Origin of the sequence: Pseudoalteromonas qingdaonensis (genome assembly GCF_038739665.1) — a bacterium.
In the GTDB taxonomy this organism is placed as follows: domain Bacteria; phylum Pseudomonadota; class Gammaproteobacteria; order Enterobacterales; family Alteromonadaceae; genus Pseudoalteromonas; species Pseudoalteromonas qingdaonensis.
Genome location: NZ_JBCGCU010000017.1, coordinates 1 through 57671 on the forward strand (window position 1 = coordinate 1; position 57671 = coordinate 57671).

Genomic DNA, 57671 nt, shown 5'->3' on the forward strand with positions numbered 1-57671 from the left:
GCTACAACACCAGCACCTACTGTACGACCACCTTCACGGATCGCGAAACGTAGACCTTCGTCCATCGCGATTGGGCAGATTAGTTCAACAGTCATCTTGATGTTGTCGCCAGGCATTACCATTTCTACGCCGTCTGGTAGTTGGATGTCACCAGTTACGTCAGTTGTACGGAAGTAGAACTGTGGACGGTAGCCTTTGAAGAATGGCGTGTGACGGCCACCTTCGTCTTTAGAAAGTACGTATACTTCTGATTCGAACTTAGTGTGCGGCTTGATTGTACCAGGAGCTGCTAGTACTTGACCACGCTCAACTTCGTCACGCTTAGTACCACGTAGAAGGGCACCGATGTTCTCACCTGCACGACCTTCGTCTAGAAGCTTACGGAACATTTCAACACCTGTACAAGTTGTCTTCGTAGTTTCTTTGATACCTACGATTTCAACTTCGTCGTTCACGTTGATGATACCAGCTTCAACACGACCAGTTACAACTGTACCACGACCCTGGATTGAGAATACGTCTTCGATAGGCATGATGAATGGCTTATCGATGTCACGCTCTGGCTCTGGGATGTAAGTATCTAGGGCTTCTGCAAGCTCGATGATCTTGTCTTCCCACTCTTTCTCGCCTTCAAGCGCTTTAAGAGCTGAACCTTGGATTAGTGGTAGGTCGTCACCTGGGAAATCGTACTCAGAAAGAAGTTCACGAACTTCCATTTCTACTAGCTCTAGTAGCTCTTCGTCGTCAACCATGTCACATTTGTTCATGAATACGATGATGTAAGGTACACCAACCTGACGAGAAAGTAGGATGTGCTCACGAGTCTGAGGCATAGGGCCGTCAGTCGCAGCTACTACTAGGATAGCGCCGTCCATTTGAGCAGCACCAGTGATCATGTTTTTAACGTAGTCAGCGTGTCCAGGACAGTCAACGTGCGCGTAGTGGCGAGTTGGAGTGTCGTACTCAACGTGTGAAGTTGAGATGGTGATACCACGCTCACGCTCTTCTGGAGCGTTATCGATTGATGCGAAGTCTTTTGCTGTACCACCGTATACTTTTGCAAGTACGTTAGTGATTGCTGCAGTTAGAGTTGTTTTACCGTGGTCAACGTGGCCGATTGTACCAACGTTTACGTGCGGTTTTACGCGTTCAAACTTTTCTTTTGCCATTTTAAAAATTCCTATAAAGAAATTAAAGTCCGACCCGGAGATCGGACCGAACTAAAATTACTTAACAGCGCGAGCTGCAATAATAGATTCTGCTACGTTTTTAGACGCTTCTGCGTACTTGAGGAATTCCATCGAGTACGAGGCACGACCTTGCGTGGCAGAACGTAAGTCAGTTGCATAACCGAACATTTCTGAAAGTGGAACCTCGGCGTTGATTTGTCTCAAACCGCCAGGCGCCTCATCCATGCCATCGATCATACCGCGGCGACGGTTTAGGTCGCCTACAACATCACCCATGTTTGCTTCTGGAGTGGTCACTTCAACCTTCATGATAGGCTCTAACAATACTGGGCTTGCTTCAAGCGCACCCTTTCGCATTGCCATTGCACCAGCGATCTTAAAGGCCATTTCGTTCGAGTCGACATCGTGGAATGAACCATCGAAAAGTGTCGCTTTCACGCCCAGTAGCGGATAACCAGCAAGTACACCTTGCTCCATCTGCTCTTGTAGACCTTTTTCTACCGCAGGAATGTATTCCTTCGGTACCGTACCACCAACGATTTCGTTAACGAATTCGAAGGTTGGTGCGTCATCATCACTGATATCAAGCGGTTCAAGTTTGACCCAAACGTGACCATACTGACCACGACCACCCGATTGACGTATAAACTTACCCTCAACCTCAACGGTTGAACGAATCGCTTCACGATAGGCAACCTGGGGCTTACCAACGTTACATTCAACATTGAATTCACGTTTCATACGATCGACTATGATATCCAGGTGAAGTTCACCCATGCCAGAGATAATAGTCTGGCCCGATTCTTCGTCGGTCTGTACGCGGAACGACGGGTCTTCTGCCACTAGTTTACCTAGCGCCACACCCATGCGATCCTGGTCTGCCTTGGTTTTTGGCTCTACCGCAACAGAGATTACCGGCTCTGGGAATTCCATACGCTCAAGCGTAATAGGAGCATTACCATCGCACAGGGTATCACCTGTTGTAACGTCTTTGAGACCAATCGCGGCGGCGATATCACCGGCACGAACTTCTTTGATCTCTTCGCGTGAGTTTGCGTGCATCTGAACGATACGACCGAAGCGCTCACGCTTTGATTTAACTGGGTTATAAACCGTATCACCCTGGCCTACTGAGCCTGAGTAAACACGGAAAAAGGTTAGCGAACCAACAAATGGGTCGGTGGCAATCTTAAACGCTAGGGCCGCGAATGGGGCACTGTCGTCTGCTGGGCGCGTTTCTTCGGTTACACCGTCTTCTAACACACCCTGGATTGCTTTGACTTCGGTTGGTGAAGGCATATATTCGACAACGGCATCAAGCATGGCTTGAACACCCTTGTTTTTGAATGCACTACCGCAGCTCATTAGCACGATGTCGTTCGCTAAGGTGCGGGCGCGCAGGCCTTCTTTGATCTCAGCTTCGCTGAGCTCGCCTTCCTCTAAATATTTGTCCATTAGTTCTTCAGACGCTTCCGCTGCCGCTTCGATTAACTCAGAGCGGTATTCTTCGGCTTGGTCTTGAAGTTCTGCCGGGATCTCCTCATAGCTGAAGCTCATGCCCTGGTCCTCGTCGTTCCAGTTAATGACTTTCATCTTGATAAGATCGATAACACCTTTAAATTCGTCTTCAGCACCGATAGGCAGCTGAATGGGAACAGGAGTAGCACCCAGGCGGGTTTTCACCTGGTCTACAACCGACAAAAAGTCTGCGCCAATACGGTCCATCTTGTTTACGAAGATCAAACGAGGAACTTCGTATTTGTTGGCCTGGCGCCAAACTGTTTCTGTCTGTGGCTGTACACCTGATGAGGCACAAAGTACGACCACGGCACCATCTAGAATACGCAGTGAACGCTCAACTTCGATAGTGAAGTCTACGTGTCCAGGAGTATCTATGATGTTGATGCGGTGATCGTCAAATTGCGCGTCCATCCCCTTCCAGAAACAAGTAGTCGCAGCAGACGTGATAGTGATACCACGCTCCTGCTCTTGCTCCATCCAGTCCATAGTTGCGGCACCATCATGTACCTCACCGATTTTGTGAGATAGGCCCGTGTAGAAAAGTACACGTTCCGTAGTGGTGGTTTTCCCCGCATCTACGTGAGCACAAATACCTATATTACGGTAGCGCTCAATTGGAGTTGTACGTGCCATATTATCCTCTTAAAGGTTAAGGACAGATTACCAACGGTAATGAGCGAATGCTTTGTTCGCTTCAGCCATACGGTGAACGTCTTCACGTTTCTTAACCGCAGTGCCTTTGTTTTCAGCAGCGTCAACGATCTCTTGAGCCAAACGAAGGCCCATAGATTTTTCGCCACGCTTACGTGCAGCGTCAACTAACCAACGCATACCTAGTGCGTTGCGACGAACTGGACGTACTTCAACTGGTACTTGGTACGTTGAACCACCAACACGGCGAGATTTAACCTCTACCTGTGGGCGAACGTTTTCAAGTGCAGCTTCAAAGATTTCTAGGTGCGACTTGCCTGATTTCTCAGCAGCCACGTCTAGCGCACCATATACGATTTTTTCAGCAGTAGATTTTTTGCCGTCAAGCATTACTACGTTGACGAACTTTGCAAGTAATTCTGATCCGAACTTAGGATCTGGAAGAATTTTACGTTGACCTATAACGCGTCTTCTTGGCATTTTGAATCTCCGGTATCTTCAGGTCTGTCTTTTGAACAGATTCCCAAAACAATATTAATTAAAAATTTAAGTGCTTGGCCTTACTAACGGAGAACCATTAGCCCTTAGGGCGTTTTGCACCGTACTTAGAACGACCTTGTTTACGGTCATTTACGCCTGCACAGTCAAGTGCACCGCGAACAGTGTGGAAACGTACACCTGGTAAGTCTTTAACACGACCACCACGGATTAGGATTACACTGTGCTCTTGAAGGTTGTGACCTTCACCACCGATGTATGATGTTACTTCGAAACCGTTCGTTAGACGAACACGGGCTACTTTACGTAGAGCCGAGTTAGGTTTCTTAGGAGTAGTAGTATATACACGAGTACATACACCACGCTTTTGTGGACATGCCTTTAGCGCGGCTGAGTTACTTTTGGTAACCTTGCTGCGACGTGGCTTGCGCACTAGCTGGTTAATAGTTGCCATTAAATAGCTCCTGAAAAATTAAAATTACTACTGAAATTAAAAATTCCGCCCAATTTTATCCGCAACAGTCACTGTAGCGAGTAAAAGGGTGGCGGAATTTTAATGAGCAAAGTTTAGCCTGTCAACCAAAACAATGCCCAGAGCAGTATTCTACCACTCCAGGCATGACTTAATTATGAAATTAAGCTTATTCTTGGTCGCCAGACAGATCTGCGTTTAGGGCATCAGTTAGCGCTTGAGTTGCCTCTTCAGCACTTACTGTTGGCTCTAGCAGGTCCTCTGCATTTTGCTTGCGACGATTAGCGCGATCTTGGTGATACGCAAAGCCGGTACCGGCCGGGATCAAACGACCCACGATTACGTTCTCTTTCAGACCACGAAGTTCATCGCTCTTACCATTTACAGCTGCTTCAGTTAGGACACGAGTTGTCTCCTGGAACGAGGCTGCAGAAATGAATGATTCTGTTGCAAGTGATGCTTTAGTAATACCCATCAGCTGAATTTCGAATTTCGCTGGGATCTTACCTTGTTCTTCAAGTTCACGGTTAGCAATGTTTACACGTGCTACTTCAACCTGCTCACCTGCTAGGAATTCACTGTCGCCACCATCAAGGATGATACATTTACGTAGCATCTGACGGATAACTGTTTCGATGTGCTTATCGTTAATCTTTACACCTTGCAGACGGTAAACGTCTTGCACTTCGTTAACGATGTAGTTAGCAACATCGGTTACACCACGTAGACGAAGGATGTCATGCGGAGACTCAGGACCATCGGCGATAACTTCACCTTTAGATACTGTCTCACCTTCGAACACGTTAAGCTGGCGCCACTTAGGGATCATTTCTTCGTACGGATCACCCTCTTCTGGCGTGATCACAAGACGTTTCTTACCCTTGGTCTCTTTACCCATGCTCACCATACCTGAGATTTCAGCAAGGATTGCTGGATCTTTCGGCTTACGAGCTTCGAATAAGTCCGCTACGCGCGGTAGACCACCGGTGATGTCACGAGTCTTCGAACCTTCTTGAGGAATACGCGCTAGTACGTCACCTGGTTTAGATGTCGCGCCATCGCTCACTTCAATTGTTGTGAATGATGGAAGACGAATTTCCTGCAGGCCACGCTCTTCATTTTCAATGATTAGCTTAGGCTCTTTCGCATTAACTTTCGCTAGGTCTTTAACAACAACACGTGTTAGACCTGTAAGATCGTCTGTTTGCGTTTCTGTGTTCGAATCGTCGATATCGCTGAACGACACTTTTGACTCGTGCTCGATGATAATTGGGTGACTGTGCGGGTCCCACATAGCAACTATGTCGTTACCTTTCACTTCAGCGCCGTCTTGTACAGTTAGTACTGCACCGTAAGGTACTTTATAACGCTCTTTCTCACGACCATGCTCATCGATGATGGTGATTTCAGTTGAACGTGAAGTGATTACAATCTTGCCTTCAGTGTTCAATACGAATTTCGCATTGTGTAGCTTAAGGCGACCGTTGTTCTTAACTTGTACGCTGTTCTCTGCTGACGCTCGAGATGCCGCACCACCGATGTGGAACGTACGCATCGTAAGCTGTGTACCCGGCTCACCGATTGACTGTGCCGCGATAACACCAACCGCTTCACCAGCATTGATGATGTGGCCACGGGCAAGGTCACGACCGTAACAGTTAGAACATACGCCGAAGTCGTTGGCACAAGTGATAACAGAACGTACACGTACTTCGTCCACTGAGTGCTCTTCTAGAAGGTCACACAGTTTTTCGTCAAGCATGATGTTACGCTCAACAAGTACAGTATCAGTACCTGGGATTAGTACGTCTTCTGCTACTACACGACCTAGTACACGCTCGCGTAGCGGCTCAACTACGTCACCACCTTCGATTAGCGGCTTCATGGTTAGACCATCTTCGGTACCACAGTCTACTTCGTTGATTACCAAGTCTTGCGCTACGTCTACTAGACGACGCGTTAGGTAACCCGAGTTCGCTGTCTTCAATGCGGTATCGGCAAGACCTTTACGCGCACCGTGGGTCGAGATGAAGTACTGAAGTACGTTCAGACCTTCACGGAAGTTAGCCGTGATTGGTGTTTCGATGATTGAACCATCCGGACGTGCCATTAGACCACGCATACCCGCCAACTGACGGATCTGAGCAGCACTACCACGAGCGCCCGAGTCGGCCATCATAAACACTGAGTTGAATGAGTCTTGCTCTTCCTCAACGCCTTCGGCATTGATTACAGTGTCTTTTGACAGGTTAGCCATCATTTCGCGTGAAAGGTTTTCGTTCACACGTGACCAGATATCGATAACCTTGTTGTACTTTTCACCGGCGGTTACAAGACCTGATTGGAACTGCTGGTTAATTTCAGCAACTTCTTCCTCGGCTGCTTCGATGATCTCAGCTTTAACCGGTGGAATTTCCATGTCATTGATACCGATAGACACACCCGACTTCATCGCGTAGTGGAAACCGGTGTACATAACCTGGTCAGCAAAGATAACGGTATCTTTAAGACCTAGTAGACGGTAACACTCGTTCAACATGCCTGAGATTTGCTTCTTACCAAGTGGGCGGTTAACCAACTCGAACGGTAAGCCTTGTGGCATGATCAATGAGAAGATTGCACGGCCAACTGTGGTTTCAACGACGCCAGTTACTTCGCTTGAAGTACCGTCTTCGGCAATCACAGTTTGCGTCATACGTACTTTTACGCGTGCGTGTAGTTCAGCTACGCCAGTACGGTATGCTTTTTCAGCTTCTTTCGCATCTTTCAATACCAGGCCTTCACCTTTGGCATTGATGCGGTCACGGGTCATGTAGTAAAGACCCAATACAACGTCCTGTGAAGGTACGATGATTGGCTCACCGTTCGCAGGCGAAAGAATGTTGTTGGTTGACATCATCAACGCACGCGCTTCTAACTGCGCTTCCAGCGTCAATGGTACGTGAACCGCCATTTGGTCACCGTCGAAGTCGGCGTTATACGCCGCACACACTAGCGGGTGCAGGTGAATCGCTTTACCTTCGATTAGTACCGGCTCAAATGCCTGGATACCCAAACGGTGAAGTGTAGGTGCACGGTTAAGTAGCACTGGGTGTTCACGAATTACTTCGTCTAGTACGTCCCAAACCTCAGGTACTTCACGCTCAACCATCTTCTTCGCAGCCTTAATGGTTGTCGCCATACCGCGGCGCTCTAGTTTGCCGTAGATAAATGGCTTGAATAGCTCAAGTGCCATCTTCTTAGGCAGACCACACTGGTGTAGTTTCAGTGTCGGACCAACTGTGATTACAGAACGGCCTGAGTAGTCAACACGCTTACCTAGAAGGTTTTGACGGAAACGACCTTGCTTACCCTTGATCATGTCTGCAAGCGACTTAAGAGGACGCTTGTTAGAACCTGTGATCGCACGACCACGACGACCATTATCAAGTAGCGCATCTACCGCTTCTTGAAGCATACGCTTTTCGTTGCGTACGATGATGTCTGGTGCCGCTAGGTCAAGAAGACGCTTCAAACGGTTGTTACGGTTGATCACACGACGGTATAGGTCGTTCAGATCAGAAGTCGCAAAACGACCGCCGTCTAGTGGTACTAGAGGACGTAGATCTGGTGGTAGAACCGGAAGAACAGTCATGATCATCCACTCTGGGTTGTTACCAGACTGGTGGAATGATTCCATCAACTTCAAGCGCTTAGTGATTTTCTTACGCTTGGTTTCAGAGTTGATAGTAGGTAGCTCTTCACGCATTTCTGCGATCAGCTGACCTAGGTCTAGTTCTTTAAGAAGATCAAGTACGGCTTCCGCACCCATCTTGGCTTCGAACTCGTCACCGTGCTCTTCAAGAGCATCCAGGTACTCTTCTTCGCCTAGTAGCTGGCCACGCTCAAGCGTAGTCATGCCAGGCTCAGTCACAACGAATGATTCGAAGTACAATACGCGCTCGATGTCACGTAGCGTCATATCAAGCATTAAGCCGATACGAGACGGTAGTGATTTCAAGAACCAGATGTGGGCTACTGGGCTTGCAAGCTCGATATGACCCATGCGGTCACGACGTACTTTAGTCAGCGTTACTTCAACGCCACACTTTTCACAGATAACACCACGGTGTTTTAAGCGCTTGTATTTACCACACAAACACTCATAGTCTTTCACTGGGCCGAAGATACGGGCACAGAATAAGCCGTCACGCTCAGGCTTGAAAGTACGGTAGTTAATGGTCTCAGGTTTCTTTACTTCACCGAATGACCATGAACGCACCATGTCTGGCGAAGCAAGACCAATGCGAATTGCGTCGAATTCTTCGGTCTTATTTTGTTGCTTCAGAAACTTAAGTAAGTCTTTCACCTTAGCTCTCCTGTCGGAGGTTAATCTCGAGGGCGGCATGCCGCCCATTCATTCTTTTTGCAGGTAGTGGGCGCACTATGCGCCCAACCGGCTTATTCTTCTTCAAGCTCGATATTGATACCGAGTGAACGGATTTCTTTCAACAATACGTTGAATGATTCCGGCATACCTGGCTCCATCTTGTGGTTGCCATCAACGATGTTCTTATACATCTTGGTACGACCGTTCACGTCATCCGACTTCACCGTCAACATCTCTTGTAGCGTGTAGGCTGCGCCGTACGCTTCAAGTGCCCATACTTCCATCTCACCGAAACGCTGACCACCGAACTGAGCTTTACCGCCCAGAGGCTGCTGCGTTACTAGGCTGTATGAACCAGTAGAACGAGCGTGCATCTTGTCATCAACAAGGTGGTTCAGTTTCAGCATGTACATGTAACCTACGGTTACTTGACGCTCAAACTGGTCACCGGTACGACCGTCATACAGGGTTACCTGACCGCTTGATGGATAACCACCTAGCTCCAATAGCTCTTTGATTTCGCTTTCTTTAGCGCCATCGAAGGCTGGAGTTGCGATTGGTAGACCGCCTTTCAGGTGCTCGGCTAGACGACGTACTTCGTCATCTGAGAAGGTGTCGATGTCTACTTTCTGACGACATTCACCTAGCTCGTACGCTTTCTTGATGAATTCGCGTAGCTCGTGCAGTTCACGTTGCTCTTTGAGCATCTCTTCGATGCGCTCACCGATACCACGTGCCGCTAGGCCCATGTGCGTCTCAAGGATCTGACCGATGTTCATACGTGATGGTACACCCAGTGGGTTTAGTACGATATCTACGGTACGGCCCTTGTCATCGTAAGGCATGTCTTCTACTGGTACGATAGTCGAGATAACACCCTTGTTACCGTGACGACCCGCCATCTTATCACCTGGCTGGATGCGACGTTTAACCGCTAGGTAAACCTTCACAATCTTCAATACGCCCGGCTGTAAGTCATCACCTTGAGTGATCTTACGACGCTTGGTTTCAAATCTCTTTTCGTACTCGGCTTTAAGCTCTTCGTACTGAGCAGCAAGTTGCTCTAGCTCTGCTTGCTTGTCTTCTTCGGCCAGGCTTTGCGTTAGGATCTTATCCGCAGCAAGACCAGCTAGCTTAGCAGCATCTACACCTGAATCGGTAAGTAGCTTGCGAGCACGGCTCAATACACCTTCTTCAAGGATCTTGAACTCTTCGTTGAAGTCTTTCTTGGCTTCACGCAGCTGCATCTCTTCGATTTCAAGGGCACGCTTGTCTTTTTCTACACCGTCACGGGTGAAGACCTGTACGTCGATAACAGTACCAGATACAGAGTTAGGTACACGTAGCGAGCTGTCTTTAACGTCAGACGCTTTCTCACCAAAGATGGCGCGTAGTAGCTTCTCTTCTGGAGTAAGCTGGGTTTCGCCTTTCGGAGTTACTTTACCTACTAGGATGTCACCGCCTTTCACTTCCGCACCGATGTAAACAACGCCAGACTCATCCAGCTTGCCTAGTGCAGATTCACCCACGTTCGGGATATCGGCTGTGATTTCTTCCGGCCCAAGCTTGGTATCACGAGCAATACACTGCAGCTCTTGAATGTGGATAGTCGTTAGACGATCTTCTTTTACAACGTTCTCTGAAAGTAGGATTGAATCCTCGAAGTTGTAACCATTCCAAGGCATGAATGCCACGCGTAAGTTTTGACCAAGTGCCAGGTCACCTAGGTCTGTTGAAGGACCGTCGGCTAGTACGTCACCACGTACAACTGGCTCACCAACCATACAAGTTGGCTTTTGGTTAATACAGGTGTTCTGGTTAGAACGGGTGTACTTAGTCAGGTTGTAGATGTCGATACCGGCTTCACCAGGTACGCGCTCATCTTCGTTTACGTTGATAACGATACGGCTCGCATCAGCGTAATCAACCACACCACCACGCTTAGCAACGATGGTTACACCTGAGTCTTTGGCAAGTGTAAGCTCGATACCTGTACCTACTAGCGGCTTATCGGCGCGTAGTGTAGGAACAGCCTGACGTTGCATGTTCGATCCCATCAATGCACGGTTGGCGTCATCGTGCTCTAGGAATGGGATAAGGGCAGCAGCTACTGAGATAACCTGTTGTGGCGATACGTCCATATATTGGATGTCTTCGCGCGGCATCAAGGTTGATTCACCTTTGTGACGACAAGTAACCAGTTCTTCAATAAATTCATTGTTATCGTTCAAGTCAACGTTTGCCTGAGCAATTACGAATTGACCTTCTTCGATAGCAGATAGGTAATCGACATCGTCAGTTACCACACCATCTACCACTTTACGGTAAGGTGTTTCCAGGAAACCGAAGTCATTGGTACGTGCGTACGTAGACAATGAGTTGATTAGACCGATGTTTGGACCTTCAGGCGTTTCGATTGGACATACGCGACCGTAGTGCGTTACGTGTACGTCACGTACTTCGAAGCCTGCACGCTCACGCGTTAGACCGCCCGGACCTAATGCAGAAATACGACGCTTGTGCGTTACTTCTGATAGCGGGTTGTTCTGGTCCATAAACTGTGAAAGCTGTGATGAACCAAAGAATTCTTTAACCGCAGCCGAGATAGGCTTAGCGTTGATCAGGTCTTGTGGCATGATGGCATCAAGATCGCCAAGGCTTAGGCGCTCACGTACCGCACGCTCAACACGTACTAGACCAACACGGAATTGGTTTTCAGCCATTTCGCCCACAGAACGAATACGACGGTTACCAAGGTGGTCGATATCATCCACATCGCCTTTACCGTTACGGATGTCGATAAGTACCTTCATTACCGAAACGATATCTTCTTTAGAAAGCGTACCTGGACCTTCATCTGAGTCGTAACCAACACGGCTGTTGAACTTCATACGACCTACGGTTGATAGATCATAGCGCTCATCAGAGAAGAATAGGTTGTCGAATAGTGTTTCGGCCGCTTCTTTTGTTGGTGGCTCACCAGGGCGCATCATGCGGTAAATTTCCACAAGTGCTTCTAGGCGGTTGTTCGTTGAGTCGATACGTACCGTATCTGACATGTAAGCACCGCTGTCTACATCATTGATGTACAGAGTTGCGATCTTGGTGTGACCGGCTTTAACAAGCTCAGCCATCAGCTCTAGCGATAGCTCGTCGTTGGCGTTAGCGATTACTTCGCCAGTTGACTCATCGACGTAGTTTTTAGCAATAACACGGCCAATAATATACTCGTGTGGTACTTCTAGCTGGTCAATGCCTTTTTTCTCGATGGTTTTGATATGGCGCGCAGTTACACGGCGGCCTTGCTCAACCAATACTTCACCGTCATCGCCCTTGATATCAAAAGCGGCGGTTTCACCACGCAGACGTGAAGGCACAAGTTCCATAAGAACTTTACCGTCAGTCACTTCAAAGGTCGTGGTTTCGAAGAAGATGTTTAGGATTTCTTCAGTTGAGAAATCAAGGGCACGCAGAATGATCGACGCAGGAAGTTTACGACGACGGTCAATACGTACATACAGGTTATCTTTAGCATCGAATTCGAAGTCGAGCCAAGAACCACGGTAAGGGATAACGCGGGCGTTATAAAGAACCTTGCCCGACGAGTGGGTTTTACCACGGTCGTTATCAAAGAATACACCAGGTGAACGGTGTAGCTGAGAAACAATAACACGCTCAGTACCATTGATAACAAAGGTACCTGTGTCGGTCATGAGCGGAATCTCGCCCATGTAAACTTCTTGCTCTTTGATGTCTTTAACGGTGCCAGGTGCTTCTTTGTCCATAAGCACTAGACGAAGTTTCACGCGAAGTGGAGCAGAATATGTCACGCCGCGAATTTGACATTCTTTAACGTCGAATACTGGCTCACCAATACGATAACTTACGTATTGAAGCTCAGAATTGCCCGAGTAGCTTTTAATCGGGAAAACGGAACGGAAAGCTGCTTCCAAACCGAAATCACCGTCAGCGTCCGGCGTTAAGAATTTTTTAAACGATTCTAACTGCATTTGCAGTAAGAAAGGCACATCCAACACCTGTGGACGTTTACCAAAATCCTTACGGATACGTTTCTTTTCAGAATAAGAGTAAGCCATGGGGTTCCTCAGCTTGCTGATCTTTGACCCTACCTGTTCTTGTAAGAACAGGACTTCATTGACGATATGCCAATTTCTACAACATTTGGAATTGCGTCCAAATGTCACTGCTATTACCAATGATTAACGTAACTAATTGATAATAATAGTGAAATTTGGTTAGAGAGAGCGCAACAGTGAGGTTTCTCTCTATAGCGCAAAAGGGCCGGTGATTAAATAATCACCAGCCCTTGCCTGATTTCTCAGGCAGCGAACCTAGCGTATGCTAGATTACTTGATCTCAACTTCAGCACCAGCTTCTTCAAGATCTTTCTTAAGTGCTTCAGCTTCTTCCTTAGATACACCTTCTTTGATAGGTGCAGGAGCTGATTCAACAAGAGCTTTCGCTTCTTTAAGGCCAAGACCTGTAGCGCCACGTACTGCTTTGATAGCAGCAACTTTGTTAGCGCCAGCGCCAGCTAGGATTACGTCGAACTCAGTCTTCTCTTCAGCAGCTTCAGCAGGACCAGCAGCAACAACAGCAGCAGCTGCAGTTACGCCGAATTTTTCTTCCATTGCTTCAACTAGTTCAACAACTTCCATTACTGACATTTCAGCAATAGCGTCAAGGATTTGGTCTTTAGTTACAGACATTGTAAATTTCCTAATATTCTCGAACCTTGCGGTTCATTAAATTCAATACACCGATAAAGAACAATAGCTTATAAATAAAAATTAAGCAGCTTGTTCTTGTTTCTGGTCGCGAACAGCAGCAAGAGTTTTTGCCAGCTTGCCCGCAGAAGCTTCTTTCATAGCGCTCATTAGACGTGCAACAGCTTCGTCGTATGTAGGTAGCTTAGCAAGCATATCTACATCAACTAGTGAACCGTCAAAAGCGGCCGTTTTAAGCTCAAACGCTTGATGCTTCTTGGCGAAATCTTTGAAGATACGCGCTGCAGCACCTGGGTGCTCAGAAGAGAAAGCGATTAGGCTTGGGCCTACTAGTGATTCGGTTAGACACTCGTATTCAGTACCTTCAACAGCACGGCGAGCTAGAGTGTTACGAACAACTTTCATCCATACACCCGCTGCACGAGCTTCTTTACGAAGGCCTGTGATAGCGTCTACTGTTACACCACGAGAATCTGCAACAACTGCAGATAGAGCACCTTTGGCAGCTTCGTTGACTTCAGCAACAATTGCTTTTTTGTCTTGAAGGTTTAAAGCCATGGGTGTTACTCCTGGTTGTGAGGAACTTACATCCCTCAGTTTTTCTCTACTTCACCAATCAATTGGTGAAGCTGCTTGTTACGGCGAGAGCCAGAAGATTAGGAAAATCTAGCTGGGATTCACACCGTCTACGTAGGAGATTAAGCAATGAAGCACTGCACCTACGGTCTTGGACGGAAGCCAATTAACTTGGCTTCAACCCGAATTTGTTGTTTTGTTGAGACGTTTTCTCAGCAAAAGGGCGCGAAATTATAGTATAAAAATCGCGCCGCGTAAACTCTTTAATTACTATACTTGAGTGCTTAGAGAGTTTTGGTCAACAGCAACACCTGCACCCATAGTCGTAGAGATGCTTACTTTCTTGATGAAAGTACCTTTCGCTTGAGAAGGCTTAGCTTTCTTAAGCGCTACGATTAGAGACTCAAGGTTCTGTTGTAGTTGCTCAGCTGTGAAATCCACTTTACCGATAGTAGTGTGGATGATGCCGTTCTTGTCGTTACGGTAACGAACCTGGCCAGCTTTAGCATTTTTAACTGCTTCTGCAACGTTAGGAGTTACAGTACCAGTTTTAGGGTTAGGCATAAGACCACGTGGACCTAGGATTTGACCTAGTTGACCAACAACGCGCATTGCATCTGGAGAAGCAACAACTACGTCGAAGTTCATCTCGCCTTTCTTAACTAGTTCAGCAAGATCTTCCATACCTACGATGTCAGCACCTGCTTCTTTCGCAGCTTCTGCATTTGCACCAGCGGTGAATACAGCTACGCGAACGTCACGGCCAGTACCGTGAGGAAGAACAGTTGCGCCACGTACGTTTTGGTCAGATTTACGTGCGTCGATACCAAGGTTAACAGCAACGTCAACACTTTCAACGAACTTAGCAGTCGCTAGCTCTTTAAGAAGCGCTACAGCTTCGTTGATTTCGTAATCTTTAGTTACATCCACTTTTTCGCGGATAGTACGCATACGTTTAGTTAGTTTTGCCATTATCTTAGTCCTCTACGTTCAAGCCCATTGCACGCGCAGAACCTGCGATAGTGCGTACCGCAGCGTCCATGTCGGCCGCTGTAAGGTCAGGTTTCTTCATCTCAACGATTTCTTCTAGTTGAGCACGAGTAACAGTACCTACTTTTTCAGTATTAGGACGGCCTGAACCAGACTTGATACCAGCAGCTTTCTTAAGAAGATAAGCAGCAGGTGGCGTCTTCATTTCAAACGTGAATGAACGGTCGCCGTAAACAGAGATGATTACAGGAACCGGAGCGCCTTTCTCTAGTGATTCTGTACGGGCGTTGAACGCTTTACAGAATTCCATGATGTTAACACCGTGTTGACCTAGAGCAGGACCTACTGGTGGACTAGGGTTAGCCATACCAGCAGCAACTTGTAGCTTGATTAAAGCTTCAACTTTTTTAGCCATGATTATACCTCGTTAGGTGGGTCTTAGCCTCGTGCGCGCGAGGACGCGTACTCAAGCGGCTTCCCAATTTAAAAATTTAGTGCACTTTTTGCTCATACTAAGTGCAGAACACCGAGCATGAATACAAAAAGGCCGCTGATTATAAGTCAATCAGCGGCCTTTTTCAATACGATTTTGTCGTTTAAGTAGACAAATTATTTATCTTGCTCTACCTGGCTGAACTCTAGCTCTACCGGCGTCGAACGACCGAAGATAAGTACAGATACTTTTACGCGGCTTTTCTCGTAATCCACTTCTTCAACAACACCGTTAAAGTCGGCAAACGGACCATCAATAACACGTACCACTTCACCTGGCTCAAACAAGGTAGCCGGCTTAGGTGCTTCAGCATTTTCTTGTAGACGGTTAAGAATACGATCTGCTTCTTTTTTGCTGATTGGCGCTGGACGGTCAGAAGTACCACCAATAAAGCCCATCACGCGAGGCGTGCTGTTCACTAAGTGCCAGCTGGCATCGTTCATGTCCATTTCAACCAGAACATAGCCTGGGAAGAACTTACGCTCTGACTTGCGCTTTTGACCGGCACGCATTTCCACTACTTCTTCAGTAGGTACTAGCACTTCACCAAAGCTGTCTTCCAGACCTTGGATTTGAATGTGCTCTTTGATGGTTTGCGCTACACGCTTCTCAAAACCTGAGAAAGCCTGGATCACATACCAGCGTAATTTCTTTTCTTTGTTCTCTTCCGTCATGGGACTAGATCTCCAACCCAGTTAAAAAGCCTACTACTCGGAATAAAATTCCGTCCAATCCCCAAAGGATTAGTGCCATGATAACTGTTGCAATCATTACGATGAAGGTAGTGTGTGTGGTTTCCTGACGCGTAGGCCAAACCACTTTACGTACTTCGATGCGTGCTTCTTTGGCGAAAGTGATAAAGTTACGACCCTTTTCTGTGGTCGCTGCTACCGCTAAAGAGATAGCCACTGCCGCAACAACACCGATAGCTCGAAGTAGCGCTGATTCTTCACCAAATACTGTGTTACCTACTACTGCTGCTACCAGTAACGCAATGGCGAATAGCCACTTTACCCAGTCCATCGAGCTTGACGGGTTTTCTACATTTGCACTCATAATTCCTGACACCTTAAATACAGACACAACAACCCCGTCACTCGACAGGGTAAATCTATCCAAATCTAACCTTAAAAAATTGCTTTTTAAACAGATTTTTAAACTTAGACTCGCTAGCTGAAAAGTGGCAGGGGCGGAGAGATTCGAACTCCCAACCGTCGGTTTTGGAGACCGCTGTTCTACCAATTGGAACTACGCCCCTGCAAAGTGGATGCCCATTATACTGACCAACCGCGCTAACACAAGAGTAAAAACTAGACGTAGATAAATTAATTACCGCGTTTACCCCTGTTCATGCCCACCAGCCTGTAAGTGCTTTGCGCCGACATCTCGCTTACGGCACCTTTTGCCGGGGTGGATTGGAGTTGCCACTATAGAGCAGCAAGGGTTGCTCTTTGCCATGCCAGTCGCTTAACAACCAGATTTGCTCAAACTGATGCGTCTTTGGCACCTGTAAAGTGCGTAAAAGGGCGATAAAGTCCTCTCTTTGCCATAGGGTGCTGGCATTGCGGATCAGCAGCCATACCCGCTTACTATCGTATTTTTTGCTGGCTTTGGCGCTTAGCAACCGACCCAAAGCAAAGGCCAGTTGCTCCGAGCTCGGGTTTAATGCCAATTGCGCCAGTTGGCGTTGAATATCCAGCCCCAACTCCCGCCCCAGCACCGCCATGGCCTCGTGTTCATTGGCATACAAGTGAGCAATTTCTATGTCCAGACGCTCTTCGTCCATATAACAACTAACGTCGGGCTTGGCTGGCTCATTATGCCAAATATGGCGCATCGGCGTATGATAGGTGCGCTCATAAGCACGTAAAAAAAGCCGCGCCGCTTGATGCTCTAATTGTAGCTTTTCAGTTTCACTGTCTGTCATAACGCTTGATACAAATCATCCAACAGCGCCGAAGCGCCAAAACGAAAATGAGCGGGAGTCAACCAGTGCTCACCCATTTCTTTATCGGCCAAGTCCAAATACTGCTGTGCCTGTGCCAGGGTTCTGACGCCGCCGGAAACCTTAAGCCCTACATCCTGGCCGCTTTGCTTTATTTGCTCCAGCATCACCTTCGCCGCCTCCAAGGTGGCATTGACCGCCACCTTGCCGGTGCTGGTTTTAACAAAATCGGCGCCACCGGCGATGGCAATGTCGGTCGCCTGTGCTACCTGAGGCAAACTGAGCTCGCCACTTTCGATAATCACCTTAAGCCTGGCTCGGCCCGCACAAAGCGCTTTTGAGCGGCGCACATAATCCAAGGGCGTTTGCTCATCCCCCGCTTGTAGAAGTTTATAGGGCAGCACCAAGTCTACCTCGTCAGCACCTAGAGCCAGTGCCAGCTCGGTTTGTTGCAGCACTTCATCTAAAGGCTGATCGCCGCCTGGGAAATTGGTCACGGTCGCCAAAGCAGGCGTCTGAGAAAAGTGCATCTGCATATAGGTGCGCACATAGGTTAACCACTGCGGATAAATGCAAATCGCCGCAGGTAAGGGCTTATCCGCCGACAATTGCTGCAAAAACACTTTTATATCTTGCTCCTCGTCCTGCTCATCCAAACGAGTAAAATCCAAACAGGCCAATGCCCGCTTAGCGTCATCTGCTGCACTCATTTCCACACTCTCCTTTTTCCGCTACACCTATACTAACATTCAAACGAAATTCTTAAATCCCCTTCCCCAGCTGTTTTATAAAACTCCGTTAACGCTTTATTTTTATTGGCTTAAGCCATTTCGAAAGTCTGCATATAACTTTTGGTTATATAAGCTTGGAACAAATTATTTTTTTAACCATTGGGGCTGGCATTATGCTTTGCAGCTCTAACGGATCTTAAGGTTCGCTATTTTTTAGTTGCTTGGAACAGGTGGTAACGCGTGCAATATTTTCCCATATTCACAAAATTAGATAATAAGCCGGTGCTGATAGTCGGCGGTGGCGAAGTGGCGCTGCGTAAGGCAACAGCCATGCTCAAGGCGAGCGCTAAACTGACGCTGATCGCGCCTGAATTTTGCACGCAACTAGAGAGCTTGGCACAAGCGCAAGAAATCACCCTAATTCGCGCCGAATTTAATGCCGAGCAGCTAAAGGGCTTTATGCTGGTGATCGCCGCGACCGACAGTGAAACTGTCAATGCCCAGGTGCAAACGGCCGCCGATGAACAGAACATTTTCGTTAATGTGGTGGACGACCAGCCCAAGTGCAGCTTTATTTTTCCATCGATTGTTGACCGCAGCCCGGTGACTATCGCTATTTCCAGTGCCGGCACTGCGCCTGTATTGGCAAGACGTCTGCGGGAAAAACTGGAAACCCTGATCCCACAGCATATTGGCCCATTGGCCAATCTGGTTGGCCGTTTTCGTTCTCAGGTAAAGCAGCGCTTTAGCCACTTTGCCGACCGCCGCCAGTTTTGGGAGCAGGTGTTTGACTCCAATGTGGTGAGTGAAGTGCAAAAAGGCAATGAAGAGCAGGCCTATACGCAACTGCAGCAAATGCTGAACGACACCCCGGCGCCCAAGGGAGAAGTGTATGTGATTGGCGCCGGCCCAGGCGACCCGGAATTACTGACGCTCAAAGCCTTACAGCTAATGCAGCAGGCCGATGTGGTGGTTTACGACTACCTGGTGTCCGACGAAATTATGGAGCTGGTACGCCGTGATGCCGACCTTATTTGTGTTGGCAAGCGTGCCGGTGATCACAGCGTGCCACAAGAGCGCACCAATGAAATCCTGGTGGAGCTGGCGCAGCAAGGCAAAAAAGTCTGCCGTATTAAAGGCGGCGACCCCTTTATTTATGGCCGCGGTGGCGAAGAAGCACAGGTACTGGCCGAGCATGGCGTCAGCTATCAAATCGTCCCCGGTATCACTGCGGCAGCTGGCTGTAGCGCTTACGCTGGCATTCCGCTGACCCACAGGGATCACGCGCAGAGCATTCAGTTTGTAACCGGCCACTGTAAAAAAGATGGTCAGGAGCTGGATTGGCAGTCGCTTGCCAAGCCTAACCAAACCCTGGCGATTTACATGGGGGTGATGAAATCTCCGGATATCAAGGCGCAACTTATTGACCATGGCCGCAGCCCGACAACACCGGTGGCCATAGTAGAAAACGGCACACGCAAAGAGCAGCGTGTGGTTACGGGCACCCTGGCACAGTTAGACGAGTTGGTGACTCAACATAATATTCAGTCACCAGCCTTACTCATAGTAGGTGAAGTCGCCTCATTACATCGGCAGTTGGCCTGGTTTGGCAATACCGCGCAAACCAGCAGCCTGGCGCAGCCTCTGACCGATGTGGCGTAACACCCTATGGCAAATTTATTAAGAGTTTAAGCAGGAACAAAGCTATGGCTTTAACACATCTTCAGCAGCTTGAAGCTGAAAGCATCAAAATTATCCGCGAAGTCGCGGCTGAATTTGAAAACCCGGTAATGCTTTACTCCATAGGTAAAGATTCCTCGGTGCTATTGCACTTGGCCCGTAAGGCTTTCTTCCCAGCGAAGATCCCCTTCCCCTTGCTGCATGTGGATACCGACTGGAAATTTCGCGAGATGATCGAGTTTCGTGATCGCATGGCCAAAGAATATGGCTTTGACCTGCTGGTTCATAAAAACCCCGAAGGTTTGGCTATCAATATCAGCCCCTTCGTACACGGTTCCAGCAAGCACACCGACATCATGAAGACTCAAGGTTTGAAGCAGGCGCTTAACCAATATGGTTTTGATGCCGCCTTTGGTGGTGCCCGCCGTGACGAGGAGAAATCCCGCGCTAAGGAACGCGTCTATTCGTTCCGCGATAAGCACCATAGATGGGATCCGAAAAACCAGCGTCCGGAGCTGTGGAATACCTATAACGGCGAAGTGAACCAAGGCGAAAGCATACGTGTGTTCCCGCTGTCGAACTGGACCGAGTTAGATATCTGGCAATACATCTACCAGGAAAACATCGAAATCGTGCCGCTCTATCTGGCCCAGCAGCGTCCTGTGGTTGAGCGTAACGGCACCCTGATCATGGTCGATGATGAGCGTATGCCACTGAATGAAGGCGAGCAGCCGCAGCTGAAGTCGGTACGTTTCCGTACCCTGGGTTGCTACCCGCTTACCGGCGCGGTGGAATCCGAAGCCAATACCCTGACCGGCATTATCGAAGAAATGCTGCTGTCGACATCATCGGAGCGTGAGGGCCGCGTAATCGACCACGATTCCGCCGGTTCCATGGAGAAGAAAAAACGTGAGGGCTATTTCTAATGTCAGCAACTGCCAATGAAGTAAAAGAGTTAGGCATAGAAGCCTATTTAACGCGCCAACAAGACAAAAGCCTGTTGCGCCTGTTGACCTGCGGCAGCGTTGACGACGGTAAATCGACGCTGATCGGCCGTCTGTTGCACGACAGCCACCAGATCTATGAAGATCAACTGGCGGCGCTGCATAAAGACAATGAAAAGGTCGGTAACGCCGGCGAAGAGCTGGACTTGGCCCTGCTGGTTGATGGCCTGCAGGCAGAGCGCGAGCAAGGCATTACCATAGACGTGGCCTATCGCTATTTCTCCACCGCCAAGCGCAAATTTATTATTGCCGACACCCCGGGACACGAACAGTACACCCGCAACATGGTGACCGGCGCGTCAACCAGTGATCTGGCGATTATTCTGGTTGATGCCCGCTACGGTGTGCAAGTGCAAACCAAGCGTCACAGCTTTATCTGTGACTCACTTGGTATCGAGCAGTTTGTGGTCGCCATCAACAAGATGGATATCGTCGGCTTTGATAAAGCCGTGTACGAGAAGATCAAGGCGGATTACCTTAAGTTTGCCGAGCAGCTGAATGTCAGCGATATCAAGTTTGTGCCCATGTCGGCCCTTAAAGGCGACAACGTGGTGACTCGCTCAGAGCACACACCGTATTACACGGATAAGCCCTTACTTGAGTTGCTGGAAAATTCTCCGGCGGCGGCCACCAACAATGGCTTTGAAGCCCGTCTGCCGGTACAGTATGTGGTACGCCCTAACCTAGATTTCCGTGGTTTCCAGGGCACTATCACCTCGGGCGAGTTTAAGGTGGGCGATGCGGTAAAGGTACTGCCTTCGGGTAAAACCTCCAGCATCAAGGAACTAGTGACTTTCGACGGCAAGCTGGAGAGCGCCGAAGCTGGTCAGGCGATCACCATGACCTTGAACGACGAGATAGATATCAGTCGCGGCGATGTGATAGTGCCGAGCGCTTCCACTTCGGTGGCGACCAACCAGTTGCAAGCCAAACTGGTATGGATGCACGAAGAGCCTTTGGTTGTTGGCAAAACCTATAACCTTAAGCTGGGTGCCAAGAAAACTGCGGCGGTGATCTCACGCATAGATCACACCATAGACGTAAACACCTTGGCCCACGGCGAGGCGGACAAGCTGCAGCTTAACGAGATTGCCATAGTGACTGTGGAATTGACCGAGCCCGTGCTAGCGGATGTGTATCGCAATAACCGCGAAACCGGTGCCTTTATCCTGATCGACCGCCTATCTAACCTGACCGTAGGTGCGGGCATGGTTGAGCAGGTATTAGCAGCTACACAAGAGCAACAAGCAAGCCAGTTTAGCGACTTTGAAGTTGAGCTAAATGTCTTGGTGCGCAAGCACTTCCCGCATTGGCAAGCACTCGACATCAGTAAGTTGCGTTAAATGATAGATGCCGTTTTTTATGTGCTGATAATAGCCGCCTTATTTGCCGCCCTGGTAATGACCCATGTGCGTCCGGCGACCCTGTTTTTCAGCGCATTACTCGGCTGCTATGCCCTGGGGTATGTGGACACCCCAACCCTGCTGGGCAACTTTACCAACACCGGGCTGGTGAGCCTGGTGTTGTTGATGCTGGTCTCCATCGCCCTGGAGCGCACCTCCTTGTTGCAGATTTTGGCCAAGCGCATCGTGAGCCCCTCCTTGAAATTAAGCATTATCAAGGTGAGCACATTGACGGCAGCGGCATCGGCGTTTTTAAACAATACCGCCGTGGTCGCCTCTTTAGTCGGGCCACTGACCCGCAATAAGCACCACGCTCCTTCTAAGTTGTTGATCCCACTCTCGTATGCGGCCATTTTGGGCGGCACGACCACGCTCGTTGGTACTTCCACCAATCTCATAGTCAATAGTTTTACCCAACAATATGATGGCCTGAGCCTGGCCATGTTTAGCTTTTTACCCATAGGTCTGGCCGTGACCCTGGTAGGCATCTTGCTATTGATCCTCTGCCATAAACTGCTGCCCGACTATCCCAGGGTTGAAGGTGAACACAAGAAATACCTGCTCGAAGCCAAGGTTAATCCAGACTCACCCTTGGTAGGTAAAAGCATAGAAAAAAATGGTCTGCGCGATCTGAACGACCTCTTCTTGGTGGAGATCGTTCGCGAAAAACGTTTGATTAGCCCGGTGCGTCCTGAAAACAAGGTACGCGCCGGCGATAAACTGATTTTTACCGGCCATGTGCAAAGCGTCACCGCCTTGCAGCGCATTCCCGGGCTGACCCTGTTTGCCGACAGCAATGGCTTGTTGAGCTCAAACCTGCAAGAGGTGATAGTCACCCACATCTCAACCCTGGTAGGTAAGACACTAAAGGACGTAGGTTTTCGCGCCAAGTTCGATGCCGCCGTGGTCGCCATTCACCGCAATGGCGAGCGCCTGTCCGGCAAGCTCGGTGAGGTCACCATACGTCCAGGTGATCGACTTATGCTGGCGGTGGGCCACGACTTTCATAATCGCAACAACCTGGACAAGAATTTTTACTTTGTCAGCGAGCACAGCGTCGCCAAGGCTTATAATCGTACTAGCGAGTTCGCCCTGCTTGGTGGCTTTGCCGTAGTTATTGCTCTGGCCGCCACCGCGCTTGTGCCCCTGGTACAGGGCCTTTTGGTATTTGTCGCCCTGCTGCTGGCCACCAAGGTGCTCGACGGCCAGGAATTAAAACGCCGCTTTCCCTTTGAGCTGGTGATCATCATCGCCTCGGCTCTGGGTCTGGCCAATGCCTTTAGCGGCTCGGGTGCCGAACTGGCCTTGCAGCAATTACTGGGAGAGCACCAGGGACTAACCCCCTTTATGGCCTTGGTATTGGTATATGTGCTAACCGTACTGCTGACCGAGCTGATCACCAATAATGCCGCTGCGGCGCTGATGTTTCCGCTCGCCTATGGCCTGGCCAGCTCCTTAGAGGTAAGCCTGATGCCCTTCGCCATGACGGTAGCCTATGGCGCCAGCGCCGCCTTTATCAGCCCTTATAGCTACCAAACCAATATGATAGTGATGAACGCCGGCCAGTACCGCTTTGCCGACTTTGCCCGCCTAGGTGTGATAATGTCTTTGGCCTATGCCACCGTGGTACTGTCACTGATAAATTATGTATTTGAGTTTTAAGATCGAGACCTGAGAATGGATGAAAACATAGTGTGGCACCAACACGGTGTCGATAAACAAAAAAGACAACAGCAGAATGGCCATAAAAGCTGCATTTTGTGGTTTACCGGCTTTTCCGGCTCAGGCAAAAGCACTATAGCCGGCGCCTTGGAAGCCAAGCTGTTTGAGCTCGGCCAGCACACCTATTTGCTTGATGGCGATAATGTCCGCCACGGCCTCTGTGGCGATCTTGGCTTTAGCGACGCCGATCGCAAAGAAAATATTCGCCGCGTCGGTGAAACCGCTAAGCTTATGGTCGATGCCGGATTAATTGTACTCACCGCGTTTATTTCCCCCTTTCAGGAAGAAAGAGATATGGTACGTAATCTGGTGGGTGAAGCCGAGTTTATCGAGGTGTATTTAGAGACACCTTTGGCCACCTGCGAACAGCGCGACCCTAAGGGCTTGTATAAGAAAGCGCGGGCAGGTGAAATAGCTCATTTTACCGGTATTGACTCTGACTATGAGGTGCCGTGTAACCCTGAGCTCACCCTTGATACTTCAACACAGGATATAGACGGCTGCGTGGCGCAACTTATCGCCTATTTACGCGGCAAAAACATAATAGGATAGCCAATGACTTCTCCAGAACTGCTCGAACAGATAGTGCAACTGGCGCAAGACGCCGGACAAGCGGCCATGCGCATCTACAACAAGGACTTTAACGTCGAGTATAAGGACGATAAAAGTCCGGTCACAGATGCCGATTTAGCCGCGCACAGGGTAATTCTGAGCGGGCTGGAGAAAATCACGCCTAAACTGCCGGTACTGAGTGAAGAGAGCGCCGCCATTAGCTGGCAAGAGCGCCAACAATGGCAATGTTACTGGCTGGTTGATCCCATTGACGGCACCAAGGAATTTATCAAGAAAAACGGCGAATTCACCATTAATATCGCCCTCATTGAAAACGGCGTGCCGGTACTGGGCGTAGTCGATGCCCCGGCACTCGGGGTCACCTATCTGGCCACCCAGGATATAGGCGCCTTTAAGCAGGTCGGCGAAGCGCGCATCGAGCTGAAGGTGACTAAGAAGGAAAATAAGGGCGTGATCCGCGTGGTCGGCAGTCGCTCACACTCGTCTGAGCAACTGGCCAACTACCTAAAGCAGTTTGACGAAGTGGATATGGTGCCCAAGGGCAGCTCGCTGAAGCTGTGCTTGGTAGCCGAAGGCGCCGCCGATATTTACCCGCGTTTAGGGCCGACCAGCGAGTGGGATACAGGTGCTGGCCACGCGGTTGCGACCATCGCTGGTGCCACTGTGACCACTGTTGACGGAGCGCCTCTTAAATATAATCAAAAAGAAAGCTATCTCAATCCTTTCTTTATTGTCAGCGCGCTGCAATCCTAAGCGGTTGAGCAAAAATTAAAAAAGCAGCCTAGGCTGCTTTTTTAATTCTCGGGGTGTCCTTTACAGGGTTAGTTCAAGGCCAAGACCTTGGGCCCAGGCCTGTACACTGCTCTTATCATAAGTAATTTCTTTAAACAGCTTATGCTGGCAAAACTCCAAAAAGGGTTCGCCGCTGCGACCCTGGTAGAGAATACGGCTATGGTTATCGTTAAAGCGCGATAGCAGTGCAAAGTATCGCTCACTATCTTGCTCGCCATGCGCACCTAAAAGCTTAATAGCCTCGGTAATGGCTGTGCGCACCTGCTCGGCACTGCAATGATGTGCATATTTATGGCCTAAAAATTCCTCAAAAACCGCTTGTCTTGCACCCATCTTATTCTCCTATACAGCTTGGCTGGCCGCTCGTCCCGACCAGGCCCCTATTGTAGGCTTTTGTATGACAAATTTATGAATTGGACTGCCGGCAGCGACAAAAGTTTTGTCTTTTTGCGATGTTTGCCGCCAAGCTTGGGGTATAATGGCCGCTAACTAGGCAACAAGCGCCCGAACAGCATGCACGACGATATTATTGAAGTTGAACTTGAAGAAGAACCCATAGAGCTTTGTAAGCTACTTAAGGTGCTCGATCTCGCCGAGGGCGGTGGTCATGCCAAGTTATTGATCGCCGACGGTTATGTAGGCGTTAACGGCGAATTGTGTACGCAAAAGCGCAAAAAAATCTATACCGGTGATACGGTGCATTTCGACGGCGACACCTTTTTAATGAGCGCTGCACAAAACATGGTACAGCGCGAGCAGCATAAAGCCCCGGCGCCAAAAGCTCCCAAAGCAAAACAAGCGGCACCGGCGAAGCAAGCAGCGAAACCCGCTGCAGCCGAAAAGGCCAAGAAGAAAACCTCTAACCGCGACGAAAATACCGGCCGTAAACCCATTTCATTCGGTTAATCCATTCCCCGCCCACCCAGGGCGGGTAAAAAATGACCTCTCTCAGAGGTTGAAAAAGCTACACTTTCCCCCAAACTCTTAGATGTGGCTAAAATTCAGCCGCAAGGAACTTTACGCATCAAATAATCGCACTGTGCGATTGTGTCATGCGCCAAGAGCAAAAGGGGTCTTGAATGAATAACAGCTTTAACACGCTTGCACAACTTACCGTCAACACCAAGCAATATCATATTCACTCGTTAGCAAGCTTGGGCGATAAAGCCAAGCGCCTGCCTTTCTCGTTAAAGATTTTATTGGAAAACCTGCTGCGTCATGAAGATGGCGAGAACATAGACAAGGACGATATCCAAGCGCTGCTTGATTGGCAACCAGACGCTGAACCGAGCAAGGAAGTCTCCTTTACGCCGGCACGCGTGGTAATGCAGGACTTCACTGGGGTGCCCGCTATAGTGGACTTAGCCGCCATGCGCGACGCCATGGAAAAGCTCGGTGGCGATCCCAGTAAGATTAACCCACTGTCACCAGCTGAGTTGGTTATTGATCACTCCGTCCAAGTAGATAGCTATGGCCAAGACGGTGCCTTCGATCTCAATGCTAAGTTGGAATATGAGCGCAATAAAGAACGTTATGAATTCTTACGTTGGGGACAAACCGCCTTCGATAATTTAAAGGTTGTACCCCCCGCAACAGGCATTGTGCACCAAGTAAACTTGGAATACCTCGCCCGAGTTGTTTTTGAAAACGACGTCAACGGCAATACCTTTGCCTACCCAGATAGCCTAGTGGGCACGGACTCTCACACCACCATGATCAATGGCCTTGGTATTTTAGGCTGGGGTGTAGGTGGGATTGAAGCCGAAGCCGCCATGCTCGGCCAACCCATTAGTTTGCTGATACCACAAGTGATCGGCTTTAAGCTTAAAGGCGCGCTACCTGAAGGTACGACGGCGACGGACCTAGTGTTAACCGTCACCCAGATGCTGCGTGAAAAAGGTGTCGTAGGTAAATTTGTGGAGTTTTACGGTGACGGCCTAGCAGATTTACCGCTCGCTGACCGCGCGACTATCGCTAATATGGCACCAGAATATGGTGCCACCTGCGGTATCTTCCCAATTGATCAAGAAACACTAGAGTACCTTAAGCTCACAAATCGCAGCGATGAGCAAATCGAACTCATTGAGTCTTACGCCAAACATCAAGGCATGTGGCGAGAGCCAGGCGACGAACCTATGTATACCGACACCTTGGAGCTCGACTTAGGTGACGTTGTACCCAGCTTAGCAGGGCCAAAACGCCCACAAGACCGCATTCCGCTCAATGAAGCGGGTGACACCATCACCAAACACCTGCGCGGCTTTCAAGATGAACGTGCAGAGAAGAAAGCATTGGAAGTTGAAGACGAAGCTCGCATCGTTTCCGAAGGCGGCCAGCCGAAGCAGTCTAAAACTGAACCTGAGGTCACCGGTGTTGCCAAGGTAAACTACAAGGGTGAAGAATTCGAGTTAAGCGATGGTGCCTGCGTCATCGCCGCAATCACTAGCTGCACCAATACGTCGAACCCCAGCGTTATTCTCGCAGCGGGGTTAGTCGCGAAAAAAGCGAACGAACTGGGTCTCAATGTTAAACCTTGGGTGAAAACATCCTTAGCTCCGGGCTCGCAAGTGGTTACCGATTACCTGCAAAAAGCCGAGCTGATGGATGATCTTGAAGCCCTTGGTTTTAATTTGGTGGGATATGGCTGCACCACTTGCATCGGTAACTCCGGCCCACTACCCGATGAGATTCAAAAAGCCATCACCGATCACAAGCTGATTGTCAGCTCAATTCTCTCAGGTAACCGAAACTTCGAAGGCCGAATTCACCAAGATGTGAAAATGAACTTTCTAGCGTCTCCGCCTCTGGTGGTGGCCTATGCACTCGCAGGTCGAACTGACATTGACGTGTACAATGAACCACTCACTCAAGATAAAAATGGCAACGACGTTTTCCTCAAAGACATTTGGCCGAGTGTGAGCGAAGTCGCGGAACTGGTGAAATCAACCGTAACTAAGGATATGTTCGCCAAGAGCTATGCGAATGTCTACAAGGGTGACGAACGCTGGCGTGGTATCGCCATTCCGCAAGCCAAGCGCTATGAATGGAACGACGACTCCACCTATATTCGCAAAGCCCCATTCTTTGATGACATGAGCAAGGAGCCGCCGGGTATCCCCACTATTTCTGGTGCTCGTTGTTTAGCGAAGCTTGGAGATTCTGTTACCACTGACCACATTTCTCCTGCGGGCTCGATCAAAGCGGATGCGCCAGCAGGCGAGTACTTGCTGTCACATGGTGTCTCACAGGGAGACTTTAACTCCTACGGCTCACGCCGGGGTAACCATGAGGTGATGATGCGCGGCACCTTTGCCAATGTGCGCCTGCGTAACCAGCTTGCACCGGGCACCGAAGGGGGCATTACCAGGACCCAGCCGGAAAATAACCTGGCCAGCATTTACGATGCGGCCATGCAGTATCAAGAACAAGGCACGCCTTTAGTGGTGTTAGCAGGGGCCGAATACGGCACCGGCTCATCGCGAGATTGGGCGGCCAAGGGCTCCCTCCTGCTTGGTATTAAGGCGGTGATCGCCAAGAGTTATGAGCGCATTCACCGTTCCAACCTCATTGGCATGGGTGTACTGCCATTGCAGTTTAAAGCGGGTGAAGGCCATGAGGAGCTGGGCTTAACCGGCAAGGAAACCTTTGATATAAACGGCCTGTGCGATAAAGCCAAGGAGCTGGAAATTATCGCCACCGCTGAGGACGGGCAGCAAACCAAGTTTAGAGTCGATGTGCGTATCGACACCCCGAAAGAATGGGAATACTACAAGCACGGCGGCATTTTGCAGTATGTGCTGAGGCAAATGCTGCGCTCCTAAGTCAGATTAAGCCGTGCCCTGCACGGCTTTTTTATGCCATTAACACAAATAGCTCAATTTGCCCTGCTCTTGCAGCTTGGCCACATAACGTTGCTCCAGTAACCAGGGGTGGCGTTTCCAGCCTTGAAAGCCAAAGCCTGTAATATGCACCGGCGCCCCGGTTGCGACAAAATGCGCTATGGCCTGAGTGCCTGAGCTTGGCCATTTGGGTTTGCACTCGGGCTGCCCTAAACTCAACAGCTCGGTCAACAGCTGCTTTCGGGCCAGCGCCGTTATTCTTGTTTTTGAGTGTGCTGGGGCAAACTTAGTCACCAGGGCTTCACCATGATCCAGGCTGCCTTGACGGCCAAGGAGACAAAAACACCTTTGTGTAAGCGGGTTAGGGGTTGGATCTGTGACAACTACACTTTGCAGTTGCTGAGCATCTATATCCAAGTGTGAGTGCACTAGTTTATGGGCCTGGCGACCACGGCCACTGAGCCAGAGATCCGTGCATTTGCGATCAAGATGCCTGGGCATGCCGGCGCAAAAGTTAAAACGTACCACCCGCGCATAGGTTTCCACCGCGGCACTGATATCCTCGGTGATGGGGGCATTGCCAATGATCAGTATTGGTTCGTTGGCGTCAAAAATCACTTACTCGCATCGCATCCATAGAGGGCGCATCCTAGAGCAAGTTTATGAAGTGTAGATGACAAAAAGCCCCAGCAAATGCCGGGGCTTTTTTGGTCCAAATAGACTTAATTAAAAATTAAGCTTTCTTAGGACGCTCAAGAACATCTACCAAAGTCCAAGACTTAGTCTTAGAGATAGGCGCACATTCACGGATAGTAACTGTGTCGCCAGTCATGGCAGTGTTGTTCTCATCATGTACGTGCAATTTAGTAGTACGTTTGATGAATTTCCCATAGATAGGGTGCTTCACGTAACGGGCTACAGCAACAGTGAAAGACTTGTCCATCTTGTCGCTGATTACACGGCCTTGTAGAGTACGGATCTTATCGCTCATTATGCACCTGCCTTCTGGTTAATAACCGTTTTAACACGCGCGATGTCGCGACGTACTTTACGTAGCAAATGAGATTGAGCTAGCTGACCTGTGCTCGCTTGCATGCGCAGGTTAAACTGCTCACGAAGAAGCTCAATAAGTTCAGCGTTTAGCTCTTCTACGCTTTTATCTTTAAGTTCGCTAGCTTTCATTACATCACCGTCCGAGTTACAAAAGTGGTTTTGAATGGTAATTTACGAGACGCTAGGTTGAATGCTTCACGAGCAAGCTCTTCTGAAACACCTTCCATTTCGTAAAGTACTTTACCAGGCTGAATTTCAGCAACCCAGTATTCAACAGAACCTTTACCTTTACCCATACGAACTTCAAGCGGTTTGTTTGTGATTGGCTTGTCTGGGAATACACGGATCCAGATTTTACCTTGACGCTTGATGTGACGTGTCATAGCACGACGAGCTGCTTCGATTTGACGAGCAGTCATACGGCCACGACCAGTAGCCTTAAGACCGAAAGTACCGAAGCTTACTTTGTTACCGTTTTGCGCTAGACCACGGTTGCGGCCTTTGTGCATCTTACGGAATTTTGTACGTTTTGGCTGTAACATTATTCGCTACTCCTACTTAGCACTTTTCTTGGCTTTCTTCGGGCCACGTTTAGCAGGCTTCTCTTGCTCTTGTACTAGTGGAAGACCACCAATAACTTCGCCTTTGAAGATCCATACTTTAACACCGATAATGCCGTAAGTGGTTGCAGCTTCAGAAGTTGCGTAATCGATATCAGCACGAAGAGTGTGTAGAGGTACACGACCTTCACGGTACCACTCAGAACGTGCGATTTCTGCGCCGCCTAGACGACCGCTTACTTCAACTTTGATACCCTTTGCACCTAAGCGCATTGCGTTTTGTACCGAACGCTTCATAGCGCGACGGAACATAACACGACGCTCTAGCTGTGACGCAATACCGTCAGCTACTAGTTGTGCATCAAGCTCTGGCTTACGCACTTCCGCAATATTGATTTGCGCAGGTACACCAGCGATTTTTGTTACAGCTTGACGTAGCTTTTCAACGTCTTCGCCTTTCTTACCGATAACAACACCAGGACGAGCTGTGTGAATTGTTACACGGATAGATTTAGCTGGGCGCTCGATAACGATTTTAGCCACAGAAGCGTTCTTAAGTTCCTTAGTAAGGAAAGAACGTACTTTGTGATCGCCAAAAAGCTGCTCAGAGTAATCTTTTGTATTCGCGTACCAGGTAGAAACCCAAGGTTTAGAGATACCTAGGCGAATACCAGTAGGATGAACTTTTTGTCCCATTACTTATATCTCCTAGTTATCCGAAACCACAACAGTGATGTGGCTTGTACGCTTAAGGATGCGGTCTGCGCGTCCTTTAGCACGAGGCATGATGCGTTTCATTGTAGGACCTTCGTCTACAAATACTTTCGCTACTACAAGCTCATCAATGTCAGCACCTTCGTTGTGCTCTGCGTTAGCAATAGCAGACTCAAGTACTTTCTTAACTAATGCAGCCGCTTTCTTAGGGCTGTACGCCAGGATTTCTAGGGCGCGATCTACCGGTAGTCCACGGATTTGGTCTGCAACTAGACGTGCTTTTTGCGCCGAACCAGAGGCGAATTTGTGTTTAGCTAATGCTTCCATCATAACCTCCGATTAACGTTTCTTAGCTTTCTTATCCGCAGCGTGACCGCGGTAAGTACGTGTAGGTGCGAATTCACCCAGTTTGTGACCGATCATTTCGTCTGTGACAAACACAGGAACGTGCTGACGACCATTATGGACAGCGATGGTCAATCCGATCATGTTAGGTATGATCATTGAACGACGGCTCCAAGTTTTAATTGGCTTCTTGTCACCGCTTTCCAACGCTTTCTCTACCTTCTTCAGCAAGTGCAGGTCAATAAATGGACCTTTCTTGAGAGAACGTGGCATGGCTATTCCTCAACTATTATTTAGTACGACGACGTACGATGAACTTATCAGTACGCTTGTTCTTACGAGTCTTGTAACCTTTGGTAGGTACGCCCCATGGAGATACAGGGTGACGACCACCAGAAGTACGACCTTCACCACCACCGTGCGGGTGATCTACCGGGTTCATGGCAACACCACGAACGGTCGGACGGATACCACGCCAGCGGTTTGCACCGGCTTTACCAAGTGAACGTAGCATGTGCTCAGCATTACCTACTTCACCTAGAGTTGCGCGACAGTCAGCTAGTACTTTACGAACTTCGCCTGAACGAAGACGTAGAGTCACGTATTGACCTTCACGTGCTAGGATTTGTACGTAAGCGCCTGCAGAACGTGCAATCTGTGCACCTTTGCCAGGCTTAAGCTCTACGTTGTGTACAGTCGAACCTACAGGCATGTTGCGCATAGGTAAGGTGTTACCAGCTTTGATTGGTGCATCAACACCAGACTGGATTTGATCACCTGCTTTAAGACCCTTAGGAGCGATGATGTAACGACGCTCACCGTCGGCATAACAAACCAAGGCGATGTTCGCGCTACGGTTTGGATCATACTCTAGACGCTCTACTTTAGCTGGAATGCCATCTTTAGTGCGTTTAAAGTCAATTACACGGTAATGATGCTTGTGACCACCACCGATGTGACGAACCGTGATACGACCTTTGTTGTTACGACCACCGGTCTTAGAGTTCTTCTCTAGAAGCGGAGCGTATGGCTTACCCTTGTGTAGATCAGGGTTAACCACTTTAACGACGTGACGACGACCCGCAGAAGTTGGTTTACACTTTTGAAGTGCCATAATTCTAACTCCCCTTATTACTCGGCGCCGCCGACAAAGTCTAGCTCGCTACCTTCTTTAAGAGTAACGTAGGCTTTCTTCCAGTCGCTACGACGACCGAAACGCATACCAGTACGCTTTGTTTTACCCTTAACATTCAGTGTGCGAACACCAGTTACTTCTACTTCGAAAAGCTTTTCTACAGCTGCTTTAACGTCAGCTTTAGTTGCATCTTTAAGTACTTTGAAAACAATCGTGTTGTTATCTTCAGCAGATACAGTGCTCTTCTCAGAGATATGTGGAGCAAGGATTACTTTTAAAAGACGTTCTTCACGGATCATGCTAGCGCCTCCTCAAGTTGCTTTACAGCACCCTTAGTCATAACAACCTTATCGAAAGCGATTAGGCTTACTGGGTCGATGCCAGCTACGTCACGTACGTCAACCTTGTATAGGTTACGTGCAGCAAGGAATAGATTCTCTTCTACTTCTTCTGTCACGATTAGTACGTCTTTAAGCTCAAGCTCTTTCAGCTTAGCTACAAGGGCTTTAGTCTTAGGAGCTTCGATACCGAAGTTCTCAACTACAACTAAACGCTCTTGACGAACAAGCTCAGATAAGATGCTCTTGATCGCACCGCGATACATCTTACGGTTAACTTTTTGGCTGTGATCTTGCGGCTTAGCTGCAAAAGTCACACCACCGCTGCGCCAGATTGGGCTACGGATTGTACCAGCACGTGCACGGCCAGTACCTTTTTGACGCCATGGCTTCTTACCGCCACCGCTTACTTCAGAACGTGTCTTCTGAGCTTTAGTACCTTGACGAGCACCTGCCGCGTAAGCAACAACTACTTGGTGTACTAATGCTTCGTTAAACTCACGTCCAAAAGTAGCTTCGGAAACTTCAAGAGCGCCTGACGCGTCTTTAATTGCTAATTCCATCACTAAATCTCCAGGACTTATGCTTTAACAGCTGGTTTAACGATTACGTCACCGCCGATAGCGCCAGGTACTGCACCTTTAACTAGAAGCAGATTACGCTCAGCGTCAACACGTACTAGTTCAAGGTTCTGAGTAGTTACACGCTCAGCACCCATGTGACCGGCCATTTTCTTACCTTTAAACACCTTACCAGGTGATTGGTTTTGACCGATTGAACCAGGAGCACGGTGAGACAAAGAGTTACCGTGTGTAGCGTCTTGCATGCTGAAGTTCCAGCGCTTAACACCACCTTGGAAACCTTTACCTTTAGAAGTACCGGTAACGTCAACTTTGGTCACTTCGTTGAATACTTCAACAGTGATTTCGTTACCAACTTCGAAGTCGCCTTCACCGCCATTAAGACGGAATTCCCACAGACCACGACCCGCTTCAACGCCAGCTTTAGCGAAGTGACCCGCTGCTGGTTTGTTTACACGGCTAGCTTTTTTCTCGCCTGCGGTTACTTGAAGCGCGTTATAACCGTCTGTTGCGTCAGATTTGATCTGCGTAACACGGTTAGGAGTCGCTTCGATTACGGTTACTGGGATAGATACGCCATCTTCAGTGAAGATACGAGTCATGCCCACTTTACGACCGACTAGACCTAATGCCATTTTCCTAAAACCTCTCTAATCTTCCGATTAACCCAGGCTGATTTGAACATCAACACCAGCAGCAAGGTCTAGGCGCATTAGAGCGTCTACAGTCTTGTCTGTTGGTTCTACGATGTCGATCAGACGTTTGTGGGTGCGGATCTCGTACTGATCACGCGCGTCTTTGTTAACGTGCGGAGAGATCAATACAGTGAAACGTTCTTTGCGTGTAGGAAGTGGGATTGGACCACGTACCTGAGCACCTGTGCGTTTCGCAGTTTCCACAATTTCCGCCGTTGATTGGTCAATCAAACGGTGGTCAAAAGCTTTTAGGCGAATGCGAATGCGTTGATTTGACATTCTAAAACCTCAATAAAAAGAGCATTTAAAAAGAGCATAAAAAAACTACCGAAACTTACTTACTACTAAGAAGTCGGTTGTCCTTTTATTTTCTACCATTGAGCTCCAAATCGGAGCTCCTGTTTTATGCTTGAAATCCAAGCTATATCTAGCTTTCCAAGTCCTTGGTGAGACACCTAAGGCAAAGAAAGTCTGCGTATTATAGAGAGATTGGTGATAAATGCAACAGTTTTTTGCATAGCAAGTGGATACGGTGGACAAGAAGGACGAAGCACCCGGCAAGACGCCTTGTATCCATCCTTCTTGCCTGCCGTAACACAGAATTCAGCCCCAGGGATACGACTAAATACCGAGCCTGGTGCGTTTATCGCAACCATTAGTCGTAATTATCTAGATTTTTAACTGACAGCAGGCTTAAGGTTTGGTCGTTTTATATACTGGGCAATATTTCATGACGATAAAGTTAGGCGTCACCCTTGGGTCACAAGCTCAGGTCAGGAGCAAAGCCCGCTTACAGAAATGGTCAGTCCAGTTATAACTTGGTATCATTTACGACCTTTTTTGTGTTTTCTGATACCAATTGCGTTAATAACGCCCTTGCTATGGCGACGGATAAAAGCTGGGGATAGCAAGGGAATGATTATGGTATATAGTTGTTCTATATAAATAATTTTTAACTGTTCCGGCCCGGCTTTTAACGCGCCGTATTGCGCAAGATATTAATTAATTGGTATTCGACATTACCTGATCTGTTATTGCCCCTTGGTAATGTGGTTAAGCGAGTGAGAGTAAATGAAGATTTTAAACCGCAGCGTCGACTTTCTGGCCCGTTGCTTAAATGCCATTTGTGTAAGGTCCAAGGTGCTGCCACAGCAGCCGATCGCCGACTTTGAGCTCGATACCTCGGTACCGACCTTCTACATTGGCCGCTTAAACTCGCGCCTTGATATCGCCGCCCTGGCGAAGGTCTGCCGCAAACTGGGTTTACCCGACCCAACTCAGGAGCAGAATCTGGCCGACACCGAGCTGCCGCGCTTTATCGGTATTCAGAATCCACCACCTTTATTTGGCAATAAAAGCCGTCCCAGTTGCGCCCTGCAACAGGGTAAAGCGATTTTCGATGCTCTGGCCAAGCAACCGCAACAAAAAATCCAGATTATTCCGGTCACCATTCTTTGGGGCCGCAACCCGGGTAAAGAAAAGCCGGGCTTAGGCACGCTAATCTCTCATTCCCTGACGCCGAGCCGATTCCGCAAGTTTTTTGTGGTCTTGTTTTCCGGTCGCGATAACCTTATTCGCTTTAGTCAGCCCCTGGATTTAACGCAGTTGGTGCATGATAAGGGCGATAAGGACGAGCTGCCGCAAAAACTGCTGCGCGTGGCCCGGGTGCATTTCCGTCGTCAAAAGCTTGCCGCCACCGGCCCCAAACTACCTTCTCGCGAGGCCCTGTTTAATTCCCTACTGGCCTCACCCGCCATTAAAAAGGCCATCGCCGATGAGGCTCAGGCGAAGGGCTTGAGCCATGAAGAAGCGCGGCAAAACGCCTTGCGCCTGCTCGATGAGATCGCCGCCCACTACTCGGATGCCATGGTGCGTGTTGGCGACCGCATTCTTACCTGGCTGTGGAACAAGCTCTATAACGGCATCGATGTGAATTACGCCGAGCAAGTGCGTGAACTGACCGACAAGGGCCATGAGATTATTTACGTGCCCTGTCACCGCAGCCATATGGATTACCTGCTGCTGACCTATGTGATTTATCACCAGGGCCTGGTGCCGCCGCATATCGCCGCCGGTATTAATCTGAATTTCTTCCCCGCCGGGCCGATATTCCGCCGCAGCGGCGCCTTCTTTATTCGCCGCTCCTTCAGTGGCAATAAGCTCTACTCAGCGGTGTTTAAGGAATACCTGAGCCAGCTCTTTATTAAAGGTTACTCGGTGAAGTTCTACACCGAAGGCGGGCGCAGCCGCACCGGTCGCCTGTTGCCGCCAAAAACCGGCATGCTGGCCATGACCCTGCAGGCCATGCTGCGCGGTATTGACCGCCCCATCAGCATAGTGCCTGTGTATATAGGCTATGAGCATGTGATGGAGATCAACACCTACTTAAAAGAGCTGGCCGGCGACAATAAAAAGAACGAGTCGGTGCTGGGTATTTTTAAGGCCATTAAAAACCTTAAGAACTATGGTCGCGGCAATGTGAACTTTGGCGCCCCCATCAATATCAACCAGTTCCTTAATGAACAGCAGCCAAACTGGCGCGAGGCCATACATCCCACGGATGTGCAAAAGCCGGCCTGGCTGGGTAAGCAGGTCAGCAATCTGGCCGATGAAATCATGATGAATATCAACAGCGCCGCGGCGTTGAACTCGGTAAACCTGCTGGCCACCATCTTACTGACCAATGATCAGTTTGCGCTCAGTAAATCACAGTTGTTGGAACAAATGGATTTTTACCTGCGCTTGCACCGCGATGCGCCGCTTAGTGAGCAGGTGACACTGCCGCAGCAAAGCAGCAGCGAGCTGCTTGAGCACGCATTAACACTGAACAAGTTTGACGTGGTCAACGACCAGTTTGGCGACATCATCGCCATTGAAGAAAAAGAGCGCACCCTGTTTAACTACTACCGCAATAACGTGCTGCATTTGTTTGCCGTGCCCAGTGTTATTGCCCAGCAGCTGTTTAACAACCACAGCATCACACTTAGCGAGTGCAAGGCGCAGGTTAAACGCCTCTACCCCTTGTTTGCCAAGGAATGGTTCCTGCCCGAGCTGAACCAAGACTACATCGACAAGATTATCGCCAGCTTTGCCCAACAGGGTCTTATTCGCCAAGACGACGAGCAACTGAAAGTGATCAAAGCGGGTGACAACCAGGCCACGCTGGAAATGCTCGGCAAGGTGACACATCACACCCTGCTGCGCTACGCCATAGTTATAGGCTTATTAAGCCAAAGCGGCGATATGAGCCCATCTGAGCTGGAAAAAGAAGGCGCCGTAGTCGCCAATCGTCTAGGCACCTTGCACGGCATTAAGAGCCCGGAATTCTTCGATAAGAAGGTACTGGCCAGCTTTATCGCCAGCCTTAAAGAGCAGGGCTTGGTGCATCAGCGCGACAACGCTTTAGCGCACACGGACGAGCTGGTTGCCCTGTACCAGGATCTGCAGCAGTTGCTGCCGGCTAGATTGTGGCAGTCGATAAGTGACAGTATTGCTGCTATGCATGCAGGTCAGGCGTAAGCCTTTCTAGGTCGTCGGGCCGCCGACTATGGCGGTTTGTAGGTGCTTTGCGCCGACACCCACTTACTGTAGGCGAGGCTTTAGCCTTGCGGACATATTGATTTTGTCTGGCCATCAACTGCGGTTGTAACTGATAGATCTTGCCGCGGTGGCGACGACACCCAAAGGGTGGTTTACGCCAACCACCCCTTGGAACCCCAAGGCGCCCCAACATTGCATTCTTTCCTCAACGCGCTACGAGAAATGAACGTAACCAACATGCACAGCACATCCCTGTACTGGGCATGTTTTCACCCGCAGTCCAGCGGGCGATTACTCTTCTCGTATCACCTTTCGGATGCAATGTAAGCGGAATTCACTGACACACCGGAGTTCTTGAGGTGGGTTGGAGTTTGTGGTTGTAGGCGAGACTTTGCCGCCATGGATGGCGGTACTAGGGTAACGCAGGAGCAGTTACCTAGCAGCCTTGCGGGCATATTGATTTTTTCTGGCCGCCGACAAAAAAGTTTAAGGGGTAAAGCAAGTCTAAGGGGTCATAGCAAGGCTAATGGGTAACCCCTTTATTTCTTAACTCGTATAAACCGTCACAAGTACTAAGCTAGTAAAGCTCACAGGCCAAATACATTTACATAAATGTGTTCGCCATCATCCGTAGCCTCAACGGTATATTCAATAGGAATACTTTCAGATTTACCCGTTATAGTTGAAGAAATATCCAATTCAGCTGCGCATTCATGAGCACCTGTTTGCTCGTTTGTGTGCGTAGTTCGAATTGCTATCACATCATATTCGAATTGCTCAGCGGTCTTTGCCCCAAGCTGATTTATCATTTCATCATTAGCTATTTGTTTCACTAACTCCGTTGAATCAGAATCGCCACATGGAGGAACTGATTGAGAACAGCCAGAAATAGAAATTGCTGCAATAACAGATATAGTTAGTTGTTTTATCATTGTATATGCCTTCTTCCGTGAAATAGGAGACCCCTAAACGATTAACGCTTAACCGAATAGAAAATTCAGTATGCCACCTGCTTAACATAAATTGCAAATAAACAATAAGTTAGCTTGGAATTCGTTCCAAAACTAAGAGTAATACCTTTATTGCTCCAAACTCACAGGTATTGAGCTTCCCGTTTTGATTCGCGCTGGAGAAATCGGGTTTTGTTGTGGAGTGTGTTGTTGATAGCGAGGCTGGATGCCGAGCTAGATTTTCCAGCACATGGATGTGCTGTTAAATCGCATCAACGACTAAGCGGAACGTTTAACAAAAACCTGAGTTCGGAAGCAATTGCGAATCACGGGCGCCCAAGGAGTTGTTAGAGGAAATGGGCGCGCATTTCCTCTGACCCGAGGTCGGCGGTCCGGCAACAATTGACTTTGAAGGCCTTAGTTAGAGGAGTGTAAGCAATTCGTACCTGAAGCGGCATTCCTGTTCGTGGCGAAGTTACGGCATCCATGCCTCCACCCCCCAGCCTTGCGCAGGCTTAAGGCGCTCGCTTACTAAAAATAGTTCCCTGGACTATTTTCTTAACGCCCTCACCCACCGCGGCAAGATCTATCAATAACCATCGCTCTCAGCGCAGAGCACCAGCCTACAAAAACCATCACAGTCGATGGCTCGACAACAACCCCTTGTTTTTCATTGCCGCTCATTTTTGCTACAATGCGGGGCTTTTTGTGGGTTTGTCTTGGCGCCAGTGGGCGTGAGGCCTACTGGGAGCATGGCATGAAGTTACTATATTGGCTGGATGAGTGGCTGACTCTTTCACCTTCAGAGCAACGCGAACGTCTACCAATGACGGGCTGCGACTTACTCGATGATGTGTATGTTAAATATCACTTAGTCGACCCTAAAAAACCGCTGCTATTCGCATTTTCACCTGCCGGAACTAACTACCAAACCAGTGATTTACACAAGGATTTTGCTCCATGGGGCTACCGCTTGGCGCAAAAGCAGCAAGTGAATGTCATTGCCTTTCAGCATTTAGGTCAAAGTAACTGGTTCCGCAGCCGTAACCTCATCTTCTTCTTAGAGCAGCTAGCGCCTTTGCTGACGCCATTCTCTACCCGTCTCGGATATGGCTTAAGTCGTGGAGGGTTTGCCGTGGGCGCATTTTCCGAGCTATTGCAGCTAGACTATGTACTCTTGCTGCACCCGGTGAGCACTAAAAATACCACCATTGCGCCGTGGGATACCCGCTCCAGCACGGAACTTGCGCAGCAGTTTGATTGGCAGGGTGATTATCACGACCTTCAATTAGGAAATGCCAAAGGCTATATCATTTACGATCCGACCAATGAGATTGACCGTAAACACGCAAAACGCTATCAAACATTAACCCACCTTCGTGTCTATGGTATGGGGCATGGCACACATGCTAGCTACCTCAATAAGTTTGGCTTTTATAAGCAGGTGGCGAAGGACTTCATGCACCATCAAGAACTGGATATAAAAAAGTTTCGCCAGCAAACCAAAACGCTGCGCCTAAAAGAGGATTATTATCAGTCTCTTAACCGAGCCAATAGTAACTCGCCACACCGCTTGGCACTGCTAAGTACCGCGCATCAAATACTGGCCGATGAAAAAGAAAATCACGTGCAAGAGCATCAAGCACAAATTGATGTGCAACCACTCATTGATGTCGCGGTGAAGCACCAAGACGATCATCCAAAAGATGCCATCAAGCTGCTTAAAGTAGCGCAGCAACTGGTACCGGACGATCCCCTCGTTGAGCACAAATTAAGGCAGCTTGGGTAGCAACTTTTAAGCATGCGTTGGTCACCTAACACGGGCAAGAAAAAAGCAAATGTGGAGGCTCCTTAGAAGTTGTTAGAGGGCGATGAGCGTTCGAAGCAAAGCTTCGCTGTGCGAAGAGGTGGAGGCATGGCTGAAAGCGGACACAAGAGAGTGAATAGTTTCACTCTCGCCGCTTGAAGGTGACGAGCTCTGCGAGGAGCGGGGACGCCGACAGGAGAGGTGCTTCATGGATGACTTGCTAGCATCCAAGTTAATAGCATTTACTGTAAGCCGGTGTCGGCGACCTTACAAAAATCTAACTCACGAAAACGTTGCGAGCGAAGTCAGTACAAGGCAAAAATCGCTGAAAAGCCGCAGTTTACTGGCCGTAAATGAGGACTTTGAAGCGATTTTTAACGCCGTAATGTCGAGCGCAGCAGTTTTAACCTACCTTTCGCGCATCACACCTTCTTGAATGGTGGAAGCAACCAGATTGCCCTTGCGGTCAAAGAACTGGCCGCGTACCAGGCCTCGGCCACAGCTGGCGCTGGGGCTATCAACGCTATAGAGCATCCATTCGTCCATACGGAATGGACGGTGGAACCACATGGAGTGATCTATGGTGGCAACCTGCATGTTCGGGTGCATAAAGGACTTGCCATGCGGCTGAAGTGCCGTTGGTAAAAACTCGAAGTCCGACGCATAGGCCAGCAAATAATTGTGAATACGCTGGTCGTCCGGCATCTCGCCATTGGTCTTAAACCAGATATGCTTAATAGGCTCGGCCACCTGCGGCTTAAAGGGGTTTTGGAAATTCACCGGGCGCATGTCGATGGGCTTTTCGCTGATAAACTTGTTGCGAATGGGCTCGGGAATTTGGTGCGCATGCTCTTGATAAAACTCCAGCGCCGAACGCAGGCCTTCCGGTGCCGGCACATCCGGCATGGTGCTTTGGTGCTCCAGGCCCTGGGCGTCGCCGGAGAAAGAGGCGGTCATATAGAAAATAGGTTTGCCGTACTGAATGGCGCTGACACGGCGGGTGCTTAGGCTCTTACCGTCGCGGATATTTTCCACATCATAAACTATGGGACGCGAGGCATCGCCGGGGCGTAAAAAGTACGAGTGCAATGAGTGAACCACACGGCCCTCAGGCAAGGTTTCCTTGGCGGCTGAAAGCGCCTGACCCATAACCTGGCCGCCAAAAACGGCCTTAAAACCAAGGTCCTGGCTGGCACCGCGATACAGGCCCAACTCGATTTCTTCCAGTTTTAACAGCGACAATAAATTATCTAATGCTTGGCTCATTGTGTCCTCATTTCCACATTGCAGCTAATACAATGATAATACTATACAATGAACCCGATTACCTAGCTCAGCACAGGACCCGACATGGCTTATTGGCTACTCAAAACAGAGCCCGATGCGTTTTCATTGGCAGACCTAAAAGCGGCGCCGAACGGCACCACGGTGTGGGATGGTGTACGTAATTATCAGGCCCGTAATTTTATTCGCGATGGCATGAAGGTGGGCGACAAGGTGTTTATTTATCATTCAAGCTGCAAGGTACCCGCCATAGTCGGCGTGGCCGAGATAGTGAATGGCCCCTATGCAGACCCATCACAATTCGATGCCAGCGGCGATTACTATGACCCAAAAGCCACAGCCGAGGCGCCGCGCTGGTTTAGTGTCGATGTGCAGTACCGGGAAACCTTTAACAAGCCGGTGACCTTACAGGCTATTAAAGCCGACCCGGCCATCGAAGAGCTGGCGCTGAAAAAATCCGGGCGCTTGTCGGTGATGCCGGTCACCGAGCAAGAATGGCAATACCTGTGCGGCATTGCCAGTAAGTAAGGCGAGACGGCGTGAATTAATCGCCGCCTATCATATCGCCGATACCGCCAAGGACCGAGCCCTCGCCTTGGCGTGATCCTCCCACTTTTGGAGCATGTTCAAGCACGCGATCTGCTAGTCGTGAGAATGGCAGACTTTGGATCCACACTGTGCCATGGCCACGCAGCGTGGTCAGAAACAGGCCTTCGCCGCCGAAGAACATGGAACGCAACCCTTTAACCCGCTCGATATCAAATTCGATACCACCGGTAAAGCCGACTACACAGCCCGTGTCTAAACGCAGTGTTTCACCGTTAAGCTGTTTCTCAACCACAGTGCCACCAGCATGAGCAAATGCCATGCCGTCGCCTTCCAAGCGCTGCAAAATAAAGCCTTCGCCGCCAAAGAAACCAGCACCTAATTTACGCTGAAAGGCGATGTTGACCTCGGTGCCCAGTGCCGCGCACAGGAAGGAGTCTTTTTGTAGGAACACCTGCTCACCCAGCTCGGCCATATTTAAGGGCACAATACTGCCCGGGAAAGGCGCGGCAAAAGCTACACGTTTTTTACCCATACCCTGATTGGTAAAGTGAGTCATAAACAGGGATTCACCGGTGATCATGCGCTTACCGGCGCTAAACAGCTTGCTCATAAAGCCTTGATTGACCTGTGAGCCATCACCCATTTTGGCTTCATATTGAATGCCGTCTTCAAGATAGTTCATCGCCCCCGCTTCGGCGATCACCGCCTCACCTGGGTCCAGTTCCACTTCCACCATCTGCATTGAATGGCCGATAATTTCATAATCAACTTCATGACATCGCATTGTGCTTTCTCCTTTGCATTCGAACACCTAGCATGACCCAAACCACGCCACGTTGCACCGAATAAAATGTAAGCAGCTTTTACAAATAAAAAACAACTAAAAAAAACTCTCCTTGCTTCTCATATATAACTAGGCCCTCTGTTATAAAAGGGCCTAGCTTCAGAGGTTATTTACACGCGTTTGGAACTCGGCAAGCACAAGTTGTTGGTACATGACAGGCATGATCTTCACATCGGGCTGCTTGACCACTCCCAAAATGCTCATCCACAGGATACTTACCAAAATGATTCTCATAGAGCCCAACTGTTTCGTTAAAAGCTTCCTGTAAGCTCTGTTGATCATCTTCACCATAAATACCAAAGTAAGGATAGTGATGAATGTAATAGCCAAAAACAGCTTCGCAGTCTTCCATGTAACTTTTGGTATCTAAAATATGTTCATGCCAAAACTTGTCTATTAACTTGCTTGGCACTAGCGATTGTTTTGGATACCATTTTTTCAACGATAAAAACTTGCGATATTCACGTTCGGCCAAGTCACAAACATCTTCTGACCAAGTGCTTTCAGTTGATTTAGTAAGCTTCCATTTCAACTTTTCGAAGTTTAACAATGAAACCGAGAGTTCCAACTCATCAACACCATTCACCTCAGGCTCATAGCTATAACCATCTGAATTTTCTAAATTTAAACTAATCATTGCTTTTCACCTTTAGAGTTTAATTGTTTGCCGCGATTACCTTGTGCTTGATCGTATTGACGATTCGTCCCTTTGGTACCTTTATTGGCATTCTGCTGGTTTGCAGAGTTATCTGCTGGTTTGATTTTTTTACTCATACGAATTTTCCTTTAAATTTTTTGAGTGAAAGACGATGCTCTTTCACCTTCGCTTTAAAAAAGATGTCAGGTTTTTTCTGTGAATAAGTGTTAGCGGTTGGTATGAGTCGCTTTTAGCCTGAAAAATCAAACGGTAATTACCCAATTTAAAACGGATTAGGTTGGGGGCTATCACCAATCGTTTACCTCCTAAGAGGTGATAGTGAACATGTTTTGCTAATTGCTCGTTAATAGAGACTGCTGAAGAAAAGTACCTTCTATTCACATCCTCTGGGAACGCTCGAAATATGTTTTCTAATGAGGCCATAATTGACTCCTGTAATTGACTTAGGAGCCATTCTGATTTTGTGCGGCGCACAAAAAAGCCTATTTGATAATTCTTTGAAAATAATTCCAGGCATCTTCTGCCTCTTGCTGTAGAGCCTTGGTTTTCAATGTGAGCGCTTTACATGTAGGGGAGTTTTCTAAGGCACGGTGACCGATACTTCTAATCGTTTCAAGCGCATTCCTACAATCACTATTTGCGAAAAACTTTTCAGCAAGATTATATTTCTCTGTTACTTCTAGCCAACATATATTCTCATCAAACAATATTTCCATTGGCTTAAGATCATCAGGGTGACCATTTATATGCTTAAATGGCGATGTAAGCTTATGCTCGAATAAATCAAAGGTCGGCTTTTCTAGTTGCTTAATGACTCTTTCTCGTATGTCTTGTGTCACTTGAAAGAACAAGATCGCTGCCAAATGCTCGTCTGAAGAACTTCTCAAGGAGTTATCAGTAACTTTAAATTTTGTACGATTTATTTTGGACTTATGATAATCATCAAAAACCTTTTTGACGTTCTTGGTATCAGTTAGAGTCAGTAAGCAAAGAGCATTGTAGATTGCATTTACCTTCGCTTTTTTGACTGTAAACTTATTATTTTTAAATGATTCGGAACTATTACATATGACTATTTCAGATTGGTAACTAGACTTCCCTCTAATAAAAACATTATTCAGAGAAGAGCGCAGCGGCTCCGGCAACCTAAAATCTGGGTCTTTTGAAATAAAGTTAATGGCTAGGCCATTTAATGTTCTAAGATCAGTATCGGTTCTGCTCATTCTTTATCCATAAACATGAGCGCAAAGCTCATCCCTAATCTGCTCGATATCCAAAATTTGGTTTTCTAGCTTTATTAACTTTGATATAGCAGGTTCACCCTTAAGGCACCTATATTTCTTATTTGATCTTCTGTAACTTGAGTAACTACTAAGCTGATACACATAAGCACCATCAAATCTGGTGTAAATTGTATTAATCACTCCTAAGCACATACCTATCTGTATAGCATCCACTTTTGACAAACTAAGAACACCAAATATATTCTTTTCGTCTTCTGATATTTCTTCACAGGAATCAGATATCCAGTCGATCTTTTTAGTTTTTAATTGTACTTGCGCTATACATTCACCAAGTTGAATAAGTTCCTTTTTATTCAAAAGAACAAAGTTACTTTGAGCTACTTCCTTATATTCATCACAATTACTAGGAAGGTTAATTTTAGCTAGCAGCGGTTTTGTGAATACTAGCAATAGGAGTACTAAGATAAATCTACTCATCTTTCTATCTCCCTGATACAAAACCTGAATGAAAACGCAACGATCATCAGACTGGCAAAGCAATCTAAAGCTTCTAACTCGTCAGAAATTGGTCCATCTACCATCTCCGCAAAATAGTAACCAACAGGCTGCCCTGAATCTAAAGAAGTGATACTGACAATAAGTAAAATGAAGACGTAATATTTTACAAAATTTATTAGAGTGAACATCGCTGAATTTGATGCCATAGCAATCCAATAACGTTTGAAACTTAGAGATCTGGACTTAAGGTATAGACACCTTAGATACCAGAATATTAGCGCAATAAAGAAAAATTGGTATATCAAGCGCAGTGTGGTTTTATTTGAAAATAATCCAACTGAATCAATAGCCTCTTTTTCTACATAAATAGCTAGAAAAGCCAGTAAAGGCAAGCTTATGATTAACATACTTAAATGTACTAAATGAGATATAAGTCCAATTGATATATGCCTATGAATAAACACTCTCTGAGGGTTCGCAATGTTTAGTTTAAAGCGACTCTTTGTCAGCATCAGCTGCTCACTTAGACAAAGATATACATGCCTTACATTTGTAACATCACACTTTGATTTAGAGTGTGTGGTTTCTTGATTTTCTTTTTCTGGCTGGGAAGAAGCAGGTGAGTTTACGAACTGCATTTACAATCCTTGTAATTAACAACTATAAGAATTATGCAACAGTAGAAAATAAATTAACATAACTCAGTACATTAATCATAAAAAACACCCAGCATAGCAGGCTAGCTGGGTGTTTGGTCGTGCAATTTAGAATCGGGAGAAACCTAAAACTGCATCTCAGGCACCAGCTCTGGACAGATGAGCTTGCCCTGGGTTTTGGCTTTAATTTCTTCCACACTCACGCCGGGAGCGCGTTCAAGCAGGTGAAAGGCACCGTCCTTGATTTCCAGCAGCGCCAGGTCGGTGATCACCTTGTTGATACACGCAACTCCGGTGAGCGGCAGCGAACACTGAGTCAGCAGTTTTGAGTCGCCATGCTTGCTGGCATGAGTCATGGTGCAGATAATGTTTTTGGCGCCGGCTACCAGGTCCATGGCGCCACCCATGCCTTTGACCAGCTTGCCAGGGATCATCCAACTGGCGATATTGCCGTTTTGGTCCACTTCGAAGGCGCCCAACACGGTTAAGTCCACATGACCACCGCGGATCATGGCAAAGCTTTCGGCGGAGTTAAAAATCGCCGCACCGGTGCGGGCGGTCACGGTTTCCTTACCCGCATTGATCATATCCGCATCCACTTGTGCCTCAAGCGGATATTCGCCCATGCCCAGCAAGCCGTTTTCCGATTGCAGCATCACATCTATGCCTTTGGGCACAAAGTTAGCGACCAAGGTGGGAATGCCTATACCGAGGTTCACATAGTAACCGTCACGTAATTCCTGGGCGACGCGCTGCGCCATTTGCTCTCGTGTCAGCGCCATGGTTATGCTCCTCGCACCGTACGTTTTTCGATGCGCTTTTCAAACTGACCTTGAATCACGCGTTGCACATAAATACCCGGGGTGTGGATTTGACTGGGTTCCAGCTCCCCAGGTTCGACGATTTCTTCCGCCTCAACCACGGTGATCTTGCCTGCGGTGGCGGCCATGGGGTTAAAATTCATCGCCGTATGACGATAGATACAGTTGCCGTAACGATCCGCCTTCCACGCCTTCACTATGGCAAAGTCGCCAACAATACTGGGCTCCAGCACATAGTCACGGCCAGCAAACTGCTTGATGTCCTTGCCTTCGGCCACCACAGTGCCGACCCCGGTTGCGGTGTAAAACGCGGGAATACCGGCGCCACCGGCACGCATTTTCTCCGCCAGGGTGCCCTGAGGGGTTAACTCCACATCCAGCTCACCGCTCAGCAGTTGCTGCTCAAACAGGGCGTTTTCGCCCACGTAAGAGGCCACCATTTTGTGGATCTGCTTATCTTCAAGCAATATGCCTAAACCAAAACCATCGACGCCGCAGTTATTGGAAACCACAGTCAAACCTCGGGTGCCCTTGTTTTTGATTTCTTTAATCAAGCCCTCGGGAATACCGCAAAGGCCAAAACCGCCGGCGATCACCGTCATATTATCTTCGAGGCCCGCCATTGCTTCACCGTAGCTGTTCACTACCTTATTAAAACCTGCCATCGTCTCTCCTATTGCGCCGTCCAGCCGCCATCAAGGGCGATGGCTTGGGCAGTAATATTGCGCGCCGCACCCGCCATTAAAAAGTCAACGGTGTGGGCAATTTCATCCAGGCCGATAAAGGCCTTTTTGGGCATGGGGGCCAGCATTATGGTGTCGATCACCTCTTGCTCCGTGATGCCATGCTGTTTGGCCTGGCTGGCAATTTGCGCCTCAACCAATGGGGTTTTCACATAGGCCGGGCAAATGGTGTTAACCGTGATATCTACATCCCCGGTTTCCAGCGCCAGCACCTTGCCTAAACCAATAAGGCCATGCTTGGCCGACACATAGGCCGACTTATACTTGGAGGCCACCTGGGCATGGATGGAGCCGATATTAATAATACGGCCAAAGTTTTGCTCTCGCATCGCCGGGAGCACCGCCTTGGTGAGCATGGCCGGGCCATTGAGCAACACATCCTGCAGCAGCTGCCATTTATCCAAGGGGTACTCGTCTAACCGTTCAACGTATTGAACACCGGCGTTATTGATCAGCACATCTATGGTCGGTTGCCTGGCAATAAAATCCCCGAGGGAGGCCAGATCCGCCACATTCAGCGCCAGGCCCTGGGCACGAATGCCCTGCTGTTGGAGCTGTTCGGCCTCGACCTGGGCTCGCTCACCATCGAGATCGGTCAGTAAGATCTCATGGCCCTGCTTGCCCAAATGCTCAGCCACATAGCGGCCAATGCCACTGGCGGCACCGGTAATTAAAATGCGTTTACTCATAATTACTCCGCTAAGAATTCGGCGATCACGGGCGCTTTTGTTTGAATTGAGAAAATACCGTCAAGATGACCCCAGATACCCTCAATTTCCTCGATTTTTACGTCTTTCTCTTGCTCTTTAAGCAGCTTGGCAAAGGCGCGCACCGGGCCGGGGCGTAACAAAAGATCGTTACTGGCGGGCATAAGCAGCACCTTGGCCTGAATCTTTTGTGCCGCCGCGTTTAGGTCTTCCTGCATGCCAGCGCTGTACAGTTGCGAAGCGCGTACCAAATAGAGAATATGGTTGGCATCCTGAGTTTGTGCTCGAGCCAGAGCGCGCTCATGCAGGGTCTGGTTGATAGCCGGCAGGGTGCGTATGTCTTTCTTTGCGCCCTCGTCCTGCACCTTGAAGTTCGGGAAGCTGGCCTTGTAAATTTCCGGGTGCATGGCGTCCTGGGTGATGTTTAGCATGGTGGCAGTTACACCGGCCAGCGGGCGCTCGCCCTCATAGTAATTGCCGTTATTCCAGTTCGCGTCTAGGCGAATAGGCAAGGCCCACTTCTCCAGCGCCGGCACAGTCCAGGCATCCATTTTCGCCGCGCCAATTACATGCACTAAACGCTCAACCATATCTGGGTAACGCACCGACCATTCCAGCGCCTGGAAAGAGCCCATGGAAGCGCCAATCACGGCGTGGAGCTTTTCAATCCCCAGGCTGTCGAGCAGGCGCTTTTGCACTTCAACAAAATCGCCTATGGTGACCACGGGGAAATCCAGGCCATAGGGCTTACCGGTTTTTGGATTGATGGAGGCCGGGCCCGTGGTGATCACGTTTTTATCGTGCCAGTTGGCATTAACCAGGGTATCCGAGCTGATCACAAAGAATTTGTTGGTATCTATGGCCTTACCCGGGCCAATAATGGCATCCCAGTAACCAGGCAGGGCATCATCCGGGCTGTATTTACCCGCCGCATGGGAGGTACCGGAGAAGAAATGGGTGATCAAAATCACATTGTCCTTGGCGTCATTTAGGGTGCCGTAGCTCTCCCACCCCACCTGTACCTCGGGCAAGGTCACCCCCGACTCCGTGGTGTAGTTGGCAAAGGCGAAACGCTGTTTTTCCACCAGCAGGGGCTCGCCCTGAGCCCAGACCCACTGGCCTACACAGATTAAAACAAGACCTATTATTCGCAGCATGCTCATATTGTTCACTCCTTAGAATAAGATAAATAGGGCGAGCGCCAGGGCCACGCCAATCAGTGGCAACACGGCCGTTAATGCCGCCATAGACCAGTAGGCACGCTGGTGCGTCTCTTTACAGATGGCGCGTATGGTGGTCACCACATAACCGTTGTGCGGCAAGGTATCCAACGCCCCGGAACTGATCGCCACCACCCGGTGTAATTGCTCCGGATTAACGCCGGCATCCAGGTAATGGGGCGCCACCAAGGGCAGAGCTATGGCCTGACCGCCGGATGCCGAGCCGGTTAAACCGGCAATCACACTGACGGCCACCGCCGCGCCGAGCAATTCGTTGCCCGGCATATTGGTCATGACTTCCACCGCCACCTGAAAGGCCTCGGTGTTTTTGGCCACCGCACCAAAGCCCACCACGGCACTGGTGTTGCCTATGGCTACCAGCGCTCCAGTTGTGCCTTCGTTAATGGCACTCGCTAGGTTGTGGAAATGCTTGAAGTTGATGATCAATAGCGCCAGAACGCCGCCTAATAGCGCCACAATTAACGCACTTTGATGAAATACGTCATGCAAGGTAAAGGATAAAAGCAGCACCACCAGCAAGGGGATCACCCCGGTGATTGGGTGCGGATAGTCGCGCTCGGGAATTTCCGGGTCGTCTTCACGGGCTTCGAAACACTCGCCGTTAGCCACCGCCTTGGTGATCATCTTCTTCAGCCACCAATAACCGGCAATGGCCATAAACACAGCAACGAACAAACTGACTTCCCAGGCTGCATAGGGCGAAGTGCCCAGATATTTGATAGGGATCCAGTTTTGAATCTCCGGCGAGCCCGCCGAGGTCATGGTAAAGGTCACCGAGCCAAAGGCCAAAGTCGCGGGAATAAAGCGCCGTGGCAGGTTGGCGTCTTTAAACAGGCTCAAGGCCATGGGGTACACGGAAAAGGCGACGATAAAGACGCTGACACCGCCATAGGTCAACACCGCACAGGCAATCACTACGGCCAGCACCGCGTGCTTCATACCCAACTTGTTGACTATGGCACGGGCAACACTGTCCGCAGCGCCGCTGTCTTCCATAAATTTGCCGAACAAGGAGCCGAGTAAGAACATAAAAAACCAGGCACTGAGGAAACCGGCAAAGCCGTTCATATAGGTGCTGACAAAGTCTAAAGTCACATTCTCACCGGGAAAGAGCGCCATATTGCCGCTCAGCGCCACCAACAGCGCACACAAGGGAGCGGCAATAAAGAGGTTAACGCCGCGCAGGGTAAGAATGATAAGTAGTACCAGGCCGCCGATAAGGCCAATCATACTGAGCATAAAAGTGCTCCTCGAATTATTATTGTTTTAGTTATCAGAGCTAGCATAGCAGCTGTTTCTGTTAACAACACTGGCAATCAGTGTGGCCCTACAATTCGTTAAAATACATAGTACTAAGGTTATAGAATTGCTTCAAAACCCATAAATAAAGGGCTGCAGCGGCGATAGTACTAAGGTACTAACCCCCTCATCGCATTTTTCCCCTAAAGTCACAGTTAATTAATATTTTTAAAACAAATCCAGGCCGTGACGACCCATAACAATACCGGCGCACGGACTACGACAATAACAGGGGATACAGGATGAACACATACAGTCTACGCCGCTCTAGTCTAGCCTTAGCGATTGGTGCGGCACTCACAAGTGCACTGGCAAGTCCAACGGCCTTGGCCGAAGAAGAAGTAAAAAAAGCCGAGCTCGAACGCATCGAGGTTACCGCCCGTAAAACGGTAGAGAACCTGCAAGAGGTGCCGGTGGCGGTTACCTCTATCGGCGCTGCGCAGCTGCAGGAAAACGGTATTTCGGTAATGACCGAGGTGCAGCAGTTTTCACCCAACACCACCTTGCAGGCCAGTCGCGGCACCAACTCCACCATCACCGCCTTTATTCGCGGTGTAGGCCAGCAAGACCCGTTGTGGGGTTATGAGCCGGGCGTGGGTATCTATATAGATGATGTTTACGTGGCCCGCCCTCAGGGTGCGGTACTGGATTTGCTTGATGTCCAGCAAATTGAAGTATTACGTGGCCCACAAGGGACACTTTACGGTAAGAACACCATTGGCGGCGCGGTGAAGTATATCACCAAGGAAATGACCGGCGATATGACCTTTGATATTCAAGGCACGGTGGGCAGCTACAAGCAGCGCGATTTAAAGATCACTGGGCAAATTCCACTGATTGACGAACAGCTTTATGTTGGTTACGGCTTTGCCACTTTAAATCGCGATGGCTTTGGTGACTTCTTGGTCTCGGATCTGGCTGGTCAGGATAAGGAAAACTACAACAAAGATCTAACCGCAGCACGCCTGACCCTGGAGTATCGCCCCACGGAAGATCTGTTTTTCCGCCTCGGCTGGGATAAAACCGACGATGACTCCAACGCCAAGGGCGGCTATCGCTTATTACCCAGCATACTGACCGATGCCCCAGTACCGGATGATGCCTTTGATTCTTACACCAGTATGCCGACCTGGAACAAGGTGGAGCTGGAAGGCTACAGCCTGACCGCACGCTGGGATATGAGCGATGACACCTCGTTTAAATATATAGGCGCCAAGCGTGACAGCTATTCGCCAACCAATATCGACTTCGACAATACCGCGGCACGAATTTTCGATGTACCCGCCATCTATGACGACGAACAAACCACCCACGAGTTGCAACTGAATCATCAGGGCGATAACTATAAACTGGTGTCTGGTTTATATTACTACGATGGCGAATCCTGCGGCGTCTTTGATGCCATTTTAGAAGTAGGTGCGCAGCTCGATAAACTGGGCGTTGGCGTACCCTTGCCAAGCTTTACCCGTGAAATTAGCGGCTGTAGCAACTCCACCAGCAAGGCCGCCTACATTCAGGGTAGTGTGGATTTAACCGACCAATGGTCGCTAACTCTGGGGGCACGCTATACCAAGGACAAAAAAGAAGCCTATGTGAATAACACCGCCCTGGTTGCCACCATCTACCCTGAGGATGGTTGGGTACCCGGCTATGTGCGCCCGGACTTTGAAGAAAATCTCGTCCTGGACGATGAAAAAGATTGGTCACGCTTTACCCCACGCGTTGGCGTCGAATATCAATACAATAACGACATCATGTTCTTCGCCAGCTACGCCCAAGGCTTTAAATCCGGCACCTTTAACCCCCGTGCCAGCACTGCGGAGCCGGCGGCCAACCCGGAAATTGTGGATTCCTACGAACTGGGTATGAAGAGTGAATGGAACGACAACTTGCGCGCCAATATCACCTTCTTTACCTTAGATCATGAAGACCGCCAGTATATTTCCGTGCTACCCGGCGAAAACTCGGCGGTGCTTAATCAGCGTCTGGGCAATATAGGTAATTCCTCGGCGGACGGGGTGGAAGTGGAGCTCAACTATGTTGCCACCGATGCTCTATCCTTCGATGCTTCACTGGGCTATATCGACTCTGATTTCAAGGAAGTGTTAGATACAGACCCCATCACCGGCGACACCTTCGATAAGTCGGATCGCTTTAGCATCTCCAACACCCCGGATCTTACCTTTAATCTGGGCGCCACCTATCGCCTCTATACGGACAGCGGCGACTGGGTAATCAATGGTAACTACTACTACCGTGGCGACTATGTGCTGTTTGAAGAAGACAGCTTACTCAGCCAGGACAGCTATGGCCTGCTTAACCTCAGCGTGAACTGGTACAGCACCGACGGTCACTGGCGTGTTGGCATCCATGGCAAGAACTTAACCGACGAAGAATATATGATCGGCGGCTATCAGTTTGTCACCCCAGATGCGTCAGACCCCACGGATGTCAGCAAGTACACCCCGGGCTTAGGTGGCGATAACACCTTAATTGGCTACTACGGTGACCCGCGCACCATATCACTCACCGTAGGTTATAACTTCTAAGCCTATTTGCGTACTAAGGCGGCCAGCCCACCCCAGATTGTAAATGGCCGCCTTTCTCTTATGCAACTTAACGCAGGCCCTTGCCGCGACTAATAAAATCCCCTATAACGAGGAAGATGGAGTCAACTTAGGATGCCCAGTGTGCAAGCTATTATCGCCGATGATCACCCGTTATTTCGCAGCGCCCTCAAGCAGGCCGCCGCCCAGGCCATGGCCGATGAGCCAATTTTAGAAGCCAGCGATCTAGCCGAGCTGTTTAGCGCCCTTGTCGCTCATCCGGAGATTGAACTGGTGTTTTTAGACCTCACCATTCCCGGAGCTCAAGGTTTGGAAGGCCTGGCGCGACTGCGCAATCAATACCCGGATATTCTGGTGATCATGGTCTCCGCCAATGAACATCCCAGCATAATTGAACAAGCTATGGCGCTCGGTGCCAGTGCCTATATTCCCAAGTCTTCATCCCTGGATGTAATTAGCGAAGCCATAGCCCAGGTTATCGAAGGGGAAAACTGGCTGCCGCCACAAACGGAAATTTGCCCCGATGTTGACAGTGAGCAGGCCCAATTTGCCCGCAACCTGGAAAAACTCACACCACAGCAGTATCGAGTGCTAAGCATGATAGCCGATGGCATGCTCAATAAGCAGATTGCCTATGCCATGTCGATTCAGGAAACCACCATCAAGCAGCATGTCTCGGCTATTTTAAAAAAGCTCAATGTTTATAACCGCACCCAGGCGGGCATTTTATTTAAGCAAATGGCCACAGTGGCCGAGAGTGAAGAAGCCTGACAAGGTCGGTCTTCAGGCCGACAATTTTTCAGAGGCTTGTATAATAACGGATAACCACAATCACTTAAGCCCTACACAAAAGACACTTGTCTATAGCGTAAACAATACGCTAATGTAATCCGCAACAATAGCAAGTTAAACACCTGAAAACAGAATTAGATCATGCCTTTATGGATAAAACTTTGCTCGCCCCTTGTCTTAATGTGCTTGAGCGGCTGCGCCACGTATATTGCTGACAAAATTACGGACTATAAACCTGCCCCAATTTCAGGCGATCTGGCAACACTCACCCAGCCCAAAACTATCTGTGCCGATTCTGGCCATTGTATTGAAGCGCTTGCCTTAGCCCACTCACCTTCGGACGTAACTTCCTCACTTAAGTATGATATTAAGGTGAAAGACAATCACAAAATTTGGCGATATGTTCACACGGGGAAAGAGAGCGTAAAACCAACAAGTTTAGCTAAGCCAATGGCTATTATTTTCCCTGGCTACGGTCAACCAAACCTGATCCTAACCATTATGGCTACGTGGCTCCATTTAGAATCAGGCGCAGATGTATTTATCATTGAAAGTGCTGATAACTCAGAACATTTTCAATTTGGCCTAGATACCGTCGCTCCCATCATCTCGGTGATAAATAGAGAAAAACCCAGCAAGGTACAATTAATAGGCTTTTCCATGGGTGCAGTAGCCGCCCACGCAGTCGCACAACAAGTTGATAATGCTGAACTGCATTTAGTCGCACCCATGACAAACTTTGAGCAATCAGCGCTGGGGCTGTGGAATGTACTCAAGCATGATTCAATTTTTAGCGCCTTGATTTCCGAGGAGACAATGAAAGAGGCGGTCGGGCTAGTGCATGAAAGAGCAAAACTCTCAGCGCAAGACATCGACATTAAGCTTACTGCACACGACTCGGCTACACCTGCCTATATTTACGTGTCTCATGATGACACGGTAACACCCGCGAAAAACTGGCAAGGCATGCAGTCTAATACATGGCAACTTAATAAGTATCAGGGACTTAACCACATGGAAATGGTTACCCTGTTACGCAACGATTTATTTTTGAGCTTTGCTGCAAATCTACTCGGCAAAGAGCCCGATTCCCATGACATCACCACCTTTGGCCTTATGTGTGACGCTGATAATGCAGAGTGTCTGAACCAAAAGCTTTAACTCTAGGGTCTGTTGACCTTTGTTGTTTGTTTCTGCAGCAGTTTGTAGTGAATTTATACAAGGCGGCACATGTGTAGTGTAGTTATTCTACATAAGCATGTAACAACACAGTAGAAATGCGCTACAAGCGCTGCCCTACGGGTTCATCTAAACGCATCCTGCTCTGTGTTGCTCGCTATGAACATAGAATGACTATGCATCATAACGAGCGTCGTGATCAGAATGCGTTTAGATTGAACATAAAGTAAACCGCAAAGATAAACAGACCCTAGGTATACTCACGCAATAATTTTGCCTTTAAGCGCTTTAACATCCGCTTTAATGCCGGAGTTTTTAACGGCTTATACAACAAGGGGTAACCACAATCACTGACGCGCTCGCGAATGGCCTCGTCATGGTTGGCGGTGTTAATCACAATCGCCATATCTTCCAGGCCCAACGCCTGGATCACCTGCAAGCCGGTGACGCCATCGTCAAGTTGATAGTCGGCAATCAAAATATCCGCTTCACCGTCATTGACCAGCTCCGCCAGCTGCGCCTGATCATGGGCCAGCGCCACGCTGCATCCCCAATTCTGGAGCACCTGAGACAGCGCCTGTAATACATTATCATCATTGTCCAACAGCCAGATGCGCAGACCCGCCAGTTGATTATCCTGCCCTTTGAGCTCACTGGACTCTGGCGCTATGCTTTGCTCCTGGCCAGAGCATGGCAGGTTGAGGGTAAACTGAGTGCCCTTGCCAAGCTGTGACCCCAAGGTCATATTGATATCCAAAGCGGCACAGATACGCTTACTAATGGCCAGCCCCAGACCTAAACCCTGGGCCTGCTCCTTGCCGTGTAACTGTTTAAATTCCTCAAAGATAACTTCCTGATCTTGCTTGGCAATACCGGCTCCCGTGTCCTCCACCATAATGGATAGCTGCTGACCATGACGTTCGCACAGCACGCGGATCTCGCCTTGCTCGGTATAGCGAATGGCGTTACTCAACAGGTTGCTCAGCACCCGCTTGAGCAGCGCCTTGTCGGTTTTCAGCATGACCTCAACGCTCTGCAGGCGAAATCCCAGCCCCTTATCTTTGGCCAAAGCACCATATTCACTGGCTAGAGGCTCCACCAAACTGCTCAGGGAGAAATCTGTGTTATTGATTTTAAAGGAGCCAGACTCCAGCTTGGTGAGCTGCAAAATGCTCGACAACAGATCCTCGGCGCTGGCCAGAGAGTTGCGAATATTCTGCGCCAGCTCGGCCAATTCCGAGCCCTGTGCCTTTTCGCTCATCAGCGAGCAAAATAAACTCGCGGCATTAAAGGGTTGCAATAGATCATGACTGGCAGCGGCAAAAAACCGGCTCTTACTTTCTGTGGCTAATTCGGCCTCGCGCTTGGCCGCCACCAGAGCATAGTTGGTGGCCACCAACTCGCTGGTGCGAGCGGTAATTTTTTCTTCCAGATTCAGGTTGGCCAACTCCAACTCGCGCTGCTGCTGTACAAAGTCGCTGATATCTGTGTAAGTAGTAACAAAACCGCCTCCGGGCAAGGGGTTACCCTGCATCTCGAAGACCCGGCCATCATTGTGCTCACGGCGATATTTATAGGCACTGCCACGGCGCAGGTGGGCGATGCGTTTGCTTACCTCGGCTTCAATTTGCTGGCATCCAAACAGGCCACGCTCGGCGTTAAAGCGGATCAACT

55 protein-coding genes and 1 tRNA gene (1 of these 56 running past the window's edge) are annotated in these 57671 nt (G+C 48.9%); 14 read left to right on the forward strand and 42 right to left on the reverse strand.

The window, feature by feature from the left end:
- From tuf to deoC, 15 genes are all read right to left on the reverse strand, one after another.
- The coding region (gene tuf, locus WCN91_RS13090; RefSeq protein ID WP_342678405.1) for an elongation factor Tu at positions 1-1169 on the reverse strand (1169 nt) is incomplete at its 3' end.
- A 57-nt stretch (positions 1170-1226) separates the two neighbouring features.
- A complete protein-coding gene (gene fusA / locus WCN91_RS13095) occupies positions 1227-3344 on the reverse strand; it encodes an elongation factor G (protein WP_342679753.1) in 2118 nt (705 codons plus the stop codon).
- Positions 3345-3371: 27 nt separating this feature from the next.
- Positions 3372-3842: a 30S ribosomal protein S7 gene (gene rpsG, locus WCN91_RS13100; RefSeq protein WP_105199929.1), complete on the reverse strand. Its 471-nt coding sequence runs from the start codon at positions 3840-3842 to the stop codon at positions 3372-3374.
- A gap of 97 nt (positions 3843-3939) precedes the next feature.
- Positions 3940-4314, reverse strand: a complete 375-nt coding sequence (gene rpsL, locus WCN91_RS13105) for a 30S ribosomal protein S12 (protein WP_010387308.1) — start codon at positions 4312-4314, stop codon at positions 3940-3942.
- Between the two features lie 187 nt (positions 4315-4501).
- On the reverse strand, positions 4502-8680 hold the full coding sequence (rpoC, locus tag WCN91_RS13110) for a DNA-directed RNA polymerase subunit beta' (RefSeq protein WP_342679756.1): 4179 nt from the start codon (positions 8678-8680) through the stop codon (positions 4502-4504).
- A 92-nt stretch (positions 8681-8772) separates the two neighbouring features.
- Complete coding sequence (gene rpoB / locus WCN91_RS13115) at positions 8773-12798, reverse strand: DNA-directed RNA polymerase subunit beta (RefSeq protein WP_342679758.1); 4026 nt, start codon at positions 12796-12798, stop codon at positions 8773-8775.
- Positions 12799-13068: 270 nt separating this feature from the next.
- Complete coding sequence (gene rplL / locus WCN91_RS13120) at positions 13069-13431, reverse strand: 50S ribosomal protein L7/L12 (RefSeq protein ID WP_105189354.1); 363 nt, start codon at positions 13429-13431, stop codon at positions 13069-13071.
- A gap of 81 nt (positions 13432-13512) precedes the next feature.
- Positions 13513-14007: a 50S ribosomal protein L10 gene (gene rplJ, locus WCN91_RS13125; protein ID WP_342679762.1), complete on the reverse strand. Its 495-nt coding sequence runs from the start codon at positions 14005-14007 to the stop codon at positions 13513-13515.
- Between the two features lie 288 nt (positions 14008-14295).
- A complete protein-coding gene (rplA, locus tag WCN91_RS13130) occupies positions 14296-14997 on the reverse strand; it encodes a 50S ribosomal protein L1 (RefSeq protein WP_342679764.1) in 702 nt (233 codons plus the stop codon).
- A gap of 4 nt (positions 14998-15001) precedes the next feature.
- Complete coding sequence (gene rplK, locus WCN91_RS13135; RefSeq protein ID WP_105199934.1) at positions 15002-15430, reverse strand: 50S ribosomal protein L11; 429 nt, start codon at positions 15428-15430, stop codon at positions 15002-15004.
- A gap of 194 nt (positions 15431-15624) precedes the next feature.
- On the reverse strand, positions 15625-16182 hold the full coding sequence (nusG, locus tag WCN91_RS13140) for a transcription termination/antitermination protein NusG (protein WP_342679767.1): 558 nt from the start codon (positions 16180-16182) through the stop codon (positions 15625-15627).
- 4 nt (positions 16183-16186) lie between these two features.
- Positions 16187-16564 (reverse strand): preprotein translocase subunit SecE, encoded by a 378-nt coding sequence (gene secE / locus WCN91_RS13145; protein WP_342679769.1) that lies wholly within the window; start codon positions 16562-16564, stop codon positions 16187-16189.
- A gap of 125 nt (positions 16565-16689) precedes the next feature.
- A tRNA-Trp gene (locus WCN91_RS13150) sits at positions 16690-16766 on the reverse strand.
- A gap of 132 nt (positions 16767-16898) precedes the next feature.
- Entirely contained in the window at positions 16899-17435 is a 537-nt protein-coding gene (locus WCN91_RS13155) for a hypothetical protein (protein ID WP_342679771.1), read from the reverse strand.
- Complete coding sequence (gene deoC, locus WCN91_RS13160) at positions 17432-18163, reverse strand: deoxyribose-phosphate aldolase (protein ID WP_342679773.1); 732 nt, start codon at positions 18161-18163, stop codon at positions 17432-17434. The genes WCN91_RS13155 and deoC overlap by 4 nt, the downstream gene beginning before the upstream one ends.
- Before the next feature lie 261 nt (positions 18164-18424).
- On the opposite strand from deoC, the gene cysG reads away from it, so the two are divergent.
- Genes cysG through cysQ form a run of 6 tightly spaced genes read left to right on the forward strand, consistent with a single transcriptional unit; the run spans position 18425 to position 25319 of the window.
- Complete coding sequence (gene cysG / locus WCN91_RS13165) at positions 18425-19846, forward strand: siroheme synthase CysG (protein ID WP_342679775.1); 1422 nt, start codon at positions 18425-18427, stop codon at positions 19844-19846.
- Positions 19847-19890: 44 nt separating this feature from the next.
- A complete protein-coding gene (gene cysD / locus WCN91_RS13170) occupies positions 19891-20790 on the forward strand; it encodes a sulfate adenylyltransferase subunit CysD (RefSeq protein WP_342679777.1) in 900 nt (299 codons plus the stop codon).
- Positions 20790-22211 (forward strand): sulfate adenylyltransferase subunit CysN, encoded by a 1422-nt coding sequence (cysN, locus tag WCN91_RS13175; protein ID WP_342679779.1) that lies wholly within the window; start codon positions 20790-20792, stop codon positions 22209-22211. The genes cysD and cysN overlap by 1 nt, the downstream gene beginning before the upstream one ends.
- Complete coding sequence (locus WCN91_RS13180; protein ID WP_342679781.1) at positions 22212-23933, forward strand: SLC13 family permease; 1722 nt, start codon at positions 22212-22214, stop codon at positions 23931-23933.
- 15 nt (positions 23934-23948) lie between these two features.
- Positions 23949-24545 (forward strand): adenylyl-sulfate kinase, encoded by a 597-nt coding sequence (gene cysC / locus WCN91_RS13185; protein ID WP_342679783.1) that lies wholly within the window; start codon positions 23949-23951, stop codon positions 24543-24545.
- Positions 24546-24548: 3 nt separating this feature from the next.
- On the forward strand, positions 24549-25319 hold the full coding sequence (gene cysQ, locus WCN91_RS13190) for a 3'(2'),5'-bisphosphate nucleotidase CysQ (RefSeq protein ID WP_342679785.1): 771 nt from the start codon (positions 24549-24551) through the stop codon (positions 25317-25319).
- Between the two features lie 60 nt (positions 25320-25379).
- On the opposite strand, the gene WCN91_RS13195 is transcribed toward cysQ, so the two are convergent.
- Entirely contained in the window at positions 25380-25691 is a 312-nt protein-coding gene (locus tag WCN91_RS13195; protein WP_342679787.1) for a hypothetical protein, read from the reverse strand.
- Positions 25692-25871: 180 nt separating this feature from the next.
- Between WCN91_RS13195 and WCN91_RS13200 the strand changes: the two genes are divergently transcribed.
- Positions 25872-26264: an RNA-binding S4 domain-containing protein gene (locus WCN91_RS13200; protein ID WP_342679789.1), complete on the forward strand. Its 393-nt coding sequence runs from the start codon at positions 25872-25874 to the stop codon at positions 26262-26264.
- A 173-nt stretch (positions 26265-26437) separates the two neighbouring features.
- Positions 26438-29179, forward strand: a complete 2742-nt coding sequence (gene acnA / locus WCN91_RS13205) for an aconitate hydratase AcnA (RefSeq protein WP_342679791.1) — start codon at positions 26438-26440, stop codon at positions 29177-29179.
- 39 nt (positions 29180-29218) lie between these two features.
- On the opposite strand, the gene WCN91_RS13210 is transcribed toward acnA, so the two are convergent.
- From WCN91_RS13210 to rpsJ, 12 genes are all read right to left on the reverse strand, one after another.
- Positions 29219-29815 (reverse strand): hypothetical protein, encoded by a 597-nt coding sequence (locus WCN91_RS13210; RefSeq protein WP_342679793.1) that lies wholly within the window; start codon positions 29813-29815, stop codon positions 29219-29221.
- Positions 29816-29930: 115 nt separating this feature from the next.
- A complete protein-coding gene (gene rpsQ, locus WCN91_RS13215; protein WP_342679795.1) occupies positions 29931-30188 on the reverse strand; it encodes a 30S ribosomal protein S17 in 258 nt (85 codons plus the stop codon).
- Positions 30188-30379, reverse strand: a complete 192-nt coding sequence (gene rpmC / locus WCN91_RS13220; protein WP_105189377.1) for a 50S ribosomal protein L29 — start codon at positions 30377-30379, stop codon at positions 30188-30190. Before rpmC ends, rpsQ begins: the two co-directional genes overlap by 1 nt.
- Positions 30379-30792: a 50S ribosomal protein L16 gene (gene rplP / locus WCN91_RS13225; protein WP_105199949.1), complete on the reverse strand. Its 414-nt coding sequence runs from the start codon at positions 30790-30792 to the stop codon at positions 30379-30381. The genes rpmC and rplP overlap by 1 nt, the downstream gene beginning before the upstream one ends.
- Positions 30793-30804: 12 nt before the next feature.
- Positions 30805-31506 carry a 30S ribosomal protein S3 gene (rpsC, locus tag WCN91_RS13230; RefSeq protein ID WP_342679800.1) on the reverse strand — a complete coding sequence of 234 codons (702 nt, stop codon included), beginning with the start codon at positions 31504-31506 and terminating at the stop codon, positions 30805-30807.
- Positions 31507-31518: 12 nt separating this feature from the next.
- Positions 31519-31851 (reverse strand): 50S ribosomal protein L22, encoded by a 333-nt coding sequence (gene rplV, locus WCN91_RS13235; RefSeq protein WP_105189398.1) that lies wholly within the window; start codon positions 31849-31851, stop codon positions 31519-31521.
- Positions 31852-31863: 12 nt separating this feature from the next.
- On the reverse strand, positions 31864-32142 hold the full coding sequence (gene rpsS, locus WCN91_RS13240; RefSeq protein WP_010367084.1) for a 30S ribosomal protein S19: 279 nt from the start codon (positions 32140-32142) through the stop codon (positions 31864-31866).
- Positions 32143-32158: 16 nt separating this feature from the next.
- Positions 32159-32983: a 50S ribosomal protein L2 gene (gene rplB, locus WCN91_RS13245; RefSeq protein ID WP_105189379.1), complete on the reverse strand. Its 825-nt coding sequence runs from the start codon at positions 32981-32983 to the stop codon at positions 32159-32161.
- A 17-nt stretch (positions 32984-33000) separates the two neighbouring features.
- Positions 33001-33303: a 50S ribosomal protein L23 gene (gene rplW, locus WCN91_RS13250; protein WP_105199951.1), complete on the reverse strand. Its 303-nt coding sequence runs from the start codon at positions 33301-33303 to the stop codon at positions 33001-33003.
- On the reverse strand, positions 33300-33905 hold the full coding sequence (rplD, locus tag WCN91_RS13255) for a 50S ribosomal protein L4 (protein WP_105189381.1): 606 nt from the start codon (positions 33903-33905) through the stop codon (positions 33300-33302). The genes rplW and rplD overlap by 4 nt, the downstream gene beginning before the upstream one ends.
- A gap of 17 nt (positions 33906-33922) precedes the next feature.
- A complete protein-coding gene (gene rplC / locus WCN91_RS13260) occupies positions 33923-34558 on the reverse strand; it encodes a 50S ribosomal protein L3 (RefSeq protein WP_105215016.1) in 636 nt (211 codons plus the stop codon).
- A gap of 27 nt (positions 34559-34585) precedes the next feature.
- Positions 34586-34897, reverse strand: coding sequence for a 30S ribosomal protein S10 (rpsJ, locus tag WCN91_RS13265; RefSeq protein WP_010376390.1), 312 nt, complete (start codon positions 34895-34897; stop codon positions 34586-34588).
- A gap of 792 nt (positions 34898-35689) precedes the next feature.
- Between rpsJ and plsB the strand changes: the two genes are divergently transcribed.
- Positions 35690-38137: a glycerol-3-phosphate 1-O-acyltransferase PlsB gene (gene plsB / locus WCN91_RS13270; protein ID WP_342679813.1), complete on the forward strand. Its 2448-nt coding sequence runs from the start codon at positions 35690-35692 to the stop codon at positions 38135-38137.
- Positions 38138-38745: 608 nt separating this feature from the next.
- Here plsB and WCN91_RS13275 read toward each other — a convergent pair.
- On the reverse strand, positions 38746-39090 hold the full coding sequence (locus WCN91_RS13275; RefSeq protein ID WP_342679815.1) for a hypothetical protein: 345 nt from the start codon (positions 39088-39090) through the stop codon (positions 38746-38748).
- Between the two features lie 775 nt (positions 39091-39865).
- Here WCN91_RS13275 and WCN91_RS13280 point away from each other — a divergent pair.
- Positions 39866-40897, forward strand: a complete 1032-nt coding sequence (locus tag WCN91_RS13280) for a cytosolic protein (RefSeq protein ID WP_342679817.1) — start codon at positions 39866-39868, stop codon at positions 40895-40897.
- Positions 40898-41323: 426 nt separating this feature from the next.
- Here WCN91_RS13280 and tesB read toward each other — a convergent pair whose 3' ends face one another.
- Positions 41324-42181, reverse strand: a complete 858-nt coding sequence (gene tesB, locus WCN91_RS13285; protein ID WP_342679819.1) for an acyl-CoA thioesterase II — start codon at positions 42179-42181, stop codon at positions 41324-41326.
- A gap of 84 nt (positions 42182-42265) precedes the next feature.
- Between tesB and WCN91_RS13290 the strand changes: the two genes are divergently transcribed.
- Positions 42266-42727 carry an EVE domain-containing protein gene (locus WCN91_RS13290; protein WP_342679820.1) on the forward strand — a complete coding sequence of 154 codons (462 nt, stop codon included), beginning with the start codon at positions 42266-42268 and terminating at the stop codon, positions 42725-42727.
- A gap of 16 nt (positions 42728-42743) precedes the next feature.
- Here WCN91_RS13290 and WCN91_RS13295 read toward each other — a convergent pair whose 3' ends face one another.
- The 11 genes from WCN91_RS13295 to WCN91_RS13345 all read right to left on the reverse strand — a co-directional run bounded on the left by WCN91_RS13295 (position 42744) and on the right by WCN91_RS13345 (position 51399).
- Positions 42744-43532, reverse strand: coding sequence for a TIGR00266 family protein (locus WCN91_RS13295; RefSeq protein WP_342679821.1), 789 nt, complete (start codon positions 43530-43532; stop codon positions 42744-42746).
- Between the two features lie 166 nt (positions 43533-43698).
- Positions 43699-44229, reverse strand: coding sequence for a glycine-rich domain-containing protein (locus WCN91_RS13300; protein ID WP_342679822.1), 531 nt, complete (start codon positions 44227-44229; stop codon positions 43699-43701).
- Positions 44226-44366, reverse strand: coding sequence for a hypothetical protein (locus WCN91_RS13305; protein WP_342679824.1), 141 nt, complete (start codon positions 44364-44366; stop codon positions 44226-44228). Before WCN91_RS13305 ends, WCN91_RS13300 begins: the two co-directional genes overlap by 4 nt.
- A gap of 366 nt (positions 44367-44732) precedes the next feature.
- Positions 44733-45473, reverse strand: coding sequence for a hypothetical protein (locus WCN91_RS13310; protein ID WP_342679826.1), 741 nt, complete (start codon positions 45471-45473; stop codon positions 44733-44735).
- 3 nt (positions 45474-45476) lie between these two features.
- A complete protein-coding gene (locus WCN91_RS13315) occupies positions 45477-45971 on the reverse strand; it encodes a hypothetical protein (RefSeq protein ID WP_342679828.1) in 495 nt (164 codons plus the stop codon).
- Positions 45968-46630 carry a hypothetical protein gene (locus WCN91_RS13320; protein ID WP_342679830.1) on the reverse strand — a complete coding sequence of 221 codons (663 nt, stop codon included), beginning with the start codon at positions 46628-46630 and terminating at the stop codon, positions 45968-45970. The genes WCN91_RS13315 and WCN91_RS13320 overlap by 4 nt, the downstream gene beginning before the upstream one ends.
- Positions 46631-46773: 143 nt before the next feature.
- Positions 46774-47430, reverse strand: a complete 657-nt coding sequence (locus tag WCN91_RS13325; protein ID WP_342679832.1) for a CoA transferase subunit B — start codon at positions 47428-47430, stop codon at positions 46774-46776.
- 2 nt (positions 47431-47432) lie between these two features.
- Positions 47433-48134, reverse strand: a complete 702-nt coding sequence (locus WCN91_RS13330) for a CoA transferase subunit A (RefSeq protein WP_342679834.1) — start codon at positions 48132-48134, stop codon at positions 47433-47435.
- Between the two features lie 8 nt (positions 48135-48142).
- On the reverse strand, positions 48143-48901 hold the full coding sequence (locus WCN91_RS13335; RefSeq protein WP_342679835.1) for a 3-hydroxybutyrate dehydrogenase: 759 nt from the start codon (positions 48899-48901) through the stop codon (positions 48143-48145).
- A gap of 2 nt (positions 48902-48903) precedes the next feature.
- Positions 48904-50082 (reverse strand): E22 family MetX-like putative esterase, encoded by a 1179-nt coding sequence (locus WCN91_RS13340; RefSeq protein WP_342679836.1) that lies wholly within the window; start codon positions 50080-50082, stop codon positions 48904-48906.
- Between the two features lie 12 nt (positions 50083-50094).
- Positions 50095-51399 (reverse strand): GntP family permease, encoded by a 1305-nt coding sequence (locus WCN91_RS13345; protein ID WP_342679837.1) that lies wholly within the window; start codon positions 51397-51399, stop codon positions 50095-50097.
- A 302-nt stretch (positions 51400-51701) separates the two neighbouring features.
- On the opposite strand from WCN91_RS13345, the gene WCN91_RS13350 reads away from it, so the two are divergent.
- The 3 genes from WCN91_RS13350 to WCN91_RS13360 all read left to right on the forward strand — a co-directional run bounded on the left by WCN91_RS13350 (position 51702) and on the right by WCN91_RS13360 (position 55979).
- Complete coding sequence (locus tag WCN91_RS13350; protein WP_342679838.1) at positions 51702-54008, forward strand: TonB-dependent receptor; 2307 nt, start codon at positions 51702-51704, stop codon at positions 54006-54008.
- A 132-nt stretch (positions 54009-54140) separates the two neighbouring features.
- Positions 54141-54797 carry a response regulator gene (locus WCN91_RS13355; protein ID WP_342679840.1) on the forward strand — a complete coding sequence of 219 codons (657 nt, stop codon included), beginning with the start codon at positions 54141-54143 and terminating at the stop codon, positions 54795-54797.
- 162 nt (positions 54798-54959) lie between these two features.
- Positions 54960-55979, forward strand: a complete 1020-nt coding sequence (locus tag WCN91_RS13360) for a hypothetical protein (protein WP_342679841.1) — start codon at positions 54960-54962, stop codon at positions 55977-55979.
- A 268-nt stretch (positions 55980-56247) separates the two neighbouring features.
- Here WCN91_RS13360 and WCN91_RS13365 read toward each other — a convergent pair whose 3' ends face one another.
- Positions 56248-57671: the 3' portion of a PAS domain-containing hybrid sensor histidine kinase/response regulator gene (locus tag WCN91_RS13365; RefSeq protein ID WP_342679843.1), read on the reverse strand. Its footprint extends 2041 nt past the window's final position; 1424 of the gene's 3465 nt are visible here — the last part of the coding sequence; the start codon falls outside the window, past its right edge; it ends in the stop codon at positions 56248-56250.

Excerpts from the sequence above, each read along its gene's own strand:
- fusA (WP_342679753.1), bottom strand. The coding sequence starts at position 3,344 with ATGGCACGTACAACTCCAATTGAGCGCTACCGTAATATAGGTATTTGT.
- rpsG (WP_105199929.1), bottom strand. The coding sequence starts at position 3,842 with ATGCCAAGAAGACGCGTTATAGGTCAACGTAAAATTCTTCCAGATCCT.
- rpsL (WP_010387308.1), bottom strand. The coding sequence starts at position 4,314 with ATGGCAACTATTAACCAGCTAGTGCGCAAGCCACGTCGCAGCAAGGTT.
- rpoB (WP_342679758.1), bottom strand. The coding sequence starts at position 12,798 with ATGGCTTACTCTTATTCTGAAAAGAAACGTATCCGTAAGGATTTTGGT.
- rplL (WP_105189354.1), bottom strand. The coding sequence starts at position 13,431 with ATGTCTGTAACTAAAGACCAAATCCTTGACGCTATTGCTGAAATGTCA.
- rplJ (WP_342679762.1), bottom strand. The coding sequence starts at position 14,007 with ATGGCTTTAAACCTTCAAGACAAAAAAGCAATTGTTGCTGAAGTCAAC.
- rplA (WP_342679764.1), bottom strand. The coding sequence starts at position 14,997 with ATGGCAAAACTAACTAAACGTATGCGTACTATCCGCGAAAAAGTGGAT.
- rplK (WP_105199934.1), bottom strand. The coding sequence starts at position 15,430 with ATGGCTAAAAAAGTTGAAGCTTTAATCAAGCTACAAGTTGCTGCTGGT.
- nusG (WP_342679767.1), bottom strand. The coding sequence starts at position 16,182 with ATGACGGAAGAGAACAAAGAAAAGAAATTACGCTGGTATGTGATCCAG.
- secE (WP_342679769.1), bottom strand. The coding sequence starts at position 16,564 with ATGAGTGCAAATGTAGAAAACCCGTCAAGCTCGATGGACTGGGTAAAG.
- WCN91_RS13155 (WP_342679771.1), bottom strand. The coding sequence starts at position 17,435 with ATGACAGACAGTGAAACTGAAAAGCTACAATTAGAGCATCAAGCGGCG.
- deoC (WP_342679773.1), bottom strand. The coding sequence starts at position 18,163 with ATGAGTGCAGCAGATGACGCTAAGCGGGCATTGGCCTGTTTGGATTTT.
- cysD (WP_342679777.1), top strand. The coding sequence starts at position 19,891 with ATGGCTTTAACACATCTTCAGCAGCTTGAAGCTGAAAGCATCAAAATT.
- cysN (WP_342679779.1), top strand. The coding sequence starts at position 20,790 with ATGTCAGCAACTGCCAATGAAGTAAAAGAGTTAGGCATAGAAGCCTAT.
- WCN91_RS13180 (WP_342679781.1), top strand. The coding sequence starts at position 22,212 with ATGATAGATGCCGTTTTTTATGTGCTGATAATAGCCGCCTTATTTGCC.
- cysC (WP_342679783.1), top strand. The coding sequence starts at position 23,949 with ATGGATGAAAACATAGTGTGGCACCAACACGGTGTCGATAAACAAAAA.
- cysQ (WP_342679785.1), top strand. The coding sequence starts at position 24,549 with ATGACTTCTCCAGAACTGCTCGAACAGATAGTGCAACTGGCGCAAGAC.
- WCN91_RS13195 (WP_342679787.1), bottom strand. The coding sequence starts at position 25,691 with ATGGGTGCAAGACAAGCGGTTTTTGAGGAATTTTTAGGCCATAAATAT.
- WCN91_RS13200 (WP_342679789.1), top strand. The coding sequence starts at position 25,872 with ATGCACGACGATATTATTGAAGTTGAACTTGAAGAAGAACCCATAGAG.
- acnA (WP_342679791.1), top strand. The coding sequence starts at position 26,438 with ATGAATAACAGCTTTAACACGCTTGCACAACTTACCGTCAACACCAAG.
- rpsQ (WP_342679795.1), bottom strand. The coding sequence starts at position 30,188 with ATGAGCGATAAGATCCGTACTCTACAAGGCCGTGTAATCAGCGACAAG.
- rpmC (WP_105189377.1), bottom strand. The coding sequence starts at position 30,379 with ATGAAAGCTAGCGAACTTAAAGATAAAAGCGTAGAAGAGCTAAACGCT.
- rplP (WP_105199949.1), bottom strand. The coding sequence starts at position 30,792 with ATGTTACAGCCAAAACGTACAAAATTCCGTAAGATGCACAAAGGCCGC.
- rpsC (WP_342679800.1), bottom strand. The coding sequence starts at position 31,506 with ATGGGACAAAAAGTTCATCCTACTGGTATTCGCCTAGGTATCTCTAAA.
- rplV (WP_105189398.1), bottom strand. The coding sequence starts at position 31,851 with ATGGAAGCATTAGCTAAACACAAATTCGCCTCTGGTTCGGCGCAAAAA.
- rpsS (WP_010367084.1), bottom strand. The coding sequence starts at position 32,142 with ATGCCACGTTCTCTCAAGAAAGGTCCATTTATTGACCTGCACTTGCTG.
- rplB (WP_105189379.1), bottom strand. The coding sequence starts at position 32,983 with ATGGCACTTCAAAAGTGTAAACCAACTTCTGCGGGTCGTCGTCACGTC.
- rplW (WP_105199951.1), bottom strand. The coding sequence starts at position 33,303 with ATGATCCGTGAAGAACGTCTTTTAAAAGTAATCCTTGCTCCACATATC.
- rplD (WP_105189381.1), bottom strand. The coding sequence starts at position 33,905 with ATGGAATTAGCAATTAAAGACGCGTCAGGCGCTCTTGAAGTTTCCGAA.
- rplC (WP_105215016.1), bottom strand. The coding sequence starts at position 34,558 with ATGGCATTAGGTCTAGTCGGTCGTAAAGTGGGCATGACTCGTATCTTC.
- rpsJ (WP_010376390.1), bottom strand. The coding sequence starts at position 34,897 with ATGTCAAATCAACGCATTCGCATTCGCCTAAAAGCTTTTGACCACCGT.
- plsB (WP_342679813.1), top strand. The coding sequence starts at position 35,690 with ATGAAGATTTTAAACCGCAGCGTCGACTTTCTGGCCCGTTGCTTAAAT.
- WCN91_RS13275 (WP_342679815.1), bottom strand. The coding sequence starts at position 39,090 with ATGATAAAACAACTAACTATATCTGTTATTGCAGCAATTTCTATTTCT.
- WCN91_RS13280 (WP_342679817.1), top strand. The coding sequence starts at position 39,866 with ATGAAGTTACTATATTGGCTGGATGAGTGGCTGACTCTTTCACCTTCA.
- tesB (WP_342679819.1), bottom strand. The coding sequence starts at position 42,181 with ATGAGCCAAGCATTAGATAATTTATTGTCGCTGTTAAAACTGGAAGAA.
- WCN91_RS13290 (WP_342679820.1), top strand. The coding sequence starts at position 42,266 with ATGGCTTATTGGCTACTCAAAACAGAGCCCGATGCGTTTTCATTGGCA.
- WCN91_RS13295 (WP_342679821.1), bottom strand. The coding sequence starts at position 43,532 with ATGCGATGTCATGAAGTTGATTATGAAATTATCGGCCATTCAATGCAG.
- WCN91_RS13300 (WP_342679822.1), bottom strand. The coding sequence starts at position 44,229 with ATGATTAGTTTAAATTTAGAAAATTCAGATGGTTATAGCTATGAGCCT.
- WCN91_RS13305 (WP_342679824.1), bottom strand. The coding sequence starts at position 44,366 with ATGAGTAAAAAAATCAAACCAGCAGATAACTCTGCAAACCAGCAGAAT.
- WCN91_RS13310 (WP_342679826.1), bottom strand. The coding sequence starts at position 45,473 with ATGAGCAGAACCGATACTGATCTTAGAACATTAAATGGCCTAGCCATT.
- WCN91_RS13315 (WP_342679828.1), bottom strand. The coding sequence starts at position 45,971 with ATGAGTAGATTTATCTTAGTACTCCTATTGCTAGTATTCACAAAACCG.
- WCN91_RS13320 (WP_342679830.1), bottom strand. The coding sequence starts at position 46,630 with ATGCAGTTCGTAAACTCACCTGCTTCTTCCCAGCCAGAAAAAGAAAAT.
- WCN91_RS13325 (WP_342679832.1), bottom strand. The coding sequence starts at position 47,430 with ATGGCGCTGACACGAGAGCAAATGGCGCAGCGCGTCGCCCAGGAATTA.
- WCN91_RS13330 (WP_342679834.1), bottom strand. The coding sequence starts at position 48,134 with ATGGCAGGTTTTAATAAGGTAGTGAACAGCTACGGTGAAGCAATGGCG.
- WCN91_RS13335 (WP_342679835.1), bottom strand. The coding sequence starts at position 48,901 with ATGAGTAAACGCATTTTAATTACCGGTGCCGCCAGTGGCATTGGCCGC.
- WCN91_RS13340 (WP_342679836.1), bottom strand. The coding sequence starts at position 50,082 with ATGAGCATGCTGCGAATAATAGGTCTTGTTTTAATCTGTGTAGGCCAG.
- WCN91_RS13345 (WP_342679837.1), bottom strand. The coding sequence starts at position 51,399 with ATGCTCAGTATGATTGGCCTTATCGGCGGCCTGGTACTACTTATCATT.
- WCN91_RS13350 (WP_342679838.1), top strand. The coding sequence starts at position 51,702 with ATGAACACATACAGTCTACGCCGCTCTAGTCTAGCCTTAGCGATTGGT.
- WCN91_RS13355 (WP_342679840.1), top strand. The coding sequence starts at position 54,141 with ATGCCCAGTGTGCAAGCTATTATCGCCGATGATCACCCGTTATTTCGC.
- WCN91_RS13360 (WP_342679841.1), top strand. The coding sequence starts at position 54,960 with ATGCCTTTATGGATAAAACTTTGCTCGCCCCTTGTCTTAATGTGCTTG.